The sequence below is a fragment of the Bacillus sp. FSL K6-2865 genome, assembly GCF_040311405.1.
Classification (GTDB): Bacteria; Bacillota; Bacilli; order Bacillales; family Bacillaceae; genus Bacillus; species Bacillus velezensis.
In genome coordinates, this window is the sequence record NZ_CP152036.1 from 172,501 (window position 1) to 230,171 (window position 57,671).

Sequence of the window (57,671 nt, forward strand, 5' to 3'; positions counted from 1 at the left end):
TTTGTGCGGGATATTCATCTAAGCTCCAGCCGACGGCGATCGGAAGGAGTGAACCTCCTAATCCGTTTGAAGCGAGCAGAATACTGGTAGTTGTTTCTGTCTTTCCGGGATAAAAATGATTTGTGATGATTAGGGCTATTGCAAACATGCCTGCCATGAACAGCCCTAAAAAGAAGCAAAGGGCAAAACCGAACCATACGTTTTTGCTTAATGCTAATACAGTAAGTGCAGCTAGACCGCCAATACTTATGAGACGGAGATAACGGTGATATGTCAGCTTTTCTGATACCGGGCCTGTTAATAACCTACCGATGATCATCCCCGTCCAATACACTGTAACTGTTATCGTTGCCAAAGAGTTGGGGATATCCCATTTCTCAGCGAAGATGGAGGGGATAAAATGTACAATGGAAACTTCACTGCCGCCGTAAAAGAAGAAGTAAGCACCCGCCAAGGCAATAAACAGCAATCCGTGTGACCGATAACCGGTGCTTTCTTTTTTAGTGTCATCGGAAGAGACCTCTTTGCGGATGAGAAGCTGATCAATACTGCCGAAACTCATCTGCCTCCATGCGATTAAGAGTGCAAAACTGGATAACCCTAATACTAAAAAAGCAATTGTCCACATGTGGTTGTTGATAAGAAAGCCTGAGAGCAGAGGCATGAACAGCGCACCTAATCCGTAGGCCACTTCCATCTTGCTCATGGCCACAGCCTGTCTTTCTTTAATAGCGGTGAGGATGATCGTGCCTACACAGGATTCCACCAATCCGGCGCCAAGTCCCGCGATGCTGACGAGAAGAAAGAGCAGCGGCCAGGGCGGCAGGAAGGTGATGAACATTTCACAGCTGATGAGTGCCAGGCCAAAGATAACGACGTTTTTGCGCCCAAGCTTTTTCACCATGTAAGGCATTCCGATGACACCGATGAGAAAGCCCATGAACTGAGAGAATACCAATACTCCGCCATTACTGTAGCTTTGTGAATAATGTGTGAGTAACTCAGGCAGTACGGCTCCCAGAATAACAAGTGTAAAAGCAATCGATCCATAAGAAAAACAGCTTATCCACAGCAGACGAGTTTTCATCATTTTATCTCCTTATTGGTAAAATCATATTTCTCTCTACTCGTATGACATGATATTTTTACAAAAAATCCAAGTATTGTTACTATATCACATAACTATTTCTCGTACATCCCTTATGGTAACGTTAACAAATTGTTAACATTTTTTACAAGAAAGATCGTTGACATTATTTTCAATAATTTATACGATAAAAAGCGAAATTCTAATAATTTCATAGGGGTGGTATTTGTGGGAACGAAGGAAATCACGAATCCAGACAGCTTGTATTACAGTGTTGACGATGTAGTAATGGAGCGCGGGGAAGGGATTTACCTGTACGATCAAGAGGGAAATGAGTACATTGATTGCGCCTCTGCCACGTTTAACTTGAATTTAGGATACGGTAACAAAGAGGTCATTGATACGGTTAAAGAACAAGCCGATAAGCTGATCCATGTAACATCATCTTTTCAAACAGACGCCGTAAATAAACTGGCAGAAAAACTAGTAGAAATCGCCCCCGATAATCTCACAAAAGTACACCCTAAAGTCAGCAGCGGTTCCGGTGCAAATGAAGGAGCTATTAAAATGGCTCAGTATTACTCCGGAAAAACCGATGTCATCTCCTTATTTCGAAGCCACCTCGGACAAACGTATATGACTTCCGCTTTGTCCGGCAACTCATTCAGAAAAGAACCCTTCCCGCCGCAAATTTCTTTTGGCCTGCAAGTCCCCGATCCCTATTGCAGCCGCTGTTTTTATAATCAGAAATCTGATTCATGCGGTATGCTGTGCGTAGAAAGAATTAATGATTTTATTGAGTATGCGAGCAATGGGAAAATTGCCGCCATGATTATTGAACCGATATCCGGAAACGGTGGAAACGTCGTTCCGCCTAAAGAGTATTTTAAACAGCTGAGAAAGCTTTGTGATGAACATGATATCGCTCTGATTTTTGATGAAATTCAGACCGGGTTCGGACGGACGGGTAAAATGTTTGCCGCGGACCACTTCGATGTGAAACCTAATATGATGACGGTAGCAAAAGGGCTCGGGGGCACAGGCTTTCAAGTCGCCGCCACTCTGACGGAGGACAAGTATACCGGGCTTCCGGGGTATACGCACTCCTTCACATACGGCTCAAATGTGATGGCCGCCGCTGCCGCTTGTAAAACCATAGATATCATGCAGCGTCCGGGATTTTTGGAAAATGTAACGACGGTCGGTCATTATATTATGGATCGCTTAGAAACGATGAAAGAGGATTTCGCTTTTATTTCTGAGGTAAGAGGCGTCGGTCTTATGATCGGTGTGGAGATTGTTAAAGAGAACAATGAACCGGATGTGGAGCTGACCAATTATATTGCTAAACGGGCAATGGATTACGGGCTGATTCTCCGGACATCCCGTTACGGATTCGGAAATGTATTTAAAATCCGTCCGCCTTTAACCATAACACTTAGTGAAGCCGAAGTGCTCTGCTACAGACTTCGCAAGCTATTGGAGGAAATCAAGTGAGAGACTATATCATTGAGCTTGGACAATTTGTTTATCAAAAGGTGAAAAATCAAAAAGGCACGCTGAAAAACCGGCTCGTAAACGGCTATTCTCCGGGAGGCGACGCCCAATTTAACATAGACGCCGCTGCTGAGGAGGCGGTGCTGGATTATATTCAAGAAAAGGGCCATCCGGTTGCTTTTTACACGGAGGATGGCGGCCTGAAGCTGATTGGAGAAGATCCGCAATATATTTTAATTGTAGATCCGATAGACGGAACGCGCCCGGCCGCCGCGGGACTTGAAATGTCGTGTATTTCGATTGCGCTTGCTTCGTATAAGCCAAACGCAAAGATTAAGGATATCGAGTTTGCTTTTTTACTTGAATTGAAATCAGGCGCTTATATGTACGGTGATATATACAGCGATGCCATTCATTTTGAAGGGTATCATGGAGAATTGCCGAATTTGAGCGAAGTGCGGGATATTAAAAATATGTTTTGGAGCCTTGAATTTAACGGGCATCCGGCGCAGCTGATGACGGACGCATACGGCCATCTGATTGACCAGTCGGCCAATAATGGCGGGGTTTTTGTTTTCAACAGCGCTTCTTATTCGATTTCACGAATTATCACGGGGCAGATGGATGCTTATGTGGATATCGGCAATCGTCTGCTGAAAGATGATCCGAAGCTGCTTTCAGATTTTCAGCAGGTCGGGAACGGGCAGGTGCTGCATTTGTTTCCTTATGATATTGCCGCAAGCGTCTTTTTGGCGAAGAAGGCGGGAGTGGTCATTACGGATGCGTACGGCCGGTCTTTGGACGAAACGCTTCTGACAGATTTAAGTTATCAGAATCAGCAATCATGTATTGCGGCATCAACGAAGGAGCTTCATCAAACATTGTTAGACCAAATCCGCTGGGGCAGAAAGGAAGAGAAATATGAAGGCGTTGGTCTGGACTCCTAATGATAAGCTTGAATATCAAGAGGTGGACGAGCCTCAAATTCGGAAATCCAATGATGTGAAAGTGAAAATTTTCGGCACCGGTATCTGCGGAACGGACTTAAATGTGCTGAAAGGAAAAATGAATGCAACCCATCATATGATTATGGGGCATGAATCGGTGGGAGCGGTCGTGGAAATCGGACCGGACGTGACAAATGTAAAAGTCGGAGACCGCGTCGTGATAGATCCTACGCAGTTTTGCGGGAAATGTCATTATTGCCGGAGAGGGCTGACGTGTTATTGCGAAACCTTCGAGGATTGGCAGCTCGGAATCGGGGCGCACGGAACGTTTGCGGAATATTACGTGGGGGAAGACAGGTTCATGTACAAAATTCCGGATTCAATGGAATGGGAGCGGGCCACATTGGTTGAGCCTCTCTCCTGTGTGCTGAATGTTGTGGACAAGGCTTCGATTCAACCGGAGGACTCGGTCTTGGTTTTGGGGTCGGGACCGATCGGACTGCTTGTGCAAATGATGGTGAAAAAACTGGCGCGATTGACGGTTGCGACTGAAATAGGCAGTTTTCGAAGCGAGGCGGCAAGCCGGATATCTGATTATGTCTACCACCCTGAAGCATTAACCGTGGATGAAGTGAAACGGATTAATCAAGGAAGAAAATTTGATGTGATTTTTGACGCGATCGGCAATCAGCTTGATTGGGCTTATCCTTTTATTGAAAAGGGAGGCAGAATCGTGCCGATGGGCTTTGATGATACGTATGAGATGACGGTCAGGCCGTACCAGCTGCTGTCAAACGGCGTGACGATTGTAGGCACAGGTGAAGCCCGCCAGATCATGGAAGCCGCGTTAGCATGCGCGTCCGACCTTCCGCAGCTCTATGATCTTATTACGGAAAAGACGGAACTGAAGAATTATGAAGAAGCCATTGATCATCTCATGGGCATCGACCCGGTGACAAAAGAAAGAAAGGATATCAGCGCAATAAAAACGATTCTTGTGTCTGATCCGGAACTTTTATAAAAGCGGAAACGGCTCCAGTGAGGGCCGTTTTCTTTTCTTATTTATACGGTCTTGCACATTTCATTAAAGTTTAATATGATACTCTTTGTTAACAATTCCTTTCCTCAACGACATTATACTCTGAGCGTGTCCTCTTTTTCCCCGTAAGATTGCCTCATATTCCCCAGATGAAAATCAATGTTTCCAACTGATAGGGTGCGGATTTTTATAGTGAAAAGGAGTCGTTATCATTTGAAAGATTATACGTTACAGCAGCAATGGTTCGGGAATGTCCGTAAAGATATTCTGGCCGGTATTCTGGTTGCCCTCGCTCTGATCCCCGAGGCGATCGGATTTTCAATTATTGCAGGTGTCGATCCGATGGTCGGCCTTTATGCATCATTTTGTATCGCGATTATTATTTCTATCTTCGGCGGCAGACCGGGAATGATATCAGCCGCTACGGGTTCAATGGCGGTTGTCATGGTGACATTGGTGGCTGATTACGGGCTGCAGTATTTGTTTGCGGCAACCATTTTGACAGGTATTATTCAATTTATTCTTGGTGTCAGTAAGATAGCGAAATTGATGAAATTTATTCCGCGTTCGGTCATGATCGGATTTGTGAATGCTTTGGCGATCTTGATTTTTTCTGCGCAGCTGCCCCAGTTCAAAGGAGCCTCATGGGTCATGTACGCCATGCTTGCCGGATCACTGGCTATCATATATCTATTGCCGAAGGTTACGACGGCTGTGCCGTCTCCGCTGGTGGCGATTATTGTCATGACGATCATTGCGGTGGTCTTCCATGCGGATGTCCGCACGGTCGGTGATATGGGCGGGATTACAAGTTCACTTCCGCATTTCTTGATACCGGATGTTCCGTGGACGTTTGAGACATTGCGGATTATTTTCCCGTATTCTCTGGCGCTTGCTTTCGTCGGATTGCTCGAGTCATTGCTGACAGCCCAGATCATTGATGAAATGACGGATACGGATAGTGATAAGAACAAAGAAAGCCGCGGACAAGGCATCGCCAATATTGTGAACGGATTTTTCGGAGGCATGGCCGGATGCGCCATGATCGGCCAGTCTGTCATTAATACGAAAGCCGGCGGACGCGGCCGGTTATCGGCTTTTACGGCCGGAGCGTTTTTAATGTTTTTAATTGCCGTATTAAGCGGTATCGTCGTGAAAATTCCGATGGCTGCGCTGGTGGCCGTGATGGTTATGGTGTCCATCGGCACGTTCGACTGGTCATCGATTAAAGGTTTACGGAAAGCGCCCCTTACTGATTCGATCGTTATGGTTATTACCGTCGTGACGGTCGTCCTGACAAATGATTTATCAAAGGGTGTCTTCGCGGGTGTGCTGCTAAGCGCGATCTTTTTTACGGCGAAAATTTCTAAGCTGAAGATTGTGTCACATTCCGAACAGAAAGATGTCAGAACTTATAAGGTAACGGGACAGATCTTTTTTGCTTCCGTGTCTGAACTGATGAATGCCATCGTTTATGATGAAGGCGTGAAGCGGATTGTCATTGATTTGACCGATGCCCACGTGTGGGATGATTCGGGAGCGGCGGCTCTTGAGAAAATTGTCGCCAAATGTAAAGAATACGGAATTGAGGCTGAATTAAAGGGATTAAATCAGAAAAGCCGAGATTTAATGAAACAAATGGCATAGAATTTGTGAAGTCCGGATGAATATATCCGGGCTTTTTTTCGGTTAAATTTGTGGGTTTGCATTGTTATAATGAATGAGATTTGAAAACCGTATATAGGAGACTTGCATATGATGTGGCTACAGAAGTTGAACCAAGTGTTGGGGAGAATCATGCCGCTTTTGACTCCGTCAAGTGTGGCGGCGGGTGTGCTGTTATCTCAGCATATCAGCTGGATGGCCGGCGCTGTGCCGTGGATATTTGCATTTATTACATTTACGGGCAGTCTGAGTGCCAATTTTCATTCGCTGAAGCGCAGTATCGAGAAGCCGCTCCCGATGATCATGGCATTGTTTGTTCTGCATATTTTCATGCCTGTTTTTGCATGGGGAAGCGGCCATCTGATTTTCAGCGGTGACCCTTTAACTGTGACGGGGCTGATTATGGGTGTGGTGATTCCGACCGGAATTACGAGTTTGATTTGGGCTGCGATGTATAAGGGGAATGTCGGATTGACGCTGTCTATTATCCTGGTTGATACCGTGCTTTCTCCTTTTATCGTACCGTTAAGCCTGTCTGTCCTGGCCGGGGCGAATGTTCAGATGGATGTGTGGGGAATGATGAAAGGGCTGGCGGAGATGGTGGTGATTCCATCCATCGCAGGGATGATAGTCAACCAGTTTTCCCCGCCGGTAAGGACTCAGGCAATAAGCCGGTCGCTGTCTCCTTTTTCAAAAATCTGTCTGATGATTGTCATTGCCATTAACAGTTCGGAAATCGCGCCGTATGTCACGCACGTGGATATCAAATTTGCGGGCATCGCAGGCATGGTATTTTTTATTGCCATGACGGGTTATGCCGTGGCATGGCTGATCGGAAGGCTGATGAAGCGGAGCCAGGATGAAATTGTGTCTCTGATTTATACGGGGGGCATGCGCAATATCAGCGCCGGAGCCGTTCTCGCCGTTTCTTTTTTTCCGTCTCAAGTGGCGGTTCCGGTTGTCATCGGGATGCTTTTTCAGCAAATCCTTGCTGCTTTGTTCGGCTATTTGCTGAGACGCTTTGAACTTAAGCCGGTCGTGATGAAGTATGAAAAAAACCGCTCAGCTACGTGAGCGGTTTTTTCCGTACAGCCAGCTTAGTGCTGCATTGAATTGTCGTTTGAATGCTTCTTGATGGTGCACGGCGCCTTCTTCAACAGTGAAAAAGAGCTGAGATTGAGAAAAGCCTTTTTGCCTCAGGCTTTCATGCACGTCTTTATTTTGTCGGATCATGTTGTTTTGGATGTTGTTTTTATGCTCAGCTTCGCGGCTGCCGACAGACATAAAGATACGCCGCCGTGCCGGACGCAAAGATGCGGAGCGGACATAATCTGCTGATTTTTCATACCAGAAGGAACCGGAAATACAACCGATTCTGCCGTATATTTCAGGCTTTTGGAGCATCGCGTATATCGAAAACAGTCCGCCTAATGACGCGCCGATCAGTCCTCTCGTTTCCGGATGTGCAGAAATGTGATGCATATCTTCAACAGTAGGAATGATGACATTTGTCAGCTCCTCGAGAAAGAGCCTCCCTTTGCCGCCGAAATCATGAAACGCAGGGGTCAGGGAAGGCGCGGGCCACGGCGTGTACTCATCGAGCCTGTCAGCCGGTTTGATGCCGATGAAAATCAATTCGGGAAGTGTTCCGTTCGCAAATTGGGATTCAAGTTTATCCCTCTGTTCTAAAAACAAAGAACCCCCATCCAGTACGTACACACAGGGTAAAGCCCCTGTTTGAACCGAATAGGGGGGAGGAAGATACACAGTGCATTCCTTTCCGTTTATCCGGTGTTCTGTAAGGGTGCCTCTCATGCATCCAGCCCCTTCTTTTGCTTAAACAGAAGAAAAAAGAAATAAGGAACGCCGAGAATCGCAAGAATAATTCCCGCCGGCACTTCTGAAGGCTGAAAGAACAATTTGCCCGCAAAGTCGGCGGATATGACGAGGAGCATACCGACCAATCCGCTGACCGGTAATGAGTATCTGTGCTCAATCCCGGCGAGCCTGCGGGAAATATGGGGCGCGATCAGTCCGACAAATGCCATGCTGCCCGCTGCGGTTACACATGCGCTGATCAAAGCGATGCAGGCAATGAGTAAAATCGTTTTTTCTTTATTGGTTGAAACACCGAGGCTTTTCACCGTGTCCTCATCGAAACGAATGGTATCCAGCAATGACGTTTTCGCCATAAGCAGAGGAATGAACACGATCAGCCACGGAAGGATCGCCGTAATGGTCATCCAGTTTGCCGACCAGATGCTGCCGTTTTTCCAAACCATCGCCATCTCATAATCCTGCGGGTCCATTTTTAATGAAAGAAATAAAGACAGCGCGCTGAATCCGGAATTCATGGCGATCCCGACGAGAATAATTCTGCCCGATTCCAGATGCCCCCGGTGCCAGGCGAAAATATAGATCAGCACGGCCGCCATCAATCCTCCGATGAGGCCGAAGACAGGCATACCCATCGCAGAGGCAAGTGCCGTCGCTTCAGATTGTCCCTGAAACAGAAGCATAAACGTGACGATTCCGGCTCCGGCTCCTGCATTAATGCCCAAAATACCGGGATCGGCAAGACCGTTTTTGGTAATGGCCTGAATAACGGCTCCGGCTATCCCCAATCCGAGCCCGATGGCAGCAGCCATGACAATGCGCGGCAGCCTCAGCTGAAACAGCAAAATGTCATATTGCGGATTCGGATGGATGCGGAAAAGGGTACTGAGCAGTTCACCCGGCTTTGCGGAAAAAGAACCGCTTGTCATGCTGAAATAGCTTACGAGCAATATGAGAGCAATCAGAATGATATAAATTCCGGCCATTTTACGCACCACGCTGATCCCCTCCTTTTCTTTTAATCAAATAAAGAAAGAAAGGAACACCGATGATAGAAGTGACAACTTCAATAGGCGTCTCAAACGGATAATTGATGAATCGGCTGGCAAGGTCGCAAAGGGTCAGGAAGACGCCGCCGATGATGCACGCGCATGGGATCAGCCTGCTGTAGTCCGATCCGACGAGAAAACGTGTGATGTGCGGAACGACCAAACCGACAAAGGCAATTTTTCCGGCGAGTGCCACCGAGCTTCCGGTCAATATGACAACGGCCGCCATCGCCATGAGTTTGATGGTTCTTTTCTGCTGTCCCAGACTTTTTGAAATGTCGTCTCCTAATGATACGGCAGTGACCTTTTTGCTGAGAATCATGGCCGTGATGATTCCGATCGCAAAAAACGGGACGGCCAGTTTCAAAAAATCAGGGTTCATTTGATGCAGTCTCGCACTGTACCAAAAACTGAGATCCTGCGAAATTTGAAAATAAATCGAAAGCGCAGCCGACAGACTGCTGAGAAGCATACTGGTCACCGTTCCGATGATGGCAAGCTGCACCGGGGTAAAACCGCCGGGAAGAATGGAGGCCAGCCCGAAAACAAGAGCGGCGCCGAATGCGGAACCGATAAACGAGTATATGATCATTTCAATGGATGTCGATTGAGGGAGCAATACCATGCAAAGGGTGATGATAAAAGCGGAGCCGTCCGACACACCCATGATTGAAGGCGAGGCCAGATAGTTCCGTGTGATTCCCTGCATGAGCGCTCCGGAAACAGCAAGGGCTGCGCCGATAAACATAGCGCCGGCAGCCCTCGGGATTCTTGAATGCCATATGATCTGATGGTCGGTATTCTCCGGATTAAAGTGCAGCAATGCGGAGAACACGGTATGGATGTCAAGCTGCTTTGCGCCGTATAAAACGGAAAGCAGCAGTGACAGAACAATGGCAATCGGTGAAGCAATGATAATCATGTGTGTCCGCCGTTTTGCATACATGTGAAAAACCTACTCTTTATTAGTCTTGAGTCAATTTGTCAGCCGCAACCTGTAAGAAGCTGATTTTACTCCATGCGGTTCCGCCTTGGGCTAACGGATCAATCGTATTGACGTATACATGGTCTTTTTTGACTGCCTTCAGGCTCTTCCAGATCGGATTTTTCTCTAAGTCTTTCAAAGCGTCCGGCTTATCTGCGTTTTCGTCATCAGAGAATTGTACGAAGATATGGTCAGGGTTCATTTCGCTTAATTTTTCAAGAGAAATCAGTTCCTGCGCTTTCGCCGCTTTGACTTCGTCCGGCGCCTTCAGGCCTAAATCACCGTAAAGCGTGGAGTTGAAATATACTTGTTCAGGATAAATATAAATATTGCCTTGTCTGATTCTGATGACCAGCGCGTTTGACTGTTTCGCTTTGCTGTTGATCTTTGTTTTTGTCTTTTTCAGGTCCTGTTCGTAATCTGCGATGATTTTTTTCGCTTTTTTCTCTTTATCTGTAAGCTGGGCGAGCAGCATCATGTTTTCTTTCCAGTATGATGAGATATGAGAGACAGGGATCGTTTCAGCGGTGCCGCTCAATTTTTTCAACGTTTTTTCCGGGAATTTGGTTGATGCCAGAATGACGTCCGGCTGCAGCTCAAGAATTTTTTCCATATTCGGCTGCATTTTTTCTCCCGTAGATACGGATTTATCTGTAATATCTTTAAACAGTTCCGGGAATTTGCCGGAGAAAGAAATTGCCCCTGCCGGATGAACGTCAAGCAATTTGGCGTCTTCCATTGATTCTACGCTGCCTGTAATGGCGATTTTGTCAGTCGGCGCTTTGACTTCATATGTTTTTCCGAGATATTCGATTTTCTTTTTATCTGAAGAAGCGTCCTTTCCTTTACTTGCTGTATCAGATGTTTCTGAGCTTCCGCAAGCCGCGGCCGTGAAAGCCAAAAGCAAAATCATGAAAGCGAATGCCAATTTCTTCATCTATTGTTCCTCCTGTTCAATTGATAACTATTATCAATTGGAATTATAGAGAATGAACAGGGATAAGACCATGGATAATTTCCGGCATTACCATGGACGATCTTCGGATAAAATGGAAATGCTTTGCTCGATCATCCGCTGATGTCCGCTTGGAGAATATTCAATCCACGGGTCAGATGATATGGGAAACACGCGTTTATTGCTGACGGCTCTAAGGTTCTGCCATATCCCGGTCTGCTGAATCCGCTGAAAATAACGAAGCGTTTCCGGTTCTTTACAAGTGAAAAGCATGATGCAGTCAGCCTGGCAATCCGCCAGCATGTCCAAGGAAATCTTTTCGTCAGGAGCAAAAGATTCCGGTTTTGCGGAGGCAAAGCCTAAATCACCGAAGAAGACATCCTCAATGCTGTTGTTATGGGCGATGTACATATTTTCTTTATATACACGGACAAATAAGAACCGCTGATGCCGCACGTGTTTCAGAGCATCTTTCGCTGAATGGGCGAGACTTTGATAAGCTTTAAGCCAGTGCCGCGCTTCCTGCTCTTCATTCAAATATGCGGCTGTGCGAAGAAACTGGTCTCTCCAATTCTTTTGAGCCGGAAGGTAAAAAACGTCAGTGATGTCATTCAGGCGCTGTTTTTCTTCTTCACTGACAGAATCAAGACTGAAAATGATGTCCGGGGCAGCTTGGGAAAGCGTGTGCAGGTTCTCTTCCCAATTTGCATTATAGCGGTAAGCACTCAGGTGAACCGGAATATCGGAAGAGAATTGTTTGTAATAATAGGCCGTCCATTTCGGGTGCAGCGCCGCAGCATAAGGCACGTGATGCAGAGGAATCAGATGCCCCATCGTTTCTTTTCCGTACGCGGCCATTTTTGTGCGCCTTTTTTTCATATAGCTTGTGGGTGAGCTGCCGGTATGTTTTTTAAAGATGCGGCTGAAATAAAATTCATCTTGGTAGCCGATTTGATGAGCGATTTCCCGCAGTTTGCAGTTTGCCTTGGCCATCAGTTTTTTCGCATTGGTTATGCGGATGTCTGTGATATATTCAGTTACGCTCTGCCCGTATAGTTTTTTAAAGGTTTCACTGTAATGCTTGGGACTGATTCCCGCCATATGAGCGAGCTGGGTGAGCGTGATTTTTGTGTCGGACTGAGCATGTATGAATTGTTTTGTCTGTTCGATCGCCGCTTTCGTATTATTTTGATGGCATACTTTTGCGGCATAAAGGTCGTACATCAGCTGCTGAAAGTCGGCTGTATATTTCATTTTCTGCAATCCATCCGCCGATCGCGCATTTTCAGAAAGTGACTGAAGCCGGCTTGTCAAATGATCAACCGTTTGTAAATTCATTTGCTGAAGTCCGTGGAAGATGTCTTCCCCGTTATCCGGAAGCATCGCTTCATCATCTGATGAATAGGAGAAAACACGGAGTCTGACGATATACAAATGGATGCCGCCTGACGGTATAGGGGCAATATTGAATGTCTCATCACAAGGACAGATGTAGAGCGTTTCCTTCTGCAGCGGAAAGCTGTCTGTTCCGATATCAATTTGTCCCTCGCCTTTCACATGAAAGATCAATACGGGGGAATCAGTGAGCTGATGCTCTGACAGAAGGTCGGCTGTTTTTTTTACGGAGATGATATCAATGGGCTGAAAGAATAATGTGTTTTTCATGAGAAACCACCTTTTAGGAAACATTCATTTAAATGATAACTGTTATCATTTAAATTGTACCAAATAAATGAATGTTTTCCTATAAAAAGCGGAAATGTGAAATGCGTCAAAATGTTACACGTGTAACACGAATGTTGTCAGTATATGAGGTATTGTTTTCTTAGAGTTTTGAATTGTTCCAGCCGGCGTTGATATGTGCCGGTGATGTCTTCAATGGAAGTGCCTTTTTCTATTTTTTTGCGTACCCAGCCGTTACCGATCAGCTTGTCAAAAGAGCCTGTCATCAAGAATGAAAAGTCATTCGGATATAAGTCATGCATGGTTTTCAGAATGGAAAGCCCTGTTTTTGTCGCTTCAAATGTGTTTCTGTTTGTTACGTAGACTTGTACGCCGTGGCACAGCTTGCCCTGGTGCTTGGAGAAGCTGGGGATAAATGATGCGGCTCTGAAGGTGACGCCCGGAAGCTTGAGACTGTTCAGGCGTTCTTCGAGCTCGGTGCTTTTCATATAAGGCGCGCCGATCAGTTCAAACGGCTTTGTCGTGCCCCTTCCTTCGGATACGTTTGTGCCTTCGATTAGTCCTGTCGCCGAATATGCGAATATGCTGTCCGGGGTCGGGATATTAGGCGAAGGGAGGACGAACGGCAGACCGGTATCTTCAATCGTCATCGTCCGCTTCCAGCGCTTCATTTTTACGACGGTGAGGTCGGCGCCAATATGAAACTCTTTATTGAATAAAAGAGCAAGCTCACCGATCGTCATGCCGTGCTTCAGCGGGATCGGATACAGTCCGACAAATGAAGCGTAATCCGGTTCAAGAACCGGGCCGTCCGGATTTCGTCCGCCTTGCGGATTCGGCCGGTCCAAGACATAAAAAGGAATGCCTTTTTCTTTTGCCGCTTCCATTGCATAGGCCATTGTATAAATGTAGGTGTAGTATCGCGTTCCGACATCCTGAATATCGAAAATCAGTACATCTGTATCTTTCAGCATGTCAGGCGTCGGTTTCCTCGTTTCCCCGTACAGGCTGTAGACGGGAAGCCCTGTTTTTTCGTCTATATACGATGTGACTTTGTCTCCGGCCTGAGCATCGCCGCGGACACCGTGCTCCGGTCCGAATAATGCCGTCAAATGGATGTCTGGTGCCTCATACAGCACGTCAACGCTGCTTTTCAATGAATTGTTCACACCGGTCGGGTTGGTGATCAGCCCGACCCTTTTTCCCTTCAGTTCCTGTTTATAATCTTTCAGCAGGCGGTCGATGCCTGTTTGGATGCTTGGTTTCTTGGCGGTATGAAGGTTTCTGTCAGAAGCCGCCGAGACTGCCGTCATGGCACTGATGACGACTAATCCGGCAAGAAGCGCAGCCGTTTGTGTTTTCATGATCAGTCCTCCTGTTTAAAGCGGTTTTCCGGTCTTCAGATTGATACCGAAACCATAAGGATACAGTGTCGTTCCCGGATGCGTGACGGAAGGAATGTCAGCGGGCAGCCTGCCTTGCGGTGTTGTCTGTCCGAATATCGCTTCAACGCCTGCCGGAATGTTTGGCTGGAGAAATTGTCCGTCTGTATATCCTTTAAAGCCGTAGACTGCGATAAGGGCTTCAGCTTCTTCAAAGTTCGCAGCGTCATATGGATTACGCAGGCTCATCAGCACAAAGGGTTTTTGGTTCGATTGTGCGGCTTTCATGACGGCCCGCGGAAATGCAGTCGTCCACTTGCCGGGATCTGTGACGGAATCGTCAATCACGCCGTCGTTTACGACAGGATCATTTTTCACAACATATGAGCCTGTAATCACGTAATCAGCGTCAGATATCTGCTTTTTGTGTTCATCATGAAATGTGCGTTCGGCGAAGTTCATTTTACTGATGGTTACCGGCCGGATTTTTTTCTTCTTGATGAGCTGGCGAATGGTTTGTTCCATTGACGCTGTTTGATCTTCATATGGAGCGGCAATGAGAACGCGGCTGTTCATTTTCGGTTTGAATGGGAGCGTGCGGTTTTTGTTTTGTAAGACGGTGACGGACCTTTCCGCGATTTGTTTTTCAGCTTTCAGGTGATTTTTGCTGCCGACGGTTTTCTTTGCTTTTGCAATCTTCTTTTTCAGATTTGTCTCTTTCGGTGCGGGATATATCCCTCGTTTTATTTTCAGGGAAATGATGCGTTCCGCCGATTTGTTAATTTGCTGCAGCGGAATATCCCCTTTTTGTACCGCCTTTTTTAAAGCGGAATGAACCCGGGCAAAGCGGTTTTCCGTTTGCAGCGATGTCACTTGGGCCGGCATCAGGGCAATATCGACGCCTGCTTTTACGGCCATGACGACCGCCTCTTCCTGGCCGAAATGATCGGCAATGGCTTTCATATTTAATGCATCCGTGACGATGACGCCGTTAAAGCCCATTTCCTCACGGAGAAGATGAGTCATCACTTTTTTCGAGAGCGTGGCGGGTACGAGGATGTCTGAACCGTCCAGCTTGCTTTTATAGGTTGTATCGTCAAACGCGGGAAATTGCACATGGGCTGTCATGATCATATCAGCTCCGGCCTGAATGGCCTTCCGGAACGGATAAAGTTCAATCTGACGCAGCCTTTCTTGATTGTGGGTGACAAGCGGAAGGCCGTAGTGGCTGTCGACATCCGTGTCGCCGTGTCCCGGGAAATGTTTGACGGCGGCAGCGACATCCTGCTTTTGCTGAGCCTTCATTGAGGCAAGACCGAGTGAAGCTGTCAGATCTCGGTCTGAACTGAACGACCTGACGCCGATGACAGGGTTTCCGGGATTATTATTGATATCGAGAACGGGAGCGAAGTTCGTATTAATGCCCAGTGCTTTCAGTTCTTTCCCGATAATGGCGCCGGTCTGGGACGCGTAGGCTGTTTTTCTAGCGGCTCCGAGCGCCATATTGCCTGGGAAATGAGTGCCCTCACCAAGTCTAGTTACGATGCCGCCCTCCTGATCAATGCTTAATAATAGCGGAATGTCAGGGCTCGCCTTTTGAAAGGCATCTGTCAGGCGTACTGTTTGTTCAGTGTTTTTCACATTTTCTGCAAATAAGATAACGCCGCCGAACCGGTACTTTTGAATAAGCCCTGCGACTTCTTTATTCATTTGGGTAAGAGCCTCAGGTGATGACTGCCCCTTTTTTTGCCAATTGCGAAAATCAGGCATGAGCATCTGCCCTAATTTTTCATCTAATGTCATACGGGATACCGCTTGTTCCGCCTGTGACGGAATGTCCGGTTTTGTCGATACATGATGCGTGCCGAAAACAATGAACAACAGTAATACAGCTGAGATAACAAGTTTCATGATGGTGCCCTCCTGCCGTCATAGTTTGGAAAAAAGACATGGGTTGTCATTCAATGGCTTCATAAATCGTTTTTATGATGCTGCCGTAGCTTCCGGTCGGAAAAAGATCCCCTTCAAAAACATTCGGGTTTTCACCGGGACTGACGACGGGGGAATGCTTTTTATTGGTCAAAAGTGCGATCCCCAGCTTATAAGCGGGATCAATAATCGTGACTGTGCCGGTCCATCCCGTATGGCCGTATGCCTGCCTGCTTGCATAAGGGCCGAACATCCACTCCATATTCGGGCTGCCGTTTTTCCGCCAGCCGAGAGTGAAAGTCGGATCAGAGGATGCCGCCGTTGTGAACAAATCGGCCGTTCTTTTATTGAAGAGAGAAACGTGTTTATAACTGCCGCCGTTCAGCATGACTTGAAGAAGGACGGCCATGTCATCAGCTCTGGAAAACAGCCCGGCGTGGCCGGACACCCCTCCCATTGAGTAAAATGCTTTTTCATCGTGAACTTCCCCCTGCAGCGTATACGTCCTGATGTGAGGAAAATGGATGACTCCGTCACGTGTGTTGCCTAAACGTTCAGTAGCTGCGAATGATTTTTCTTTAAAGCCTTTTTGCAGCGGATTGAACAGTGTGTGCGTCAGTTTCAGCGGTTTGTACAGTTCTTGTTCCGCATAGGCATCAAGGGTTTTTCCGGTTATGTTTTCAATGATGCAGCCGAGAAGCATGTAACCGATATCGCTGTATACGTGTTTTGTTCCCGGTTTGTATGCAAGCGGGATTTGAGTGAGAAAACGGATCGTTTTATCCCGTTCTTGTGAATACAAAGGGCCTGCGGTGTCCGGCTGATAGAAATAAAAGCTTGCCGGCAGACCGGATTGATGCTGGAGCACATCGATGACGCGAATGCGGTCTTTTTCTTGAATCGGATCGCTTTTTCTGTCTTTGAAATCAGGAAGGTAAGCCGAGACTTTTTGATACACATCAAGCTTTCCCTGGCTGACGAGTCGCTGTAATGCAAAATTCGCCGCGTACATTTTTGTATTGGAAGCTAGATCAAACATGGTTGATGTTTTCATTTTTTTCGGACGGGATAAAAGGGTGTTCCCGTCATATTTTTTGCTGTAGCCGTATGCTTTCTTTTTGATCACCCGTCCGTCCTTTACGACGACGAGGACGGCTCCGGGGAATCCTGCTGCAATGTCTTTTTCAATCATTTGATCAACCTTTCTGAGCTTTGCTGCGTCGTATAATTTGGATTGGGCTTCGGCTTTGTGCTGCGGCAGAAAAGAGAGGCTGATGACCATTGTGAGTATGGCGGCTGTCAGTGTTTTCATATTCTGATCCCTCCCGGTTTATTCAAATTCAGCAGCCATGTCATCCTTAAATCCGAACGCATAAGTGAAGACAAAGCCCGCCGCGTAAGAGATGAAGAGACCGATGATATACAAAACGATTTGAGCCGGCTGTACGAGAAACGAGAGCGGAAGGCCGGAGACACCGATTGAAAAAGTAGCCACCTGAAAATGGGCTTGAAAGGCGCCGCCGATTCCCGCCCCTAAGCACGCCGTCAAAAACGGCCGGCCGAGCGGGAGCGTGACGCCGAAGATGAGCGGCTCTCCGATTCCGAGCAGACCGGATGGAAGTCCTCCGCCGATCGCTCTTTTCAATGAGGCTTTTTTTGTTTTCATAAAGATGGCGAAGGCCGCCCCTACTTGACCCGCGCCTCCCATCGCGAGAATCGGAAGAAGCGGGTCATCTCCGATTGATCGGATTAATTCCAAATGTACGGGAGTCAAGCCCTGATGCAGGCCGGTGACGACAAGCGGCAGGAAGGCGGCTCCCAGTACAAACCCTGAGAGCACTCCCCCGACATTCAGCAGCGACAATAAACCTGATGTAATCAGATCAGAAATAAAACCGCCTGCAGGGATAAAAACGACATATGTCACCAGCCCGGTGATAAGTAAAGACAATGTAGGCGTGACGATAATGTCGATGGATTGATGGACGTACTTTCTGATAAACCGTTCGGTATAAGCGATAAAAACCGCAGCGAAAAGAACGCCGATTAATCCTCCCCTGCCAGGGAGCAGATTCTCTCCGAACAAACTGATATTGGCGATCTCAGGGTTAAGGATCAATATGCCCGCAAGGCCGCCCATCGCAGGTGTCCCGCCGAATTCCTTCGCCGCATTGATGCCGACAAGGACGCCGAGGTAAGCGAATAAGCCTGAACCGATAACCGTTAAAATAAGTGCGATTTGGGATTCTTTCGGGAGCCAGCCGGCCTGAATGACGGCTTTCGTAATACCGGTGATTAAACCTGATGCAATGAGTGCGGGAATAAGGGGAATGAAGATGCTTGATATTTTTCTCAGAAACAGTGTGATGGGTGTGGTGTTTTTTCTGTTGAGATCGGCTTTTTTCCGTGAGGCGGCTTCTTTTAAATCAATGTTTTTTCCGGATGACATAAGTTTTGCGAAAGCGTCGGCGACATGATTGACGACACCCGTGCCGAGAATGATCTGCAGTGTTTCGGCTTCGACGACGCCTATTACCCCGTCAAGCCGTTTCAGCGCCTCAATATCCGTTTTGTCCTGATCTAAAGGTGTAATCCTCAGGCGTGTCATACAGTGGGTAAAGCCTGAAATATTCGATGAACCGCCGCAATTGTCCAGGATATCTTTGGCCAGTGACTGATAAAATGCCTCTTTGCTCATGGAGATCCTCCTTTTTCCGTGCGATTTTTCCCGGGGAGCAGTGCCTGAAACGCGTCCTAAAAGCGCCTGCGCCGATCATGAAAACGGCGCGGGCTCATAAAAGCACATTATTTTTCACCAAAGAACGATCAGCGTTCTTTTTCTTTTGAAACGTGCTGTTCAATGGCTTTGTCAATGAAGCCGTCTGCTTCTTTGAGCAGTGCCTTCGCGTGTGTTTCGTCTGAATTCGTCTTCAGCATGACGATTGCCGTTTTGACATGGCTGCCTGCGGCCTCAAGCGTTTCTTTTGCCTTGTCGTACGGAACGCCCGTGATGCTTTGGATAATGCCGATTGCGCGTTCTTTCAATTTTTCGTTGCTGACATGAACGTCCACCATTAAATTTTCGTACACTTTGCCGCTTTTGATCATCACGGCCGTGGAAATCATGTTCAGAATCATTTTATGTGCCGTCGCCGCTTTCATTCGTGTTGACCCTGTAATCACTTCGGGGCCGACGACGACTTCAATGCTGTGATCGGCATAAGTGCTGATCAATGAGTGTTTATTGCATGTGAGCGCGACGGTTTTGGCGCCGATTGTTTTTGCGTATTTCAGCGCACCGGCCGCATACGGCGTGCGCCCGCTTGCCGCGATGGCGATCACGGTGTCTTCTGCGGTAAGCCCGATCGTTTTGAGATCGAGAGCGCCGGTTTCCTCGCTGTCTTCTATACCTTCAGCCGCTTGCAAAAAGGCGTCTGCTCCTCCGGCCATCAGACCGATGACGGTGTCGGGACTTACGCTGTATGTAGGCGGGCATTCAACCGCATCCAGTACACCGAGTCTGCCGCTTGTGCCCGCTCCCGCATAAATCAGCCTGCCGTTTCGCCGTAATGATTGATGGGCGAATTGAACGGCAATCTGAATATCGGGCAGCACCTGCTGAACGGCTTCAGCCACTTTGAAATCCTCTTCGTTAATGATGCGGAGAATTTCCATCGTGTCTGCTTGATGGATTGAAGCGGTCTGCGGATTTCTGGTTTCTGTGGTCAATCTGTGAATGTTAAGCCGGTCTGTCATGATTGTACCCTCCCAAGTCGTTAATACTTGAAGTATATGGGCTTCTGAATAGATGTTTCAAGAAAAATCGGCAGGGATGAGATGGATAATCAAGCGCTTTCACAAAAAATGATGCAGAATGTGCTGTTCACCGATGGGGCCGATCCTGCGACGACCTTTATCAATAAAACCGGAAGACCGGTACAGGTTCTTTGCACGATGATTGCGATGGTTTACAGCAAGCACGATTTCATCACACCAAGGAAAGTAATTTGCGACAAAAGCGGGGAGCTGCAGCATCGCTTGTTTGGCATAACCTTTTCCCTGATGCGGCGCATGTAAGGACAGCGCACTCAGCAAAATGGCAGACACATTATTCGAATACGGGGCAATGGTTTCTTTTGAGGTATGTAAAATAAAAAAACCGACGGGGCGGTCTTCATTTAAAATGACTGTCGGGTAGCGATCCCGGATGACAAGAGCCTGCGGCAGTACATCTATCGGCAGAGCTGTGAACTTTTTATCTTCTTCACTCAGCACAAACCCGTTCAGTCCGTCTGCATGCTCCGGTTTATAAAAGGACAGGGCTACATCCATGATATCTACTCTCCTTTTTTATAATTGATCCAATTCATCTTCTGATAGAACACGGCAGCCTGCCCGTTTTAAAAGAGCGGAAGTGATGCCGTCTCCGATTATTTTTTTCCCTGAGAAAGTGCCGTCATAGATAAAGCTGCTGCCGCAGGACGGACTGTTTTCTTTAAGGATGACCGTTGCGGCGCCTATTTCTTTTGCGTATGCTAACGTTTTTTCCGCGCCATCCATATATAAAGCCGTAACGTCTTCGCCTGATGCCGTTACGATTCTTGCTGTTCCGTTCAGCACGTCTTCGCCCGTGCCGCCGATGATTTCCGCCGGTTCGCGGGGAGTGGTGAAGCCGCCCAAAAGTTCGGGGCAGACCATAACAGCTTTCTTTTCTTCTACGAGTCTGCGGATTTTTTCCGAAGCGGCGTGAGAGCCGTTATACCTGCATTCGATACCGCCGAGACAAGAGTTGACTAAGATCATCTGTGTCCATTCCCTTCAATATTTTGATACTTTCATCATAAATGAAATAAGAGAGGAGGGATGAGTTTTTCAGTTAAAAAACGGGTAAAAAAGTTTGAAAATAAAAAAAATAATTTTTCTCTTTACAAATGGGGTACAACCTGTATATAATAACTTTTGTCAGCTCGACGCGGACACAACGGCCCGTTGGTCAAGCGGTTAAGACACCGCCCTTTCACGGCGGTAACACGGGTTCGAATCCCGTACGGGTCATATGGAGGATTAGCTCAGCTGGGAGAGCATCTGCCTTACAAGCAGAGGGTCGGCGGTTCGAGCCCGTCATCCTCCACCATATTTGCCGGCCTAGCTCAATTGGTAGAGCAACTGACTTGTAATCAGTAGGTTGGGGGTTCAAGTCCTCTGGCCGGCACTGTTTTTCAAAAAAATACGGAGGGGTAGCGAAGTGGCTAAACGCGGCGGACTGTAAATCCGCTCCCTCAGGGTTCGGCAGTTCGAATCTGCCCCCCTCCACCATTTTTGGGCTATAGCCAAGCGGTAAGGCAACGGACTTTGACTCCGTCATGCGTTGGTTCGAATCCAGCTAGCCCAGTCTCAGACACCTTTGGCATAAAGGTGTCTTTTTTTTATCAGCATTTTGTTTCGATTTCTGATTGTTCATCAGATATACTATTTTTAAGCTGCTGTTAAGGCAGTATATTCTGTATTTTCCATCTACACCCTGCCTGAAATTTGGTAAAATAAATGTAATAAAAAAATGAAACCTTTTAAAACAATCAACGTATAGATACAGACCGGTGAAGGGCAGAGGTAAGATAAAACATGGAAAACCTGATTAAAAAAAGAATCAAGCAAGTCAAAAAAGGCGATCAAAATGCGTTTGCAGAAATCGTTGACCTTTATAAAGATAAGATTTACCAGCTTTGCTACCGCATGCTCGGCAATGTTCACGAAGCGGAAGATATTGCGCAGGAAGCTTTTATCAGAGCGTATGTCAATATCGACAGTTTCGATATCAACAGAAAGTTTTCAACGTGGCTTTACAGAATTGCGACCAACCTGACCATTGACCGCATCCGCAAGAAAAAGCCTGATTACTATCTGGACGCAGAAGTAGCGGGAGCAGAAGGGCTGACGATGTATTCGCAGATCGCCGCGGACGGGGTTCTCCCTGAAGACGCCGTATTGTCATTGGAGCTGTCGGACACAATTCAGAAAAAGATTTTAAAGCTGCCTGACAAGTACAGAACGGTTATTGTATTAAAGTATATTGACGAACTCTCTTTAATTGAAATCGGGGAGATTCTGAATATCCCTGTCGGCACCGTCAAGACAAGGATACACAGAGGCAGAGAGGCTCTTAGAAAACAATTGAGGGATCTTTAAGTGGGGTGATGAAATGAGCTGTCCTGAACAGATCGTGCAGCTTATGCATAAGCATCTTGATGGAGATATCCTTCCTGAAGATGAAAACGTATTAAAACAACATTTGCAGTCATGCGGGAATTGCAAACGGCATTTTCATGAAATGGAGAAATCCGTAGCACTCGTCCGAAGCACATCGCATGTCACGGCCCCTGCTGATTTTACTGCCAAAGTTATGGCGAATCTTCCAAAAGAGAAAAAACGCGCTTCTGTAAAACGATGGATCAAAACTCATCCGATGATTGCAGCCGCAGCAGTTTTTGTGATTTTAATGGGCGGCGGTTTTTTCAACAGCTGGCATAATGACCACAATTTCAGTGTGTCCAAACAGCCGAACCTTGTCGTGCAGAATCACACGGTCACCGTCCCTGAAGGCGAGACCGTAAAGGGCGATGTCACAGTAAAAAACGGCAAGCTGTTCATTGAAGGAAAAGTCGACGGCAATGTGACTGTCGTCAACGGAGAAAAATACATGGCCTCAGCCGGACAAGTCACCGGGCAGATTGAAGAGATTAACCAATTGTTTGACTGGGTCTGGTACGAACTGAAATCGGCGGGCCAGGGCGTCGTGAGCGCATTGGACCCGAGTGAAGATGAGTAAAGCGTATAATCGCTTTACTCTTTTTTTGTGCATCGCCGCTCTGGCTCATTTCACTTGAGAAATCAAAATGTGGTATAATGAGCACGCTATATGATGTACATATTGCTCATGCAGCACAATTCATAACAGAAAAACGAAATGACTGAATTCTTGGAGGACGAGGAAATGGCTTTTGAGGACATCCCATTTTTGCAATACCTCGGCAATGCCGTTGATATTCTCCTTGTTTGGTATGTGATATATAAATTAATCATGGTCATACGCGGGACGAAGGCGGTTCAGCTTTTAAAAGGAATCGTCGTCATCGTATTGGTTCGGATGGCCAGTTCATATTTGGGACTCAGCACGCTTCAGTGGCTGATGGACCAAGCGATAACATGGGGATTTTTAGCGATCATCATTATATTCCAGCCTGAGCTGAGACGGGCGCTTGAACAGCTCGGACGGGGCCGGTTCTTTTCCAGGAGCGGAACCCCCGTGGAGGAAGCGCAGCATAAGACAATTGAAGCGATTACAAAATCGATCAGCTACATGGCGAAACGCCGCATCGGCGCACTCATCGCCATTGAGCGCGATACGGGAATGGGCGATTATATTGAGACGGGCATCCCGCTTAATGCGCAGGTCAGCTCGGAGCTTTTGATTAATATCTTCATCCCGAATACACCGCTGCATGATGGAGCGGTCATTATGAAAAATAACGAGATTGCGGCGGCTGCCTGTTATCTGCCGCTTTCTGAAAGCCCGTTTATTTCAAAGGAGCTGGGGACGCGTCACAGAGCGGCTGTCGGCATCAGTGAAGTGACGGACAGCTTAACCATTATTGTATCTGAAGAGACGGGCGCCATCAGTGTGGCCAAAAACGGAGACCTTCACAGAGAATTGACGGAAGAAGCACTGAAAGAAATGCTTGAAGCCGAGTTTAAGAAAAACGCCAGAGATACTTCTTCTAACCGCTGGTACTGGAGGGGCAAGAAAAATGGATAAATTCTTAAACAACCGCTGGGCTGTAAAGATCATTGCATTGCTCTTTGCGCTGCTGCTTTACGTTGCGGTTAACAACAACCAGGCGCCGACTCCGAAAAAGCCGGGGGAATCCTTTTTTCCGACATCAACGACTGACGAGGCTACGCTTACTGATATTCCTGTAAAAGCATACTATGATGAAGCGAACTATGTCGTCACCGGCGTGCCCCAGACCGTAAATGTCACGATTAAAGGCTCGACAAGCGCGGTGAAAAAGGCGAGACAGACGAAGAATTTTGAGATATACGCCGATATGAATAAGCTGAAGACCGGGACTCATAAGGTCGAATTGAAGGCGAAAAACGTATCGGACGGACTGACGGTCTCCATTAACCCGTCAGTCACGACGGTTACGATCCAGGAAAAAACGGCTGAGAGTTTTCCCGTGGAAGTTGAATACTACAATAAAAGCAAAATGAAAAAGGGATATACCCCTCAGCAGCCGATTATCAGCCCGAAAAACGTGCAGATTACAGGTTCGAAAAATGTGATTGATAACATTTCACTTGTCAAAGCATCCGTGAACCTTGAAAATGCAAATGAGACCATTGAAAAGGAAGTGAAGGTGACCGTCTATGACAAAGACGGCAACGCACTTCCTGTTGATGTTGAACCGTCAGTCATTAAAGTGACGGTTCCCGTAGCCAGTCCGAGCAAAAAGCTTCCTTTCAAAATCGAAAGGAAGGGAAGTCTTCCGGACGGAGTGAGCGTTGCGAGCATTGACTCGAATCCGAGTGAGGTGACGGTTTACGGCCCGCAGGATGTGCTGGATTCACTTGAATTTATTGACGGCGTATCTCTTGATCTAGGCAAAATTGATAAAGATACCGATATCAATGCCGATATCCCGCTTCCTAAGGGTGTCACTAAGGTATCACCGGAAAAAATCACGCTTCATGTTAAAGTGGACAGTGAAGACAAAAAGGATTTTGACAATGTCGGAATCAAGACGGTCGGACTGGGAGGCTCACAGCAGATTGAGTTTCTCGATCCTGAATCGCAGGCGATAAATATTACGGCCAAAGGCTCTCCCGCCAACATTAAGGCGCTGAAAAAGTCGGACATTGAACTGTATGCCAATGTCTCGGACTTGGATGACGGAGAGCACTCTGTAAAGCTTGAAGTAAACGGCCCGCAAAACGTCACATGGTCCCTGTCAAAAGACACGGTTAAGATCAAGCTGACTTCTAAGAAAAACACAAGTTCAAATAAAAATAACGGCGGTTCCGCTGATTCCGGCAATAAGAACAGCACAAGCGGAGACGCAGACAAAGACAAGAACAAGAACCGGGAAGACGACACTGACAGCGATCAGAATAAAAGTCAAAACCAGGATCAAAATCAAGACCAGGATGAAGACGGATCAAGCACTGATTCTTCTTCAACAGAATGAAAAAGGAGCGATACAAAATGGGCAAGTATTTTGGAACAGATGGTGTAAGAGGTGTTGCCAACAGCGAGCTTACGCCAGAGCTGGCCTTTAAAGTTGGGCGTTTTGGCGGTTATGTCCTGACCAAAGATAAGCAGCGCCCGAAAGTGCTGATCGGCCGTGATACACGTATCTCCGGACATATGCTGGAGGGAGCCCTTGTCGCCGGACTTTTATCGATCGGAGCTGAAGTGATGCGCCTCGGCGTTATTTCTACGCCGGGGGTATCCTATTTAACGAAAGCCATGGATGCTGAGGCGGGCGTCATGATCTCCGCTTCTCACAACCCCGTACAGGATAACGGAATTAAATTTTTCGGAGGGGACGGCTTTAAGCTTTCTGATGAGCAGGAAGCCGAGATTGAACGTCTCATGGATGAACCGGAAGATAAGCTGCCGAGACCGACAGGCGCGGACCTCGGGCTTGTAAACGATTATTTTGAAGGCGTTCAAAAGTATCTGCAATTTTTAAAGCAGACGGCGGACGAAGATTTCACAGGCATTCATGTAGCGCTTGACTGCGCCCATGGTGCGACATCATCCATTGCGACGCACCTTTTTGCCGATCTCGATGCTGACGTATCTACAATGGGGACGTCTCCGAACGGATTAAATATTAATGATGGCGTCGGGTCTACACACCCGGAAGCGCTGAGTGCTTTCGTCAAAGAAAAAAACGCCGATATCGGCCTTGCGTTTGACGGAGACGGCGACCGCCTCATTGCCGTTGATGAAAAAGGAAACATCGTCGACGGTGATCAGATTATGTACATATGCGCGAAGTATTTGAAATCAGAGGGCCGTCTGAAGGATGATACCGTCGTATCGACTGTGATGAGCAACCTCGGTTTCTACAAAGCGCTTGAAAAAGAAGAAATCAAAAGCGTTCAAACGGCAGTCGGCGACCGCTATGTCGTAGAAGCGATGAAAAAAGACGGCTATAATGTCGGCGGCGAGCAGTCAGGGCACCTTATTTTCCTTGATTACAACACTACCGGCGACGGTCTTTTGTCCGCGATCATGCTTGTGAATACGCTGAAGGCGTCCGGCAAAACCCTTTCAGAACTTGCGGATGAAATGAAAAAATTCCCGCAGCTCTTAGTGAACGTGAAAGTGACGGATAAATATAAGGTAGAAGAAAACGCTAAGGTGAAGGCCGTTATTTCTGAAGTGGAAAAAGAAATGAACGGAGACGGCCGGATTTTAGTGCGCCCGTCAGGCACCGAACCGCTCGTCCGCGTGATGGCTGAAGCGAGAACAAAAGAGCTTTGTGACGAATATGTCACAAAAATCGTGGATGTCGTGCGGACAGAAATGGGAGCGGAGTAGCGAAGTTTATAAGCAGAGAGCGAACAAGACAAGTGCGATCAGCATAATATGATAGTAAACATGATGCCGGGGCGGCAAAAAATAATTGACCGTCCTTGGCACATGCTGTAAAATCAAGCTTGTTCAGCCTTTGTTTTTCACTTGCAGGAAAGGCGGGATTGTTTGCATCTTTTATAATTACAGCGCCCGAACTAAGCGCCCGAAAAACGGCTTAGTTGACGAGGATGGAGGTTATCGAATTTTCGGCGGATGCCTCCCGGCTGATTCATTTAGATCACAGCCGTAAGGATTTCTTCAAACCGGAGGGGCGACTCTCCGAACAAAGAGAAATCACATGATCTTCCAAAAAAACATGTGGGAGGGGACGATTGAAAGTCCCCTTGTAATTTGACTTTCTTCGTCTCCTTTTGCACCTTTAGGAGGAAGAAAATATGTGTGGAATTGTAGGTTACATCGGTCAGCTTGATGCGAAAGAGATTTTGTTAAAAGGATTAGAGAAGCTTGAGTACCGCGGTTATGACTCTGCCGGTATCGCTGTGGCGAATGAGCAGGGCGTGCATGTGTACAAAGAAAAAGGCCGCATCGCCGACCTTCGTGAAGTGGTAGATCACTCGGTTGAATCTCAAGCGGGAATCGGCCATACACGCTGGGCGACTCACGGCGAACCAAGCTTCCTGAACGCTCACCCGCATCAAAGCGCACTCGGCCGCTTTACACTTGTTCACAACGGTGTGATCGAGAACTATGTTCAGCTGAAGCGCGAATATCTTGAAAACGTTGAACTGAAAAGCGACACGGACACTGAAGTAGTCGTTCAAATGATCGAGCAATTTGTGGCGGGAGGACTTAACACAGAAGAAGCGTTCCGCAAAACACTGACTCTGTTAAAAGGCTCTTACGCAATTGCATTATTTGACGGTGAAAACACAGACACCATTTACGTTGCAAAAAACAAAAGCCCTCTGTTAATCGGCCTTGGAGATACGTTTAATGTCGTGGCGTCTGACGCGATGGCTATGCTTCAAGTAACGAATGAATACGTTGAGCTTTTGGACAAAGAAATGGTGATCGTGACAAAAGACGAAGCCGTGATTAAAAACCTTGACGGTGAAGTCATGACACGTGCGTCTTATATCGCTGAGCTTGATGCCAGTGATATCGAAAAAGGCACATACCCTCACTACATGTTAAAAGAAACGGATGAGCAGCCGCTTGTTATGCGCAAAATCATCCAAACGTATCAGGACGAAAATGGCAGACTGGCCGTGGCCGGCGATGTCGCTGACGCTGTGGCGGAAGCGGACCGCATTTATATCGTGGCTTGCGGAACGAGCTACCATGCCGGTCTTGTCGGGAAACAATATATTGAAATGTGGGCAAACGTACCGGTTGAAGTGCATGTAGCGAGTGAATTCTCTTATAACATGCCGCTTCTGTCTAAGAAGCCGCTCTTTATCTTCCTTTCTCAAAGCGGAGAAACAGCGGACAGCCGCGCCGTGCTTGTTCAAGTCAAAGCGCTGGGTCACAAAGCGCTGACGATCACAAACGTTCCGGGATCAACGCTTTCCCGTGAAGCGGATTACACATTGCTTCTGCACGCAGGCCCTGAGATCGCGGTGGCATCAACAAAAGCGTATACGGCTCAGATTGCCGTCCTCGCGATCCTTGCGTCCGTTGCAGCAGAACGCAACGGTGTTGATATCGGTTTTGATTTAGTCAAAGAATTAGGTATCGCGGCAAACGCCATGGAAGCCCTCTGCGACCAGAAGGACGAAATGGAAATGATCGCGCGTGAGTACCTGACTGTTTCAAGAAACGCTTTCTTCATCGGCCGCGGCCTCGACTACTTCGTATGTGTCGAAGGCGCCCTGAAGCTGAAAGAGATTTCTTACATCCAGGCGGAAGGCTTCGCCGGCGGCGAGCTGAAGCATGGAACAATCGCTCTGATTGAAGAAGGAACACCAGTCTTTGCGCTGGCGACACAAGAGCACGTCAACCTGAGCATCCGCGGAAACGTGAAGGAAGTCGCAGCCCGCGGCGCCAACACTTGCATCATCTCGCTGAAAGGCTTAGAAGACGCAGACGACAGATTCATCCTGCCGGAAGTCAACCCTGCGCTTGCTCCGCTGGTTTCTGTTGTGCCATTGCAGCTGATCGCTTACTATGCGGCACTGCACCGCGGCTGTGATGTTGATAAACCGCGCAACCTTGCGAAGAGTGTTACGGTGGAATAATATATTTAACCCCTTTGGTTATTAGCCAGAGGGGTTTTTTAATGCGGAAATGAGAAATACATACTCTTTGCGATTGTAAAGAAATCCCCTTTTATATATTGAAAAGGATTAACACCTGCTTTATAATACGAGATGCATTCCGGTTAAAATCCATAAATGTAATCATTAGTAAATTATTTTTGTGCATGCCTCATCAGAAAGTAATCACCTCCAGCAATTTTCATCATGATATCCATTATATAAACGTAATCAATCGATTACACATCCAAATTATGATTAAAAAAGACTTTAAAATCCCTTTTGTATTTGCCGACTCCTGATCCATTATGAATACCTCGACTGGATATGAAAATAACAACATTTTTGCAATAATCCGGTTCAATTCTTAAAAAAGTCCTGACAACAATGATAGGAGTGGAATGATGTCAAACCTTTTAGAAATCAGAAACATCAGCAAATCTTTTGGCCATAAAGCTGTTTTAAAGGATGTTACATTCAATGTGCCTGCCGGATCAATTGTCGGTTTTATCGGTGATAACGGCGCAGGCAAGTCAACAACATTTAAAACGATATTAGGATTAATCTCTCAGGATAGAGGTAAAGTGAAAATCTTTGGTAAAGAGAATCTGGATAAACATATAAAGTTCAAAGAAGATATTGGGGTCGTATTTGATGCGATGAATCTTCCTGCGCACCTTACGATAAAGCAGCTGAATCATGTATTTAAGAAACTATTCGGTGCTTGGGACCAAGATCATTTTTACCGGTTGGTTCATTCTTTCTCTTTACCTATGGACAAAAAAGTGAATACATTCTCGCGCGGCATGTCAATGAAGTTATCCGTAGCTGTTGCTTTGTCGCATAATGCAAAATTATTACTCCTGGATGAAGCAACGGGAGGGCTTGATCCCTCTTCAAGAGATGATCTGTTAAATGAATTAAAAAGCTTTGTGAGTAAAAGCAACGGCGGTATTTTACTTTCATCGCACATTATGACTGATGTCGAGAAGATAGCCAGCCATATCGTTATTATGAAAGATGGCGAAATTTTATTAAATGAAGAGAAAGATAAGGTTCTTGAAAGCTATACCGTTATAGACGTTGATGAAGGCCGATTGGCTGAGCTTGACGAAGATATCGTTCTAGCAAAAAGGGATCGTGGATCTTATTGGAGTGTGCTTGTATCGGATCAACAGAAATTGCCGAATGGCGTAACGGCCAACACCATTTCCATAGAAGAAATCAGCGTCTTTTTAACGAGGAGTGAAAACATTGAGAGGTCTGTTACTGACTAACTATTACCTGGTTTATCGAAGTTTCTTTGCATACACGGGGTTGGCCATATTGGTATCAGCAGTCATTTTTTATTTTGGGGATGCTTCAATGCATCGTTTTGTTGCTATGCTGATTATTTTGTTTGTCGTCATGCCCGCACTTGAGGTTATAAAGTATGAGAGCAAGTCTGGCTATGACAGGTATGTCCTGACTTTACCGGTCAGCAGAACAAATATTGTTCAAAGCCACTATGTCTTTTATCTTTTGATTGTTGTGATCGGAGCTGTAATATCTTATGGTATTTTCCTTGTATACAGCCTGGGTTCTGATGAACCAATTGACGGCATATTTAATATTGTCTCTTTTGGAACGTTCATCGTTCTCTTTGCCGGTGCAATCGTTTATCCTCTTCTCTACATGATAGGCCCGGAAAAATCCGATGCTATCGTGATTGGAGGAGCAATGGGGGGACTTTTTGCTACGTTTGGATTGCAAAGTGTCGTTGGGTATGCAGCAGAACAAGTACCGCTGTCATTTTTGCACATAAATCCTTCTTTATATGTCCCGATTATATATCTCATGATCGGCGTTATCTTATATATCATTTCATTTTTCATTGCCGCAGCTATATATCATAAAAAAGAATTTTAGCAACTGATCAAGTTACAACAGGATAAGACATGGCACGGGCTCATAAATTCACTTTAACTCCAAGCAGACAGCCGCCCGCACAATGGGCGGCTGTTCTTCTAATTAAAACTGCGTTGTCACATCGTACTCATAATCAATCTTCAATTTCACATTTTTCATAGTCGATTTTGCTGTTGCGAGTGTGTTGTATTTAAAATTCCAGATGCTTGAGACTGAGAGGTTATCATCCAGTGTGATACCGTAATTTCCTTGAGTGGAGCTGTTTGCAAGTGCACGGTGCCACACTTTATTTTCTTCCGACATGATGTAGTGGCTTGTATTTCCTTGGCTTGGTGTTTGGGTTGCGGTGGTGTTGATTCTTTTCACTGTGGCGTCTCTTGGAATGCTTGTCTGTTTGGTTAAGTCGAGTCTAAGAACAGTTGAATCTGATCCATTCGGACTGAGGCTTGTGTTCCCTTTATTTTCAGCTGTACCGCTGAATGAGAAGGTCTCACTGCCGGATTTGATTCGGTCGTAAATAGAGAGTGTAAAGTACATATCGTCAGTGTAGGAGCCGCGGGACACTTTCACGTAGAACGTCTCGTTATTTTCTTTCGCATCTGTATTCGCATAGATAAAAGGTAGCGCCGTATCAGGATTTATCACTTCTGTGCCTTTACTGATCAGTACTTTATTTTTATTATAAATTTCAATGTCCATTCCCTTGTATTCACTTCTTGTTGAACTCCTGACATAAAGTCTTTCTCCCTTATTTGCCGTGAAAGTGAAATACGAATCTTTTTCCCCTTTTGGCAATATGGCAGTATCAATATTTTTATATTTCCAGTAGCCTACCGGATTGGCAGTTTCAAATGAATGATTTCCTGTAATGGCGCTTATTTGTAACGAGTTCTTTTGAGATGCAGAGGCTGAAGGTGAAGATGCAAACAATGCGCCTGATAAAACGATGACACTGACAAATAGAATCAATATACACTTCTTCATGGAAAAATCCCCCTTTTTGACTACATCATACATAAAAACATTAGCTATGTAAACATTTGTTATTTAAGGTTAAAATCAACTGGGAAACAGCCGATACAAACACTAGAACATCATCTCAAGCGGAGGTTAAAAACATGCGCCTAAACGCTCGATATATAAAAAATCAAGTAATGGCTCAGCAAGTGCTTCAGCGGTATTCTTCCAAAACAAATGTGAAAGATGCGGCAAAAGGATCGGACAGCTTATTGATTCAGACAGGCGGGAGCCGCGATCTGAGCCAGGTGAATTATTCAAGGAGCGGTGTCACTGAGAAAGGGAGCAGCCTGTCCCGTTTATATCAATCTGCAAATCAGAAAACGATTACGGATAATGGGAATGAGACGGTAATAGACGCTAATAATCCATATGAGTCTGAGAGTGATATTGCGAGCAAGATTCTTGATGAGAAATACAGCCGTATCAATGAAATCAATAAACGAAAACCAGATCCTTTGCATTATATTAAGGACAAATACCAGCGTGCCGATTCACCTTATTTCAGAAGTGATTTATCAGAATCGGAGCGTCAGGCCGCTTATCATAATGAAACGGAATGGCTGTTTAAGGGGAAAGCCCAGAGCTATGATTTCCGTGATGCGGCGTTTCGGGGTGAAACGCTCAACGGAGAGATTCAAGTCGAAAATGAAAAGGTGTTTCAGCGCGGGCAGGTGAATCAGCAGATTGAGATGCTTTTCCATCGGAATCATATTCAGATTCCGGAGGGTGCGAATCTTACATTTACGATATCACCGATTGATTATCTGTTAAAAGTGAGCGGGACTGACGATAAAGAGCTCACTCAGCAGATTGAAGCTGTCTTAAACTCCGGGGAAAACAGCAAAGAGCTGTTTGCGCACATCATTCGCAGCCGGAGTGATGACTCCTCGCAGTTTACGCCGGAAACATATGAGAAATATCAAGTCGTTCGGGAAATGTACGAGGTGACCGGCTATCATCTGAAAGACTTGCAGATCGTGGACGGAAAGTACGTCACAGAAGACGGACGCGACCTTTTAGACGTCTATAAGGAAGCGCTGCAGCAAGATCCTTTGTTGAGACATACGGCGGCAGAAGCGGCCGCCCATTACGGACAGGGGCTCACGAAGCTTGCGAGAACGGGTTATGACGCCATTCCTGATTTGGTTCTGTCCATTGAGTATAAAAACGGATCTCTGCGTGACGCCGGCCAAAGCAGGCAATACGGATCTGGGGATACAGATTGGCTTTCTGAATGGAAACGGGAGCTGGGTGTGCGTATATAAAATGAGAAAAAAGCTGACAAATGATGCCGTCAGCTTTTCTTTATGCGTTTACTTAAAACTCCTCATACTCCGCCGGATCTTGGCCGTTTATGCGTCCGTCGGGGCGGGTAAGCGAGTCGATGATGTTCATGTCGTTTTCATCAAGGGAGAAATCAAAAACGGAGATGTTTTCAAGCTGGCGCTCGGGCGATGCTGATTTTGGAATCGGGATGGCGCCCAGCTGGATATGCCAGCGTAAAATGACTTGAGAAATGGTTTTGCCGTATTTGTCCGCAATCCGTCCGAGTTTTTGATCGTTCAATACTTCGCCGGCGCGGGATAACGGACTCCATGATTCTGTCACGATGCCCTGTTCTTCGTGCCATTGGCGCTGCTGCTGCTGATTAAAAGCGGGATGCAGTTCAATTTGGTTGATGCCAGGCTTTACGCCGGTTTCACGTTCGAGCCGTTCGATATGCTCAGGCAGGAAATTGCAGACGCCGATGGATCGGATCAGGCCCCATTTTTTCGCATCAATCAGTGCCTGCCATGCTTCCGTGTAGCGGTCTTGTTTCGGGTTCGGCCAATGGACGAGATACAGGTCATAGTAGTCCAGACCGGCGCGGTATAAAGATTCTTGTATGGTTTGTACAGCTTTGTCATAGTCATGGTAGCGTCCGGGCAGCTTGGACGTCACGTATAGCTGTTCTCTCGGAACAGAGCTTCTCTTGATGGCTTCTCCGACCGTCCCTTCATTTTCATAGTTATAAGCGGTGTCAATCAGACGGTAGCCGATATCAATGGCGCTGGTAATGGCATGAACGCCGTTGTTTCCGTTAAGAGCGTATGTACCGAAGCCGATCGCGGGAATGCTTGTCCCATCCAGCAGTTTCTTTTGCGGAATTGCTCCAGTCATCATTAAATCCCTCCTTGTTTTCTACTTTACCATTATTCTTACAAATGAAACATAATAATGGAAGGGAATGAGATGATCCGCACATGAAAAAAGCTGACGGAGAACCGCCAGCTTTAAATTTGAAACATCCATGCTACGACGGGGCCGAAGACCGACCCTAACACGGCGCAGAGCGTCATGGAAACAGAACTCATGGAGACCGTTAATTCTCCGTACTCCATTGCTTTTGAGGTGCCGAGCGCATGGGAAGCGCTCCCGAATGCAATTCCTTTCCCGAGTGAGCTGCGAATGCGGATCCACTTGAGAAGCAGCGGTCCTAAGATAACGCCGGAAAACCCTGCGATCATGACGAACACGACTGTCATGGAAGGGACACCGCCGATACCGGACGCAATCTGTATGGCGACAGGCGTCGTAATTGATTTTGGGATAATTGACAAAATCAAACTCCGGCTGATGCCGAACAGCTCTGCAAATAGCAGGCCGCTGACCATTCCGGAGAATAAACCGGCCAACACGCCGCCGATGATCGGAAACATATACTTGATTAACACCCGGCGCTGCTTATAAAGCGGGTATGCCAAAGCCACCACGGCGGGTCCGAGCAGTGAATTGATCCATTGTCCGCCGATCATATAGTCTTTATACGAAATATGAAAAACAAGCAGCACGGCAATAATGAAAATCGTAGTCGTCAAAACCGGTATGAGAAAGGGATATGGAAAGCGCACATATAATTTCACCATAGCCAGATAGGCGGCGGCCGTGAACAAAATTATAAGGATTGCGATACATGCTTGCTGCACTTCTTTTTCTCCTTTCTCTGATTGGCTTTGTGCTCTAACAGCTGGCTGGCGTACCCTGCGGCGATCATTGTGACGATGGTGCTCAGCACGATGATCAGAAACAGAGCAGCCCCGCTGGCGGAAAACAGTGACGGGTAATTGATGACGCCCGTCATGGCCGGAATGAATAACAGCGGAAGAAAAGACAGCAAAAATCCGGCTCCGTCTTCAATCATTTTGACGGGAATGATCTTAACCGATAAACATATGATCAGCAGGATCAAACCGATGATGCTTCCGGGAATGGGCAGGTGAAAGAACTGCTGAACGGCTCCCCCGATAAAGGAAAATGCGAATAAAATAATGATTTGCAGTATGATGCGTATGACTTTCACGACAATGCTGTTCTTTGGAGAAGAGCAGCTTCCCCCTTTCTTGATGCTTCGATATGTTTCTTTACTTTTTGCGTATATATTTGTACTATACAAATATATGTATGCAAAATCTTTCTATATGTTTTCTGAGTAAATGTGCATATGTTTGTATTATACAACTAATATTGCTGTTGTCAATGTAAGGAGTGAGGCTGTTTGTCAAAACAAGATCCGATTGAATTAATTGAATATGAGCTCACCACTTTTATCAGGAGAGCTGTTTATCTTGATAACTCCGACCGTAAAATCGGACATCTGGAAAGGGCTGCGTATTTGTTATTACGGCAGCTGGATGAATTCGGGCCGGCGCGTGTGAAGGAATTGGCCGAATCATTTAAGCTGGATATTTCCACATTGTCACGCCAGGCCGCGGCCTTGGAGTCGAAAGAGCTGATCCAGCGTTTTTCCGATCCTTCTGACGGGCGGGTCAGTCTGTTTGCGATTACGAAGCTTGGCAAACAGAGGTTAAAAGCTGATAAAAAGATGCGTCTTGAGCGGTATCATCGTATGCTTGACGATTGGTCCGGCGATGAAAAAGAAATGTTCGGCCGGCTTTTGCTGCGGCTGAATGAGGCATTTATCGATTAATGCATGATTTTTGCCGAGTTAAGCAGGATTATGGCGTATACAAGGGAGAATGGAAGAGGGTAAGGCTTTACGCCATTCTGCTTAGCAAAAATAATATTGAATAGGGGGCGGAACATGTTTCTCCAGGGGACATCCTGTTTCTCGGAGGCTGCGGCATTTATTATCTCAATATTCATAATTCAATAAAAATGAAAGCGCTTTATTTTTAGTTTGTTGGTTTAGGGTGCAAGGTGTTTACCTGAAAAAAACAATTGTATTTTTCACGAAAATTTATTATGATGGAATAAGGAAATTGGAGATTATATAACGATAGGAAGATAGAATATTTCTAATATTGCGGGAAATGAAGAGTGAGTTAGGTTCAACAGGTGCACCTTCTGCTTCATTATTTCACATATATCAGAGCTGTTAAGAGGAGGAAGCGAAGTGGCAAACAAAGAATTAAAGAGAGGCTTAGGCGCGCGTCATATACAGATGATTGCGCTGGGCGGCACGATCGGTGTCGGTTTATTCATGGGGTCATCCAGCACGATCGGATGGACCGGGCCGTCTGTCCTGCTGGCTTATGCGATCTCGGGTATCTTTATCTTTTTTATCATGCGTGCGATGGGCGAAATGCTCTATGTAGAGCCGAGTACAGGGTCGTTTGCGACGTTCGGCCATAAGTATATACATCCGTTAGCCGGCTATATGACGGCGTGGAGCAACTGGTTTCAATGGGTGATCGTCGGGATGTCTGAAATTATCGCCGTCGGTTCGTATATGAAATATTGGTTTCCTGATCTGCCGGCATGGATTCCCGGCATTATCGCCATGGCCATTCTCGGTGCGGCGAATTTAATTTCGGTAAAATCTTTCGGTGAGTTTGAATTTTGGTTTGCCATGATCAAAATCGTCACCATTATTCTGATGATTGTGGCCGGAATCGGAATTATTTTCTTCGGTTTCGGTAACGGAGGGCATGCGATCGGATTATCTAATTTATGGTCGCACGGCGGTTTCTTTACGAATGGTTTTTCAGGATTTTTCTTTGCCTTGTCTTTGGTTGTTGCGGCCTATCAAGGGGTCGAGCTGATCGGGATTACGGCAGGGGAAGCGAAGGACCCGCAAAAAACGCTGCGAAGCGCGATTCAGAGTATTATTTGGCGGATTTTAATTTTCTACATCGGTGCGATTTTCGTCATCGTTACCGTATATCCGTGGAATGAGCTTCACTCACTCGGCAGTCCGTTTGTTTCGACATTTGCGAAAGTCGGGATTACGGCGGCGGCCGGTTTGATTAACTTTGTTGTGATTACCGCTGCGATGTCCGGATGCAACAGCGGGATATTCAGTGCGGGACGCATGCTTTATACATTGGGCGTGAACGGACAGGCACCGAAATTCTTTAAGAAAGTTTCTTCGAGCGGTGTGCCGATATTCGGTACGCTTGCGGTATTAATCGGACTTGTGATCGGTGTCGTGCTGAACTACATCGCGCCTCCGAAAATTTTTGTCTATGTGTACAGCGCGAGTGTGCTGCCGGGAATGATTCCGTGGTTCGTCATTTTAATCAGCCATCTCGGTTTCAGAAGAGCGAAGGGCGCTGAGCTTGATAAGCATCCGTTTAAGATGCCTTTTGCGCCGTTTACAAACTATTTGACGATCGCTTTCTTACTCATGGTATTGATCGGCATGTGGTTTAACAAAGATACGCGGATTTCGTTGGTTGTCGGGGTGATTTTCCTGGCGATTGTGACGGTCAGCTATTATGCGTTCGGTATCGGCAAGCGCATGCCTGGTGAAAAATCGAAAATAGAAGACGCTGTATAATTCAAAAAAGACACCTCTCTTACAGGGGTGTCTTTTTCGGCTTGTCCGCGAGTGGTATACTGGTTAAAAAAAGCAGAACCGGGGGAAACATCGATGAGTCATTACCGTACGGTATTATTTGATATAGACAATACGCTGCTGGATTTTACCGCTTCAGAAACCGATGCTCTTCAAAAATTGTTTCAAGGTTCAAAGCTGGAGCTGACGGCAGAGGTGGAAGCCCGTTATAAATCGTTAAATCAAGGGCTGTGGAAGGCGTTTGAAGAGGGGGAAATGACCCGCGATGAAGTGGTCAATACACGGTTTGCCCTTTTGTTTAAAGAATACGGCCTCGAAGCCGACGGCGTGCTGATGAATCAGGCGTACCGCCAATACTTAGAAGAAGGGCACCAGATGATAGACGGAGCTTATGAGCTGATTGAACGGCTGAGTCCTTTATTTGATTTATACATCGTGACGAACGGCGTCTCAAGATCACAATATAAGCGGCTGGGCGACTCCGGTCTGTATCCGTTCTTTAAAGATGTGTTTGTATCTGAGGACACGGGTTTTCAAAAGCCGATGAAGGAATACTTTGATTACGTGTTTGCGAGAATTCCCGATTTTTCTGCCGAGGGCGGACTTATTATCGGCGATTCACTGAGCGCGGACATAAAAGGCGGTCAGATGGCGGGAATGGATACGTGCTGGTTTAATCCCGGAAAGAAAGCAAATGAGTCCGGAATCATCCCGACGTACGAGATTCATTCGCTTGATGAGCTGTATGATGTGCTGAACGTGGAGGTTGTCGCTTTATGATTTCTCAATATATGTATAATATAATTTATATCAAGTTGTCTCAGGAAGGATTATTATGAAAAATCTTTCTTCAATTAGTACAAGAGTGCTCATAGAAAAAACCATTATTTGTTTTTCCTTATATTCTATTATCAGTTCTATTTTTAAAACGCCAACTTTCACGGCTTCGGAATCCGCTTACCTGCTGATAATCACCATTTTTTTAGTCGTCAACGATCATATCAGATTAAAATACCTAAGCGGTCAGTATTCTTTTAGATATTATGCATCTTTTTTAGTAAGTAACCTTTTATCAGGCATTTTATTGTTTAAAATTAACTGTCTCGGTTCTCAAATATATAATATTTTCTTACTGATCGAGATTATTGTAACAACTCGTAAACTGCCCTGGACTGTAGTAAGCCTGCATTTTATTATTTTTTTTACAGCTCTTAAAGCAGCAGGGACCAGCGGGAAAGATATATTGATGTCCTATTTAGTGATCATGGCTATTATTTATCTGTTTAGAAACGTACTGCTCGAAAAAGCAAAAATACAAACATTAAATAAAGAATTACAAAGTGTAAACACTAAACTTAAGAATTATTCTCAAAAGATTCAAGAGTTAACTATTTCTAAAGAGCGGACAAGAATTGCACAAGAGCTTCATGATTCCCTAGGGCATTATTTGATCGCATTAACAATGAATCTTGAATTCGCCGATAAAATAGTCAGTAAAAATCCCAGCGAGGCTAAACAAGTCATCAATAAGTCACATGATTTATCGAAGGAGTGTATTATTAACCTGAGAGAAGCTGTCGCTTTGCTCAATGACCCTGCTCCTCAAAAAGGGCTTCTGAAATCGATCAATGAGATTTTTGAAAATTTTCAGCAAACAAATGAAATAAAATTCGAGCTTGATATGGACAATAAAGTAGAGTCAGCTGATCCTGATATCAAGAATTGTCTCTATAAAACAGTACAAGAGTCTATAACGAACGGGATAAAACATGGAAATGCTACGTTTTTTTCAATAAGAATACGTAAGTCTTTTGAAAAAATCTCTATATCGATAACTGATAACGGAACAGGATGTTCTGAAATTAATAAGTCAAATGGAATAAAAGGAATAGAGAAAAGATTTGCTGCACTTGGAGGAGAGGTTGATTTTCATTCAGGGCTAGATTCAGGATTTACTGTGGAAGCCGTAATCCCCGAGATAGCAGATCTTTAATCCGAATGTGAGGAGGTATTGATATGGATATTATCATTGTGGATGATCAGCAAATTGTCAGGGAAGGGCTTAAAATGATTCTGAGTCTGCACGAGGAAATTAATATTGTAGGCGAAGCTTCTAATGGTGAACATTTATTAGATTTGCTAAAACAGATAAGGCCTGAAATCATTTTAATGGATATAAGAATGCCCATAATGGACGGCATTGAAGCAACAAAGCTAGTTAAAGAGAGATATCCGGATATTAAAGTGATTATCCTGACAACCTTTAATGATAGTGAATACATTTTTACTGGACTGAAAAGCGGTGCTGATGGTTACATACTGAAAGATTCTGATTCACAAGAAATTATTGATTCCATCAAAACAGCATGTGAAGGCAATATTCTGTTAAATCCTAAGGTAACGCTAAAAGTTGTAAAGGCTCTAAATTCGGTAGAACATAATAAAGAGCTTGTTCAAGAAAATAATGAAAAGGAACAGCTGGTGCAATTGCTTACTCCCAGAGAAAAAGAAGTCGCTAAACAGATTATGGAAGGGAAAAGCAACAAAGCTATAAGCGAAGCACTTTTTATTACTGAAGGCACAGTCAAAAATTATGTATCAAGAATACTGGAAAAACTTCAAATGAACAATCGAACGGAGCTTAGCTTATATTTACAAAAGCATATGTGATTCAACTTTTTTCCTTCAATCAGAAAGGAATTTCATCAAATTCCTTTCCTCCATTTTCTTCTGAATATCCGGACTTACACCTTCCGTATATGACTAAAGTAACAATGCGATTCCTAACTAAAGTAATAAGGTAAATGAGTACTATAGTAAATTCTAAAAATATTCCATTCAGGTTAAAATAAAAGAACCGAAATACCACGAGGGGTGTTTTAATTATGCTCGAATTAAAAAAACTTACCAAAAAATATGATGACTTTACGGCAGTTAATAATATTTCGCTGACTGTAGAAGATGGAGAAGTATTCGGACTATTGGGTCCTAACGGTGCCGGCAAATCAACAATGGTTTCTATGATTAGCACTGTTCTTGCACCTACCAGCGGGACAATTAAAGTAGATAATAAATCACTTAAGGAAAAACCTATTGAGATAAAAAAAATAATGGGGGTTGTTCCACAGGATTTAGCTTTATATGAAACGTTAAGCGCCAAAGATAACTTGAACTTCTTCGGAAGCCTTTACGGGCTGAAAGGGAAAAAGCTAAAAGAAAGAACTGATGAGGTTCTGGAGATTATTGAACTGACAGATAAAAAAAATCAAAATGTATCAGAGTTTTCCGGGGGAATGAAACGCCGGGTCAACATAGGTGTGGCGTTAATGAATAATCCTAAATTATTAATTCTTGATGAGCCTACAGTAGGAATTGATCCGCAATCAAGAAATCATATTCTTGAAACAGTAAAAAGGCTGAATAAAGAAAAAGGAATGACTGTTATTTATACCAGCCACTACATGGAAGAAGTAGAGTATCTTTGCGAGAAGGTGGCAATTGTTGATCATGGATCTCTTATTGCTTTAGGAACGAAAGAAGAACTCAAGGAAAACTTAAATGCTTGTGACACTTTAACCGTTACTTTTAAGGGTGCTGATGAAGAGGCACTCAGCCGGATAAACAGCATTACAGGAATTGATAAAGTGACGGTAGATCATAAACAAATTTCAATGCTTGTATCGACGAAGGAAAGAAACATCATTGAAATTGTAGATGATATCAAAAATCTGGGGATCGACCTCACTAGCTTTAAGTACGAGGAAGTAAATTTGGAAAGCATTTTCCTTCAAATTACAGGGAAAAACCTAAGAGATTAGTAGGAGGAGGCTATCTTGAGAAAATTATTCAACTTATTTTTTCTTGATTTTAAGCTGTTAACAAAAAATAAGTCATTTTATTTAAAGCTGATGCTGTTTCCATCACTGCTAATCCTCATATTGGGCAGTGTGTTCAGTAATTCAGATTCAAAAATCGAAGCATTTGATGTAGCTTTTTACTCAGCAGATTCAGGGGAGAGTGTTTCTTTAGGTGATGTCTTAAAGGATAAAGTTTTTAAGAAAGGCGATCTCAAAGATATCATTCATTTAAAAGAAGCTGAGAGCTACAATGACGGTGAAAAATTAGTTAAAGAAGGAAAGGCTGCAGCTTTTATCTATGTACCGGAACACTTTACGAAAGCCGTTATGAACAACGGGAAAACAAATATCGATTTAATTGGAGATAATAACAAGACCATAGATAAAAATATTGTTCAGGCTGTTTTGGAGGGCTTTACGAAAAGCGTGAAAACAATGAGCGCTGAGCAACAAGAAGTAATAAAACATATCAGCTCCGGCGGCAGCGTACCACAAGAAAAAATAGAAAAAATGATGAACGATTTGGCCGATAATGACGGGATCTCCGCTGATATCCCAAAAGCAGCGACAAATAAAAATGCGGTTCCTGTCGATTCCATGCAGTATTATTCAATTGCAATGGTTGTCATGTTTTCCATTATGACGGCTTTTGTGCTTGTTCACAGCATTGTTGATGAGCGGCAGAATAATACGCTGTTCAGAATTAAATCTACACCGACTTTAAATATTCAGTATGTGCTTGGAAAGTTGACAGGTATTATTTTTGCGATCTTAATGCAGATGACTGCTGTTATTCTGATAAGCTGGGTCGTATTCCGAATGAACTGGGGCAACTTGTTTGATATTTTTGTTATTACGGTAGTATACGCATTTGCTATAGGCAGCATTGTATTGTTTTGGGGTTTTACCGCTAAGGACCACGTGGCGGTGTCCAGTATGGCTTCTCCGGTTCTTTATATTTTTAGTTTTTTGGGAGGCAGTTTTATTTCTAAGAACGGACTGCCTGATAGCTTGAGGGTTGTTCAAGAGATCATACCGAACGGTAAGGCAATAAACTCTTATTTAAAAGTCAAACAGAATATTGGTCTTAGCGGCATGTATATTGATTTGCTTGAGCTAATTGGTATTGGTCTCATCTTTGTCTTTATTAATATTATGGTATTCAACCGGAAGAAGGTGGCGTAGTAGTGCAATTGATTGCCATGATTAAACATCAGCTGAAACTGATGCTCCGAAATAGATTAGCAATTTTTGCAACGATTTCGGTGCCGTTAATCCTTACATTTTTGTTCTCTTTTTCTCAAGATACGGATAGCAAAGAGAACTTGTATATAGCCAATGCTGATAAAAGTAACTATGCTGCAAAGCTCATTGAAATGATAAAAGAGCATAAAAATATTAAAGTTATAAAGCTAACGGAAAATGAATTAAAGAAAAAAGTCGATGATCAGGATATTCCTTTTGGGGTCGTTATTGAAAAAGGTTTTGGAAAGGATTTGACGGACAATCACAAGATAAAAATGAAAATCATCCAAAACTACGAGAACGGCAGCGGAACATTGTTAGAGCAGCTGGTCACAAATGAGGCGGGAACTCTTAAAAAGGTAGTTAAAGATTCGCAATATATGTCTGCACAGTTGCATACGGACTCAAAAGATATAGAAAAGAACATTTTCAAGAAATTGAAAAACAATTCAGGAATAGAAGTGAATGACAAAACATTAAGTCAGGGTGAACATACTCAGGATAATGCGACCGTGAGATTAATTGGTTTTCTTGTAATGTTTATTTGGTTTGTTGTTATTCAAGGGTTAAGAACACTTATTGATGAAAAAGAGAATAATACTTTCAGCAGATTACTAAGTACGCCTATAAACTATACAAAATATGTTTTATCCAAAATGGCTGCTACTTATATTTCCGGAATCATTCATATAATCGTTATTATACTTGCGGGAAAATATTTACTCAAGATCAGCATAGGTCATAACATCTTTGCCATCGCTGTTATGCTCGCTGTTTATTTATTTGCATTGACCTGCATTACGATGATTATGGTTCCATTTATGAGAAGCCAAAAGCAGTTTACTTCTGCCGCATCGATCATAATTGCAGTAAGCGGGATGATAGGCGGTTCCTTTTTCTCATTGGAAATTGCTCCAAAATATATGCAGGTTATTTCTAAATTTACACCCGAAGCATGGGCAATACAGTCTTTAAACAACATTATCTTTAGTAAGAGTACCTTAGGAACTGAATGGCTTCCGATCGTAATTTTTGCAAGTGTCGGCTTATTAAGTATTATTGTATCTTTCATCTTAATAAGCAGGGAGATTAAAAAAAAGAAAAATTAAATCAACAATAATCTGATAAAATTAACAGATCAAAAAGGACGTGAGGGAATTGGGTATGGAAGAACTATTTGGAATGGCTGAATTAATTATAGGTGTACTCATGAATGTATTTATCGGTAAAATCGGGCAAGTTGCTTTTGGAAAAGATAACAGAACAACAAGGATCATTTTAAGAGTAATAGGAATCTTCCTCATCATCAACGGAGTTTCAAGAGCATTTCATATATAAAATGAGATAGTAAAAAACATCCTTTTCAGGGTGTTTTTTTATCGGGTTATTACAAAATTTCTGAGGTGAATTATGAAAAAAATATTTTGTCTTCCGTATGCAGGGGGATCAAGTGCAATATACTATAAATGGAGAAGGTTAATGAGTGACTCTTTAACAATACATCCTATTGAGTTAAAAGGAAGAGGTACAAGAATTAACGAAGATTTTTATGAACATATAGATGAGGCTGTTAATGATATATATGATCTGATAAAGGATCAAATCAGGGAGTGTGATTATGCTTTATTCGGCCACAGTATGGGAGGCCGATTAGTTTATAAGTTATATAGTAAAATTGCTGAAATGCAGCAGAAGAAGCCAAATCACATATTTTTCTCCGGCTGCGGCATTCCTAAAACGAAGAAAGCAGAGGGGATGATTCATGCTTTGCCGGATAGTTTATTTTTGCAAAGAATCATGGATATGGGCGGGACTTCGGAAGAACTGTTACATAACAAGGAATTACAACAATTATATCTTCCTATTTTAAGAAGTGATTTCAAAATGTTGGAAGAGGATGTTATTTCTGAAAATAAGACTGTTATGGACTGTGATATAACAGTGTTGCATGGTAATAATGACAAGACGATAAGCTCAGATTTAATATGTAATTGGGGACATTATACTTTAGGGAAATGCAATTTTTATACGTTTGAAGGAAATCACTTTTTTATTCATCAATTTTCGAATGAAATAACGGACATTATAAATAAAACCTTGAGATGAATTTTTGATTAAAAAATCGGGAGTGTTACTTTGTCCCGGTTTTTTTTTATGTTAATACGAAAAATAAAAACTGGGTTAATGTGCTTAGGTGTTTTTCCCCCCCCTAATTGACAACTCTTAAACATTTGTATAATATTTCTTAAAGATGGCTAGTTCTTCTTCATTATCCTTTTTTTAAAAAAAGTGTTTGTACGGGTCTATATCATTAAAAAATGGTTTTTGCTGCCGATAAATAAACTGTCAGACTACAACGACAATTATTGGTGAGCGGTATTGCCTGTGATGCAGTTTAACATAAAAATCCACCGAAAGCCTCTGCTGTTTTAATTCAGTGAATGATTTGAATTTTGATATCAAGTGAAGGAGTTTTTGTTATGACAAAAAGTATAAAGGGAGATAAAGACAGTATTGGTGAGTTAAAAACTGAAGAGCATTTTTTAGTGGCAAGTAAACCTTCTAAAGAAAAAAGAATGAAAAATCTTACATATAAATTTTCACAGCAATTAAGCGATAAGCTGAATGTATACTGCAATGGATCGGATGAACGTCTGCATGTCGTATTAACAGCGGCACTGACTTTGTTAATAAATCAATATACAGAAAGACAAAATATTGTAATCAAAACTCCTGTTTTCAAAAAGAACAGAACGATTGATTGTGAGCAAGAAATTTTGACTCTTAAAAATGCTGTTCATGGTGAAGACCTATTAAAAGAGATCATACATAAAGTCGAATTCACCGTAGAACAGGCATTGGAAAGCCCCCAAAATAATTCTCGAACAAGTGATAAAATGACTGGCCTTCCTTTTGATGTCATGATAGTCCTTGAAAATATTCAAGAATACATACTTAATCAAGAAAATCCCGCTATTCATATCCTATTTTCGTTTATGAACCAGAAACAATACATAGAGACAGTCATACGCTATAACGAATGCCTCTATTCTCAAAATATGATAAAAGATTTGTCACTGCGATTTCAGATGATCCTTGAAGCTATGATAACTCCTGAAAATATCAGAGTGAAAGATATGAGATTCCTGAAAGAAAAAAATAAGCAAAAGAAAATCTTTGGCTGGGAAGACAATTATTCGAAAATTGGAACAATTTCGGAGGTGTTTGAGCAGCAGGCTGATGAATATTCGGATAAGACTGCTTTGGTACTAGAAAACTCTTCAATGTGTTACGCAGAACTTAATCACCGTGCGAACCAGCTGGCACGGTATCTTCAGGAGTGCGGAGTAAAACGGGGAGACCTTGTCGGAATTGCTTTAGAACGCTCTTTTGATTTGTATATTAGTATTCTGGCAATATTAAAGTCAGGCGGTGCTTATGTGCCGTTAGACCCTCAATATCCGAAGCAAAGACTATCATTCTTAATCGAAGATTCAGGTGTAGAGTTGCTGATTACAAACGAAAGCATTCAGTCACAACTCCCGCCTCACGGGGACGGCATAATCTGTTTGGATGGTATGAAAGAAGAAATTGAAAAGATGGATGGATCTAATATTGGCATAAAAGGTTCCTTGGATGACCTGGCTTATGTCATGTATACGTCAGGCTCAACGGGACTGCCTAAAGGAGTAAGTATTGTTAACCGCGGTGTGATTCGGCTGGTGAAGGAGACTGATTATGCGGTATTTGATGAGAATCAAACGTTTCTGCAATTAGCTTCTGCTGCTTTTGACGCTTCTACCTTCGAGATCTGGGGCTGTTTATTGAATGGGGGATGTCTGGCTATAATGCCTCCGGGAATACCGACGGCTGATGATATTGCAGAAGCTGTGAAAAAATATAACATTACGACTCTTTGGCTGACGGCCGGTTTATTTTCTCTAGTAGTTGATCAGCAGTTAGAATCATTAAAAGGACTTCAGCAATTATTAGTAGGCGGAGATGTGGTTTCCGTTCCGCATGTTCAAAAAGTATTAGCGCTTGGAAAGGTACAAGTAATTAACGGATATGGGCCGACAGAGGGAACGACCTTTACCTGTTGTTTCCCGGTCCCTCAAGATTGGAAAGGCAGTATGCTTCCTATAGGGAGGCCTATTTCTGGTACAGAAATATTCATTTTAGATTCGCAATTAAAACCGGTAGCGCCGGGAATTCCTGGTGAGCTGTTTATTGGCGGAGATGGGCTGGCGCGTGAGTATTGGCGACGGCCTGATTTAACGAAGGAACGGTTTATATCACACCCTTTCAATAATGATCCTTCAGCACGTCTTTATAAAACAGGAGACTTAGTGCGTTATTTAGAAAATGGCGATGTGGAGTTTATTGGACGGCGGGACGAGCAAGTCAAAATCCGCGGTTTTAGAATCGAGCTTGGGGAGATAGAAGCCCGATTGATCAATCATACAGAAATTAAAGAAGCGGCAGTAACAGTAAATCATAATGGTGATGAAGATTTATATATCTGTGCTTATTACACTTCAAATCATAAAATCGCAAAGATTGAATTGCAGCACTTTCTGAGAGACTTTCTTCCGGAATATATGATTCCATCGTACTTTAAACAAATGGATAACATGCCTTTGACGGTAAATGGGAAAATTGACAGACGGGCACTTCCTAGACCTGATATATCTCAAATGTCCGAAACAAAATATGAAGCGCCGACAAATGAAACGGAGAAAAAACTTTCGGAGATTTGGGAAGCTGTACTTGGCAGGGAACGCGTCGGTATAGATGAAAATTTCTTTGAAACCGGCGGTCATTCACTAAAGGCTTCTATGTTAATTTCCCGCATCAGAAAAACTTTCGGCACGGATATAAAGGTGAAGGAGCTTTTTGAGCAGCCTACCATTAAACAGCTGAGCCGTCTTATTCAAAAGCGGGATAAACAGAATTATCCGGTCATCAGTAAAGCGAGGAAGCAGTCTTATTATCAAGCATCATCTGCTCAGAAAAGAATGTTTGCCCTTTGGGAGACGGATAAAGACAGTATCGTTTATAACTTGCCGATTATGATCGAACTAAATGGAAAATTAGATGTAAAAAAAGCCGAATCAGTTTTACAAGAGATTATTGGCAGACACGAAGCGTTACGGACAAGTTTCGATGTTGTAAACGGCGATGTGGTTCAGATTATTCACGATACATGGGAGCTCGAATTTGATTATCAGAAGCTGCCGTCTGATGGGATACGACCATATGTGAATCAGTTTATCAGACCCTTTCATTTGGACAAAGCACCGTTAATCAGAGGCGGACTCATAACGTATGAAGACCGGAATCTGCTGCTGCTGGATGTTCATCATATCGCTGCGGACGGTGTATCGGTTGGAATAATCCGCAAAGAATTCAATGCGCTGTATGCGGGTCATAGACTAAAACAGCCGCCGCTGCAATATAAAGATTATTCAGAATGGCAAGTAAGCTCAGGAACAAAAGAGGCGTTAAAGGAACAAGAGGAGTACTGGCTTAAGCGGTTAAGCGGAGATCTGCCGATTCTCAATCTGCAGACTGATTATGAGCGGCCGAGAGTCAAAAGCTTTGAAGGAAGCCGAATCAGCTTTACGGCCGATGAAAGGTTAACATCAAGCTTAAAGTCGGTGGCGAAAGAAACAGGAACAACTTTGTACATGGTGCTGCTGGCGGTATATAATGTCATGCTTTCAAAATACAGCGGTCAGCAGGATGTGATCATCGGAACAGCAGAGTCCGGAAGGTCAGACACCGAACTGGAGAATACGGTGGGGATGTTCGTCAATACCGTCGCCATAAGAAATTTTCCTGAGGAACATAAAACATTCAGAGCGTTTTTAGAAGAGGTCAAACATCATACGTTAAAAGATTTTGAGAATACAGATTACCAATTTGAAAATATTGTTCAAAAACTCGGGGTAAAAAGAGATTCGAGCCGAAACCCGCTGTTTGATGTCATGTTTACTTTTGAGAGTAAGGATTACGGATTCGGAGGAAATGAAGAGACAGCAGAATCAAATTTACTAGTATCTGAGGTCAATATATCAAGATTTGATTTAACGTTAACTGCAATGGAAACCGATAAAGGCGTTAACTTCCAATTGGAATATTGCAATCATTTATTCAGGAAAGACACAGTCGAAAGAATGGGTGCTCATTATACCCGGCTTTTACAACAGGTTGTATCAGAACCGGACACGGCAATCTGCAGACTGAATATGATAACGGATGATGAGAAACATAAACTGCTTTATGTATTCAATGATACAGCAGCCGACTTCCCGCATAATAAGACAATCCATCAATTGTTTGAAGAACAAGCGGAAAAGACACCGGAAAGAATAGCGGCAGTGTATGAAAATAATAAAGTAACTTATAAAGAACTTAACGAAAGATCAAATAGTCTGGCGAGAACACTAATGAAAATGGGGGTGAAAAAAGAGTCAATAGTAGGTATTGTTGCTGACAAATCATTAGAGATGGTGTTAGGCATATTGGGTGTGCTGAAGGCGGGAGGCGCATTTTTGCCAATTGATCCGGGATATCCTTCTGAGAGAATCAAATACATGATTGAAGACAGCGGTTCTGACATTTTATTAGTGCAGAATAGTCAGGCTGATAATATCCTGTTTGAGGGGAAGGTTATTGATTTAACAGATAGTTCTCTTTACTCCGGAGATCGGCATAACCTGCCAATGATGAGTTCCGCAGAACATCTTGCTTATGTCATTTATACTTCTGGAACGACTGGAAAACCAAAGGGTGTAACGATCCGGCATATCGGAATCAGTAATCTCAAAAGTGTCTTTGAACATGATATGAATATCAATTACCGGGATAAAATTATTCAATTTGCAAGTTTTTCATTTGATGCATCAGTGTGGGAAATCAGTATGGCACTGTTGACCGGAGCGGAACTACACATCCTTTCAAGTCAAGTCATCAATAATTATACATTATTTGAAGAGTATATTAACCGGCATGACATTACTGTAGCCACTTTGCCGCCTGTATACATCAACCATATAAATATAAACGGATTATCAGCTTTAAGGCTCTTAATTACTGCTGGTTCTCAGATATCTACAAAATCCTTGAACCGGATCGTGAATAAAATAGACTATATTAATGCCTACGGTCCAACTGAAACGACAATCTGCTCTACAATGTGGAGATACTCAGAAGCTGAGAGGGCGATGGCAAAGACCATTCCTATCGGTAAGCCGATCAGAAATCTGAAAGCCTTCATAATTGATCACAACAACAATCTTGTGCCTATTGGTTTAGCGGGAGAATTGTGTGTGTCGGGTGACAGCTTAGCAAGAGGATATCTCAATAAAGAGAAAATGACGCGTGAGAAGTTTATTGATCATCCATTTGAGTCCGGAACTAAAATGTACCGAACAGGAGACTTGGCAAGGTGGCTTCCTGACGGAAACATAGAATTTTTGGGGAGAATTGATAATCAAGTCAAAATCAGAGGCTTCCGGATTGAAACTGATGAAATAGAAAGCCAGCTTCTGAAAATAAGCGGGATAAAAGAAGCAGTTGTTATAGATAAGTGCGACCTTCACGGTGACAAATACCTTTCTGCTTTTGTAACCGCAGAATATAAAATATCCGGAGCAGCTTTGAGGGAGCAATTGGGTGACATTTTGCCGCAATATATGATTCCCGGTGTCATCATCCAGGTTGAACAGCTGCCTCTCACACCAAATGGGAAAATTGACAGGAAAGCACTTGCTGAAATAGAAGAGCCTAAACATATAAAGGAGCACCTTGAAGCACCCCGTTCCGAAGTCGAACAGATTCTGGTAAATGTTTGGTCGGAAGTTCTGAAAATTGATGATATTGGTATTAATGATAATTACTATGAGCTGGGCGGAGACTCAATAAAATCTATACTGATTGTATCAAAGCTTCAAAAATACAGTCTCAGTCTAGAGGTAAAAGATCTTTTGCAGTATCCGCAAATAAAAAACCTCAGTAAACACGTGAAATTATATAAAGCTCAAACAGATCAGAGCCCGGTTAGCGGGAGAACTGAACTGGCACCGATACAAAAGTGGTTTATAGAGAATGACTTTGCGGACATTCACCACTTTAATCAGGCATTCATGTTTCAAATGAAAGAAAAAATTAATGAACACGCTCTGGCAAAGACATTTGAATTATTAGTAAAGCATCATGATGCTTTGAGGTTGATATATACAGCCGAAAATGACGAAATAAAACAAGAAGTCAGAGATGTCCAAGCCGCCCGGGATACTTTTACTCTGGACATATATGATCTGCTTGCTGATACGGATTACAAAAATACAATAGAAAAACTTGCCGATCAGTTACAAAGCGGAATGGATCTTGAAAAAGGGCTTTTAATGAAACTTGGTTTATTTCGAACAATGAGGGGCGATTATCTACTTATTGCTATACATCATATGGTGATTGACGGAGTCTCTTGGAGAATTCTGCTTGAAGATATGGAGCAGGTCTACAACAATCTGCAAAAAGGAGAGCCGGCCGTTCTTCCGCCGAAAACGGCATCCTTTCAAGAATGGACACGTAAATTGGCGGAATATGCAAACGGAAGTGAGATAAGAAAGGAACTTCGGTATTGGGAGAATATCGAAAAAATGAAGATTAAAGAAATTCCGAGAGATTTCAATAAAGCTGACAGTGTATTTAAGGAAAGCCGCACCATTACTGTCAGTCTTACAAAGCAGTTAACTGATAAGCTCCAGAGGAATACAAATGCAGCTTATAACACACAGATTAATGACATCTTGCTTTGTTCACTGGGAATGGCAGTAAAAGAATGGGCGGGACTTGACAAGGTTTTAATCGGTCTGGAAGGCCACGGAAGAGAGAACATATTAGAAAACATTTCAATAGAAAGAACCATCGGCTGGTTCACCTCACTATTTCCGATCGTGTTGGATATGGAGCACAGTGATGATCTGCCTTATTGCATAAAAAATACGAAAGAGTATTTAAGAAGAATACCTCATAAAGGTATTGGTTACGGAATTATTAAATACTTGACGGCACCGGAACATAAAAAAGACATCAGTTTTACGATAAAGCCCGAGATCGGGTTTAACTATCTGGGAGAAATCTCTCAAAAAAAGCGGGCTGTTTTTCAGCATGCAGATATATCATCTGGTACAAGTGTTTCTTTATCTAATAAAAAATTGAATGCCATCGAAATCAACAGCTTTATTATGGACGGTCAACTGCAGTTGGAATTTAACTATAGTACGAAAGAGTTTAAAGAAGAAACAATTAAAACATTAACCGAATCCTATATAAACCGGTTAATCGATATTATTCAGCATTGCGGAATGAAAAAAATTCCTGAAAAAACACCCTTTGACTATGGAGATCTGGATTTATCCATCGGAGATTTGGAGCTGATTTTATCAAGCGGAAAAGAGATAGAGAAAATCCACTCCCTGACTCCTATGCAGAGCGGGATGCTTTATCATGCATTGCTTGATCCGTTTTCACAAGCCTATTTTGAGCAGCTTACATTTTCTTTATCCGGTCAGCTTGATATTGGCAGATTAAATACAGCTTTTAATATGCTGATCGAGAAGTATGAAATTTTAAGAACATGCTTTTTTCATGAAGGACTAAGTAAGTTTAAACAGGCTGTTCTAAGAGAGAGAAAAGTTAAAATTGAATTTGAAGATATCAGCACTTTCTCGGAATATCAAAAGAAAGTACGGCTTAAAGATGTTCAGTTTAAAGACAGGGGAACGAGATTCGATTTGACGAATGATTGCTTAATAAGAGTAACCGTATTAAAAACTGATGAGAAAGAATATAAACTGCTGTTCAGTTTTCACCATATTATTATGGATGGCTGGTGTATGAGTTTAATAATGAATGATATAAAAACTATTTATACGTCATTAAAAGAAGGAAGAGAGACAGTGCTTCAGCATACCGAGCCTTACAGCACCTACTTAGAATGGCTGGATAATCAGGACAAAAGTGCCGCATTAGAATATTGGGGGGATTATCTAAATGAATATGAGCAGCAAGCCGGTATTCCAAAGTTCTGCTGATGAGGGTGGTTTCAAAAATAGGAAGAAAACATTCATTATTGATGAAACATGTACTTCGATGTTGAAAGCTGCAGCTGATCAATATCACATTACTTTAAGTGCATTGATTCAGACTGCATGGGGAGTTCTTTTGCAGAAGTATAACAACGTGAATGATGTTGTGTTTGGTGCGGTTATTTCCGGAAGACAATGCAGAGTGCAAGGCATAGAAAAAATGGTGGGGTTATTTATCAATGCGGTTCCTCTGAGAGTAAAAGGCGATGGTGATACGGTATTTATAGCATTAGCCCAAAAGCTCAACAGTGACTTTATCAAAGCGAATACATCATACGGTTACAGTTCTTTAGCGGATATACAAGCTCTTACAAAGATGAAAGAGAAACTGATCAACCATATGTTGGTTTATGAAAATTACCCTGTTGATGACTATGGCAAGGCGGTCGATGATACAACTGATGCTTTAAGGATTACAGATATGGAAGTGTTTGAACAGACGAACTATGACTTTGGGCTGGTTATTATTCCAGGCAGCCAAATCAAAGCAGAGATGACGTATAACAATAATGTTTATCGTGAAGATATCATTAATCGTATAGGTGTTAATTTCTGTCATGTATTAAAGCAAGTGGCAACTGATCCTACGCGTGTCCTGAAAGACATCAGCGCTGTAAATGAAGAAGAGCGCGGAATGCTCCAGGAGTTTAATAAGCAGTCCTCTAATTATACGGTGAATAAAACGATACAAGACCTTTTTGAAGAACGAGCGGAAAAGACACCTGACCAAACAGCGGCTGTCTATGCAGGAAAGCATATCACTTATAAAGAGCTAAACGAAAAGGCAAATCAAGTCGCAACATTATTAATGGAAAAAGGGGCAGGAAAAAACAGCATTACGGCTATGATGATCCGTCCTTCAGAATATTCAATGATTGGAATGCTGGGAATTTTAAAAACCGGAAGTGCGTTTCTGCCTATTGATGATGAATCACCGGTCAGTCGGATAAATCATATTTTAAAAGATAGCAAAGCTGATATCCTCATTACAGATTTGTGGTTTTTAACTGATAAAAACATTGCGGCGGAATGTTTGGATATTACGGATAAATCGATTTATACCAGCCGAAATACATCAAACCCTGATGTTCAGTATGATCTCGAGGACGAGGTATATGTTATATATACCTCGGGTACTTCGGGAAAACCGAAGGGGGTGAAGGTGAAAAATAAATCATTAGTTAATTATTCATTATGGGTATGTGATCAAATAAACATAAATTCTGACAGCAGGTCGTTAGTGACGTCAAAATATAGTTTTGACTTATGCTATACCAGCATCTTTCCAGTTTTATCCGGTGGCGGACAAGTCCACTTTGTTGATAAAGAAGTGTATCTTCACTCTCTATCATTAATAGAATATATTTATAAAAATAGTATTACATATCTTAAAATGACACCCACTTTATTTTCAACATTGATGGAGGATGTTGACATGCTGGCGTCTTGTCCTGATTTAAAAGTTATCATACTGGGCGGCGAAAGCATAAACATCGGCAACGTCAAAAAGCTCGCTGAAAAATGCAGATGGATGAAGTTTATTAACCACTACGGGCCGACCGAAAGCACTGTTGGCTGTATTGCACATAGCATTGATCCAGATCATATTCAAAACTGTGAAATATACAATAAAATAGGAAGACCAATTCACGGCATTAATATCTATATTGTGGACCGTTCAGATCAACTGGTCCCTGTGGGAGCACCCGGTGAGATTTGTATCAGCGGGGTAGGTTTAGCATCGGGATATGTCAATAATGAAGAATTAACGAATAAAAAATTTATTGATAATCCTTTTCATCGCGGAACAAAAATGTACAAAACAGGAGACCTTGGCAGATGGATGCCGGATGGAAATATAGAGTTTTTAGGCCGGATTGACAACCAGATCAAAATCAGGGGTTTTAGAGTTGAAATCGGAGAGATCGAAAACCAACTATTACAGCTGGAAGGTATAAAAGAAGCGGCGGTTGTTTATATAGAGGAGAAATATCTTTCTGCATATATTACTGGGGACATTGAGATAGAAGGCTCGTTCGTACAGGAGAAATTGGCACAGGCTCTTCCGAAGTATATGATTCCGAGTTTCATAATACAACTGAAAGAGCTGCCTCTTACAGCTAACGGAAAAATCAATCGAAAAGAGCTGCCTCTTCCTGACTTGCAACGGTTGTCAGTACCTCAATACGAAGCTCCGGCAAATGAAACGGAAGAAAAACTAGCTGAAATTTGGAAAGAAATGCTTGGGCATAAACGGATCAGTATAAATGAAGATTTCTTCGAACTGGGCGGACATTCTTTAACAGCTGCGTTCACTATTTCCCGCATCAGAAAAACTTTCGGCACGGATATAAAGGTGAAGGAGCTTTTTGAGCAGCCTACCATTAAACAGCTGAGCCGTCTTATTCAAAAGCGGGATAAACAGAATTATCCGGTCATCAGTAAAGCGAGGAAGCAGTCTTATTATCAAGCATCATCTGCTCAGAAAAGAATGTTTGCCCTTTGGGAGACGGATAAAGACAGTATCGTTTATAACTTGCCGATTATGATCGAACTAAATGGAAAATTAGATGTAAAAAAAGCCGAATCAGTTTTACAAGAGATTATTGGCAGACACGAAGCGTTACGGACAAGTTTCGATGTTGTAAACGGCGATGTGGTTCAGATTATTCACGATACATGGGAGCTCGAATTTGATTATCAGAAGCTGCCGTCTGATGGGATACGACCATATGTGAATCAGTTTATCAGACCCTTTCATTTGGACAAAGCACCGTTAATCAGAGGCGGACTCATAACGTATGAAGACCGGAATCTGCTGCTGCTGGATGTTCATCATATCGCTGCGGACGGTGTATCGGTTGGAATAATCCGCAAAGAATTCAATGCGCTGTATGCGGGTCATAGACTAAAACAGCCGCCGCTGCAATATAAAGATTATTCAGAATGGCAAGTAAGCTCAGGAACAAAAGAGGCGTTAAAGGAACAAGAGGAGTACTGGCTTAAGCGGTTAAGCGGAGATCTGCCGATTCTCAATCTGCAGACTGATTATGAGCGGCCGAGAGTCAAAAGCTTTGAAGGAAGCCGAATCAGCTTTACGGCCGATGAAAGGTTAACATCAAGCTTAAAGTCGGTGGCGAAAGAAACAGGAACAACTTTGTACATGGTGCTGCTGGCGGTATATAATGTCATGCTTTCAAAATACAGCGGTCAGCAGGATGTGATCATCGGAACAGCAGAGTCCGGAAGGTCAGACACCGAACTGGAGAATACGGTGGGGATGTTCGTCAATACCGTCGCCATAAGAAATTTTCCTGAGGAACATAAAACATTCAGAGCGTTTTTAGAAGAGGTCAAACATCATACGTTAAAAGATTTTGAGAATACAGATTACCAATTTGAAAATATTGTTCAAAAACTCGGGGTAAAAAGAGATTCGAGCCGAAACCCGCTGTTTGATGTCATGTTTGTACTTGAAAATGCAGATTACGGTATTGAAAATCACTTGGATCCAAATCCGGAAGAGTATATTCAAACCGAGATCAATATTTCAAAATTCGATTTAACGCTAACCGCGACGGAAATTGATAAAGGAATCAAATTCCATTTGGAATACTCCAGTCAATTATTTGTAAAAGAAACAGCTGAGAGAATGGGTACCCATTTTACGAAGCTTTTACAAAGTGCAGCTGCCGGCCTAGATCAACCTTTAATGAAACTGGATATGATTCCTGAACAGGAGAAGCACACATTGCTCCATGTATTCAATGACACGGCAGCTGAATTTCCGCGGAATAAAACGATTCATCAATTATTTGAAGAGCAGGCAGAAAAAACACCTGAACGTATTGCGGCTGTCCAAGAAGATACGCTATTAACCTATAAAGAACTAAACGAGAAATCAAACAGCCTGGCTAATCTTTTGAGACAAAAAGGAATTAGAGAAAACAGCATTGTCGGAATCATGACAGAGAGATCTCTTGAGATGATCATCGGAATTATCGGGGTGCTGAAAGCAGGGGGAGCGTATTTGCCGATAGATCCTGAATATCCTGATGAAAGAGTAAATTACATGCTGAAAGACAGTGATGCAAACATTCTCCTAATTCAAAACGGATTGTCAGGTGGTATTACATTCAATAAAGAAATTTTATCATTAAGCGATCCTGCTCTATATATGCATAACAGAAGTAATCTGCCGAATGTCAGTTGCCCGGAAGACCTTGCCTACATGATTTATACTTCAGGGACTACAGGGCTGCCGAAGGGCGTCATGGTAAAACATAAAGGCGTGGTAAATTATATTCATTGGGCAAATAAGATATATGTAAATGATGAAGATATTGATTTTCCTCTGTATTCTTCTATTTCTTTTGACTTAACGGTTACTTCAATTTATACACCGCTTATTTCAGGAAATAAAATTATTATTTATGAGGGACCGGACAAGGCTCTTCTGATCAGAAGAATTATAGAAGAAAATAAAGCGGATATTATTAAGCTAACGCCGACGCATTTGAGATTGCTGGAGAATGTAGATTTAAGTACGTCAAAGATAAAAAAAATAATCGTCGGCGGGGAAGAGCTGAAAACCGGGCTTGCAAAAAAGATACACGGTGCATTTAACGGTCATGTCAGAATCTACAATGAATACGGCCCGACAGAGGCTACAGTCGGGTGTATGATTCATCAATATCATATTGAAAGAGACAATGGCAATGCAGTATCAATAGGCAAACCTGCGGATAATACTAAGCTTTATATATTAGGAA

43 protein-coding genes and 5 tRNA genes (2 of these 48 only partly in view) are annotated in these 57,671 nt (G+C 43.6%); 31 read left to right on the top strand and 17 right to left on the bottom strand.

What is annotated here, in order from left to right; translation table 11 throughout:
* Positions 1-1,087, bottom strand: partial view of an MFS transporter gene (locus tag NYE42_RS01005; protein WP_224463254.1) — the 5' portion only. It extends 125 nt beyond the left edge of the window; only the first 1,087 of its 1,212 coding nucleotides appear in the window; its start codon is at positions 1,085-1,087; its stop codon lies off the left edge, out of view.
* A gap of 228 nt (positions 1,088-1,315) precedes the next feature.
* Between NYE42_RS01005 and NYE42_RS01010 the strand changes: the two genes are divergently transcribed.
* The 5 genes from NYE42_RS01010 to NYE42_RS01030 all read left to right on the top strand — a co-directional run bounded on the left by NYE42_RS01010 (position 1,316) and on the right by NYE42_RS01030 (position 7,309).
* A complete protein-coding gene (locus NYE42_RS01010; protein ID WP_251257362.1) occupies positions 1,316-2,584 on the top strand; it encodes an aspartate aminotransferase family protein in 1,269 nt (422 codons plus the stop codon).
* Positions 2,581-3,531, top strand: coding sequence for an inositol monophosphatase family protein (locus NYE42_RS01015; RefSeq protein WP_060562965.1), 951 nt, complete (start codon positions 2,581-2,583; stop codon positions 3,529-3,531). The genes NYE42_RS01010 and NYE42_RS01015 overlap by 4 nt, the downstream gene beginning before the upstream one ends.
* Complete coding sequence (locus NYE42_RS01020; RefSeq protein WP_251257361.1) at positions 3,506-4,552, top strand: alcohol dehydrogenase catalytic domain-containing protein; 1,047 nt, start codon at positions 3,506-3,508, stop codon at positions 4,550-4,552. Before NYE42_RS01015 ends, NYE42_RS01020 begins: the two co-directional genes overlap by 26 nt.
* A 231-nt stretch (positions 4,553-4,783) precedes the next feature.
* Positions 4,784-6,217, top strand: coding sequence for a SulP family inorganic anion transporter (locus NYE42_RS01025; protein WP_095061746.1), 1,434 nt, complete (start codon positions 4,784-4,786; stop codon positions 6,215-6,217).
* A 150-nt stretch (positions 6,218-6,367) separates the two neighbouring features.
* Complete coding sequence (locus NYE42_RS01030) at positions 6,368-7,309, top strand: bile acid:sodium symporter family protein (RefSeq protein WP_094031904.1); 942 nt, start codon at positions 6,368-6,370, stop codon at positions 7,307-7,309.
* On the opposite strand, the gene NYE42_RS01035 is transcribed toward NYE42_RS01030, so the two are convergent.
* From NYE42_RS01035 to NYE42_RS01090, 12 genes are all read right to left on the bottom strand, one after another.
* Complete coding sequence (locus NYE42_RS01035; RefSeq protein WP_352426696.1) at positions 7,298-8,050, bottom strand: alpha/beta hydrolase-fold protein; 753 nt, start codon at positions 8,048-8,050, stop codon at positions 7,298-7,300. The genes NYE42_RS01030 and NYE42_RS01035 overlap by 12 nt on opposite strands.
* On the bottom strand, positions 8,047-9,057 hold the full coding sequence (gene feuC, locus NYE42_RS01040; RefSeq protein WP_032870282.1) for an iron ABC transporter permease FeuC: 1,011 nt from the start codon (positions 9,055-9,057) through the stop codon (positions 8,047-8,049). Before feuC ends, NYE42_RS01035 begins: the two co-directional genes overlap by 4 nt.
* Position 9,058: 1 nt before the next feature.
* Entirely contained in the window at positions 9,059-10,066 is a 1,008-nt protein-coding gene (locus tag NYE42_RS01045; RefSeq protein WP_007408022.1) for an iron ABC transporter permease, read from the bottom strand.
* Positions 10,067-10,085: 19 nt separating this feature from the next.
* Positions 10,086-11,042, bottom strand: coding sequence for an ABC transporter substrate-binding protein (locus tag NYE42_RS01050; RefSeq protein WP_352426697.1), 957 nt, complete (start codon positions 11,040-11,042; stop codon positions 10,086-10,088).
* Between the two features lie 87 nt (positions 11,043-11,129).
* The gene (locus NYE42_RS01055; protein ID WP_352426698.1) at positions 11,130-12,725 is read right to left on the bottom strand and encodes a helix-turn-helix domain-containing protein; all 1,596 of its coding nucleotides are present in this window, start codon (positions 12,723-12,725) and stop codon (positions 11,130-11,132) included.
* 137 nt (positions 12,726-12,862) lie between these two features.
* Positions 12,863-14,107: a DUF1343 domain-containing protein gene (locus tag NYE42_RS01060; RefSeq protein WP_352426699.1), complete on the bottom strand. Its 1,245-nt coding sequence runs from the start codon at positions 14,105-14,107 to the stop codon at positions 12,863-12,865.
* A gap of 15 nt (positions 14,108-14,122) precedes the next feature.
* Positions 14,123-16,036, bottom strand: a complete 1,914-nt coding sequence (locus NYE42_RS01065) for a glycoside hydrolase family 3 N-terminal domain-containing protein (RefSeq protein WP_352426700.1) — start codon at positions 16,034-16,036, stop codon at positions 14,123-14,125.
* 46 nt (positions 16,037-16,082) lie between these two features.
* Positions 16,083-17,366 (bottom strand): penicillin binding protein PBP4B, encoded by a 1,284-nt coding sequence (pbp4b, locus tag NYE42_RS01070; protein WP_352426701.1) that lies wholly within the window; start codon positions 17,364-17,366, stop codon positions 16,083-16,085.
* Between the two features lie 18 nt (positions 17,367-17,384).
* Positions 17,385-18,752 carry a PTS transporter subunit EIIC gene (locus tag NYE42_RS01075; protein ID WP_015239055.1) on the bottom strand — a complete coding sequence of 456 codons (1,368 nt, stop codon included), beginning with the start codon at positions 18,750-18,752 and terminating at the stop codon, positions 17,385-17,387.
* Between the two features lie 128 nt (positions 18,753-18,880).
* Positions 18,881-19,810 carry an N-acetylmuramic acid 6-phosphate etherase gene (gene murQ, locus NYE42_RS01080; protein ID WP_015416693.1) on the bottom strand — a complete coding sequence of 310 codons (930 nt, stop codon included), beginning with the start codon at positions 19,808-19,810 and terminating at the stop codon, positions 18,881-18,883.
* Between the two features lie 99 nt (positions 19,811-19,909).
* A complete protein-coding gene (locus NYE42_RS01085) occupies positions 19,910-20,386 on the bottom strand; it encodes a GNAT family N-acetyltransferase (protein WP_064107795.1) in 477 nt (158 codons plus the stop codon).
* Positions 20,387-20,404: 18 nt separating this feature from the next.
* Positions 20,405-20,857, bottom strand: a complete 453-nt coding sequence (locus tag NYE42_RS01090; RefSeq protein WP_352426702.1) for a DUF523 domain-containing protein — start codon at positions 20,855-20,857, stop codon at positions 20,405-20,407.
* A 180-nt stretch (positions 20,858-21,037) separates the two neighbouring features.
* On the opposite strand from NYE42_RS01090, the gene NYE42_RS01095 reads away from it, so the two are divergent.
* The 13 genes from NYE42_RS01095 to NYE42_RS01155 all read left to right on the top strand — a co-directional run bounded on the left by NYE42_RS01095 (position 21,038) and on the right by NYE42_RS01155 (position 30,823).
* Positions 21,038-21,109, top strand: a tRNA-Glu gene (locus tag NYE42_RS01095).
* Positions 21,110-21,112: 3 nt separating this feature from the next.
* Positions 21,113-21,188: transfer RNA gene (locus NYE42_RS01100), tRNA-Val, on the top strand.
* Between the two features lie 5 nt (positions 21,189-21,193).
* Positions 21,194-21,266 (top strand) — tRNA-Thr (locus tag NYE42_RS01105).
* 19 nt (positions 21,267-21,285) lie between these two features.
* Positions 21,286-21,370, top strand: a tRNA-Tyr gene (locus NYE42_RS01110).
* Between the two features lie 4 nt (positions 21,371-21,374).
* Positions 21,375-21,446: transfer RNA gene (locus NYE42_RS01115), tRNA-Gln, on the top strand.
* Positions 21,447-21,676: 230 nt separating this feature from the next.
* Positions 21,677-22,240, top strand: a complete 564-nt coding sequence (sigW, locus tag NYE42_RS01120; RefSeq protein WP_003156766.1) for an RNA polymerase sigma factor SigW — start codon at positions 21,677-21,679, stop codon at positions 22,238-22,240.
* Positions 22,241-22,253: 13 nt separating this feature from the next.
* Entirely contained in the window at positions 22,254-22,880 is a 627-nt protein-coding gene (gene rsiW, locus NYE42_RS01125; protein ID WP_011996220.1) for an anti-sigma-W factor RsiW, read from the top strand.
* 165 nt (positions 22,881-23,045) lie between these two features.
* Positions 23,046-23,867, top strand: coding sequence for a diadenylate cyclase CdaA (gene cdaA / locus NYE42_RS01130; protein ID WP_003156763.1), 822 nt, complete (start codon positions 23,046-23,048; stop codon positions 23,865-23,867).
* Positions 23,860-25,299: a YbbR-like domain-containing protein gene (locus tag NYE42_RS01135; RefSeq protein ID WP_094032872.1), complete on the top strand. Its 1,440-nt coding sequence runs from the start codon at positions 23,860-23,862 to the stop codon at positions 25,297-25,299. The genes cdaA and NYE42_RS01135 overlap by 8 nt, the downstream gene beginning before the upstream one ends.
* A gap of 17 nt (positions 25,300-25,316) precedes the next feature.
* Positions 25,317-26,663 carry a phosphoglucosamine mutase gene (gene glmM / locus NYE42_RS01140; RefSeq protein ID WP_007408011.1) on the top strand — a complete coding sequence of 449 codons (1,347 nt, stop codon included), beginning with the start codon at positions 25,317-25,319 and terminating at the stop codon, positions 26,661-26,663.
* 431 nt (positions 26,664-27,094) lie between these two features.
* On the top strand, positions 27,095-28,897 hold the full coding sequence (glmS, locus tag NYE42_RS01145) for a glutamine--fructose-6-phosphate transaminase (isomerizing) (protein WP_039252922.1): 1,803 nt from the start codon (positions 27,095-27,097) through the stop codon (positions 28,895-28,897).
* 422 nt (positions 28,898-29,319) lie between these two features.
* The gene (locus NYE42_RS01150) at positions 29,320-30,192 is read left to right on the top strand and encodes an ABC transporter ATP-binding protein (protein WP_094032873.1); all 873 of its coding nucleotides are present in this window, start codon (positions 29,320-29,322) and stop codon (positions 30,190-30,192) included.
* The gene (locus tag NYE42_RS01155; protein WP_047935140.1) at positions 30,170-30,823 is read left to right on the top strand and encodes an ABC-2 transporter permease; all 654 of its coding nucleotides are present in this window, start codon (positions 30,170-30,172) and stop codon (positions 30,821-30,823) included. The genes NYE42_RS01150 and NYE42_RS01155 overlap by 23 nt, the downstream gene beginning before the upstream one ends.
* A gap of 102 nt (positions 30,824-30,925) precedes the next feature.
* On the opposite strand, the gene NYE42_RS01160 is transcribed toward NYE42_RS01155, so the two are convergent.
* Positions 30,926-31,807, bottom strand: coding sequence for a hypothetical protein (locus NYE42_RS01160; protein WP_061047146.1), 882 nt, complete (start codon positions 31,805-31,807; stop codon positions 30,926-30,928).
* Positions 31,808-31,941: 134 nt separating this feature from the next.
* Here NYE42_RS01160 and NYE42_RS01165 point away from each other — a divergent pair, with 134 nt between their 5' ends.
* The gene (locus NYE42_RS01165; protein WP_352426703.1) at positions 31,942-33,108 is read left to right on the top strand and encodes a DUF4885 family protein; all 1,167 of its coding nucleotides are present in this window, start codon (positions 31,942-31,944) and stop codon (positions 33,106-33,108) included.
* A 52-nt stretch (positions 33,109-33,160) separates the two neighbouring features.
* Here the strand turns inward: NYE42_RS01165 and NYE42_RS01170 are convergent, their stop codons facing one another.
* From NYE42_RS01170 to NYE42_RS01180, 3 genes are all read right to left on the bottom strand, one after another.
* Positions 33,161-34,006: an aldo/keto reductase gene (locus NYE42_RS01170; RefSeq protein ID WP_144665050.1), complete on the bottom strand. Its 846-nt coding sequence runs from the start codon at positions 34,004-34,006 to the stop codon at positions 33,161-33,163.
* Positions 34,007-34,116: 110 nt separating this feature from the next.
* Positions 34,117-34,809 carry an LrgB family protein gene (locus NYE42_RS01175; RefSeq protein WP_007408978.1) on the bottom strand — a complete coding sequence of 231 codons (693 nt, stop codon included), beginning with the start codon at positions 34,807-34,809 and terminating at the stop codon, positions 34,117-34,119.
* Complete coding sequence (locus tag NYE42_RS01180) at positions 34,779-35,183, bottom strand: CidA/LrgA family holin-like protein (protein ID WP_003156751.1); 405 nt, start codon at positions 35,181-35,183, stop codon at positions 34,779-34,781. The genes NYE42_RS01175 and NYE42_RS01180 overlap by 31 nt, the downstream gene beginning before the upstream one ends.
* Before the next feature lie 195 nt (positions 35,184-35,378).
* Here NYE42_RS01180 and NYE42_RS01185 point away from each other — a divergent pair, with 195 nt between their 5' ends.
* The 12 genes from NYE42_RS01185 to NYE42_RS01240 form a co-directional block, all read left to right on the top strand.
* On the top strand, positions 35,379-35,810 hold the full coding sequence (locus tag NYE42_RS01185; RefSeq protein WP_003156749.1) for a MarR family transcriptional regulator: 432 nt from the start codon (positions 35,379-35,381) through the stop codon (positions 35,808-35,810).
* 426 nt (positions 35,811-36,236) lie between these two features.
* Complete coding sequence (locus NYE42_RS01190) at positions 36,237-37,622, top strand: amino acid permease (RefSeq protein WP_003156747.1); 1,386 nt, start codon at positions 36,237-36,239, stop codon at positions 37,620-37,622.
* A 93-nt stretch (positions 37,623-37,715) separates the two neighbouring features.
* Complete coding sequence (locus NYE42_RS01195; RefSeq protein ID WP_352426704.1) at positions 37,716-38,420, top strand: YjjG family noncanonical pyrimidine nucleotidase; 705 nt, start codon at positions 37,716-37,718, stop codon at positions 38,418-38,420.
* Between the two features lie 55 nt (positions 38,421-38,475).
* Entirely contained in the window at positions 38,476-39,633 is a 1,158-nt protein-coding gene (locus NYE42_RS01200; RefSeq protein WP_033575106.1) for a sensor histidine kinase, read from the top strand.
* Positions 39,634-39,656: 23 nt separating this feature from the next.
* Positions 39,657-40,310: a response regulator transcription factor gene (locus tag NYE42_RS01205; protein ID WP_033575107.1), complete on the top strand. Its 654-nt coding sequence runs from the start codon at positions 39,657-39,659 to the stop codon at positions 40,308-40,310.
* 215 nt (positions 40,311-40,525) lie between these two features.
* On the top strand, positions 40,526-41,458 hold the full coding sequence (locus NYE42_RS01210; RefSeq protein WP_024084826.1) for an ABC transporter ATP-binding protein: 933 nt from the start codon (positions 40,526-40,528) through the stop codon (positions 41,456-41,458).
* A 15-nt stretch (positions 41,459-41,473) separates the two neighbouring features.
* Positions 41,474-42,682, top strand: a complete 1,209-nt coding sequence (locus NYE42_RS01215) for an ABC transporter permease (protein ID WP_095352444.1) — start codon at positions 41,474-41,476, stop codon at positions 42,680-42,682.
* Between the two features lie 2 nt (positions 42,683-42,684).
* The gene (locus NYE42_RS01220) at positions 42,685-43,851 is read left to right on the top strand and encodes an ABC transporter permease (protein WP_033575109.1); all 1,167 of its coding nucleotides are present in this window, start codon (positions 42,685-42,687) and stop codon (positions 43,849-43,851) included.
* Positions 43,852-43,900: 49 nt separating this feature from the next.
* A complete protein-coding gene (locus NYE42_RS01225) occupies positions 43,901-44,080 on the top strand; it encodes a hypothetical protein (protein WP_024084829.1) in 180 nt (59 codons plus the stop codon).
* Between the two features lie 72 nt (positions 44,081-44,152).
* A complete protein-coding gene (locus NYE42_RS01230; protein ID WP_050515833.1) occupies positions 44,153-44,848 on the top strand; it encodes a thioesterase domain-containing protein in 696 nt (231 codons plus the stop codon).
* Between the two features lie 374 nt (positions 44,849-45,222).
* Positions 45,223-52,845 (top strand): amino acid adenylation domain-containing protein, encoded by a 7,623-nt coding sequence (locus tag NYE42_RS01235; protein ID WP_352426705.1) that lies wholly within the window; start codon positions 45,223-45,225, stop codon positions 52,843-52,845.
* A protein-coding gene (locus NYE42_RS01240) for an amino acid adenylation domain-containing protein (RefSeq protein WP_352426706.1) crosses the window boundary here: on the top strand, positions 52,805-57,671 show its start. The gene runs 5,891 nt beyond the window's last position; 4,867 of the gene's 10,758 nt are visible here — the first part of the coding sequence; it begins with the start codon at positions 52,805-52,807; its stop codon lies off the right edge, out of view. The genes NYE42_RS01235 and NYE42_RS01240 overlap by 41 nt, the downstream gene beginning before the upstream one ends.

What these genes read in the sequence shown, in the direction of transcription:
- NYE42_RS01020 (WP_251257361.1), top strand. Translation starts at nt 3,506, where the DNA reads ATGAAGGCGTTGGTCTGGACTCCTAATGATAAGCTTGAATATCAAGAG.
- NYE42_RS01030 (WP_094031904.1), top strand. Translation starts at nt 6,368, where the DNA reads ATGCCGCTTTTGACTCCGTCAAGTGTGGCGGCGGGTGTGCTGTTATCT.
- NYE42_RS01035 (WP_352426696.1), bottom strand. Translation starts at nt 8,050, where the DNA reads ATGAGAGGCACCCTTACAGAACACCGGATAAACGGAAAGGAATGCACT.
- feuC (WP_032870282.1), bottom strand. Translation starts at nt 9,057, where the DNA reads ATGGCCGGAATTTATATCATTCTGATTGCTCTCATATTGCTCGTAAGC.
- NYE42_RS01045 (WP_007408022.1), bottom strand. Translation starts at nt 10,066, where the DNA reads ATGTATGCAAAACGGCGGACACACATGATTATCATTGCTTCACCGATT.
- NYE42_RS01050 (WP_352426697.1), bottom strand. Translation starts at nt 11,042, where the DNA reads ATGAAGAAATTGGCATTCGCTTTCATGATTTTGCTTTTGGCTTTCACG.
- NYE42_RS01055 (WP_352426698.1), bottom strand. Translation starts at nt 12,725, where the DNA reads ATGAAAAACACATTATTCTTTCAGCCCATTGATATCATCTCCGTAAAA.
- NYE42_RS01060 (WP_352426699.1), bottom strand. Translation starts at nt 14,107, where the DNA reads ATGAAAACACAAACGGCTGCGCTTCTTGCCGGATTAGTCGTCATCAGT.
- NYE42_RS01065 (WP_352426700.1), bottom strand. Translation starts at nt 16,036, where the DNA reads ATGAAACTTGTTATCTCAGCTGTATTACTGTTGTTCATTGTTTTCGGC.
- pbp4b (WP_352426701.1), bottom strand. Translation starts at nt 17,366, where the DNA reads ATGAAAACACTGACAGCCGCCATACTCACAATGGTCATCAGCCTCTCT.
- NYE42_RS01075 (WP_015239055.1), bottom strand. Translation starts at nt 18,752, where the DNA reads ATGAGCAAAGAGGCATTTTATCAGTCACTGGCCAAAGATATCCTGGAC.
- murQ (WP_015416693.1), bottom strand. Translation starts at nt 19,810, where the DNA reads ATGACAGACCGGCTTAACATTCACAGATTGACCACAGAAACCAGAAAT.
- NYE42_RS01085 (WP_064107795.1), bottom strand. Translation starts at nt 20,386, where the DNA reads ATGGATGTAGCCCTGTCCTTTTATAAACCGGAGCATGCAGACGGACTG.
- NYE42_RS01090 (WP_352426702.1), bottom strand. Translation starts at nt 20,857, where the DNA reads ATGATCTTAGTCAACTCTTGTCTCGGCGGTATCGAATGCAGGTATAAC.
- sigW (WP_003156766.1), top strand. Translation starts at nt 21,677, where the DNA reads ATGGAAAACCTGATTAAAAAAAGAATCAAGCAAGTCAAAAAAGGCGAT.
- rsiW (WP_011996220.1), top strand. Translation starts at nt 22,254, where the DNA reads ATGAGCTGTCCTGAACAGATCGTGCAGCTTATGCATAAGCATCTTGAT.
- cdaA (WP_003156763.1), top strand. Translation starts at nt 23,046, where the DNA reads ATGGCTTTTGAGGACATCCCATTTTTGCAATACCTCGGCAATGCCGTT.
- NYE42_RS01135 (WP_094032872.1), top strand. Translation starts at nt 23,860, where the DNA reads ATGGATAAATTCTTAAACAACCGCTGGGCTGTAAAGATCATTGCATTG.
- glmM (WP_007408011.1), top strand. Translation starts at nt 25,317, where the DNA reads ATGGGCAAGTATTTTGGAACAGATGGTGTAAGAGGTGTTGCCAACAGC.
- glmS (WP_039252922.1), top strand. Translation starts at nt 27,095, where the DNA reads ATGTGTGGAATTGTAGGTTACATCGGTCAGCTTGATGCGAAAGAGATT.
- NYE42_RS01150 (WP_094032873.1), top strand. Translation starts at nt 29,320, where the DNA reads ATGTCAAACCTTTTAGAAATCAGAAACATCAGCAAATCTTTTGGCCAT.
- NYE42_RS01160 (WP_061047146.1), bottom strand. Translation starts at nt 31,807, where the DNA reads ATGAAGAAGTGTATATTGATTCTATTTGTCAGTGTCATCGTTTTATCA.
- NYE42_RS01165 (WP_352426703.1), top strand. Translation starts at nt 31,942, where the DNA reads ATGCGCCTAAACGCTCGATATATAAAAAATCAAGTAATGGCTCAGCAA.
- NYE42_RS01170 (WP_144665050.1), bottom strand. Translation starts at nt 34,006, where the DNA reads ATGATGACTGGAGCAATTCCGCAAAAGAAACTGCTGGATGGGACAAGC.
- NYE42_RS01195 (WP_352426704.1), top strand. Translation starts at nt 37,716, where the DNA reads ATGAGTCATTACCGTACGGTATTATTTGATATAGACAATACGCTGCTG.
- NYE42_RS01200 (WP_033575106.1), top strand. Translation starts at nt 38,476, where the DNA reads ATGAAAAATCTTTCTTCAATTAGTACAAGAGTGCTCATAGAAAAAACC.
- NYE42_RS01205 (WP_033575107.1), top strand. Translation starts at nt 39,657, where the DNA reads ATGGATATTATCATTGTGGATGATCAGCAAATTGTCAGGGAAGGGCTT.
- NYE42_RS01210 (WP_024084826.1), top strand. Translation starts at nt 40,526, where the DNA reads ATGCTCGAATTAAAAAAACTTACCAAAAAATATGATGACTTTACGGCA.
- NYE42_RS01230 (WP_050515833.1), top strand. Translation starts at nt 44,153, where the DNA reads ATGAAAAAAATATTTTGTCTTCCGTATGCAGGGGGATCAAGTGCAATA.
- NYE42_RS01235 (WP_352426705.1), top strand. Translation starts at nt 45,223, where the DNA reads ATGACAAAAAGTATAAAGGGAGATAAAGACAGTATTGGTGAGTTAAAA.